Source organism: Acetobacter suratthaniensis (assembly GCF_017377745.1).
Lineage (GTDB): Bacteria > Pseudomonadota > Alphaproteobacteria > Acetobacterales > Acetobacteraceae > Acetobacter > Acetobacter suratthaniensis.
Genome location: NZ_JAFVMG010000003.1, coordinates 114,500 through 172,170, shown reverse-complemented (window position 1 = coordinate 172,170; position 57,671 = coordinate 114,500). Strand labels below are relative to the sequence as shown.

Below are 57,671 nucleotides of genomic sequence, written 5' to 3'. Positions count from 1 at the left end.
CGCTGACCGTGCTTTCACAAACACTGTTTGGCGCGATTCTGGGCTTTCCTGGCCTGATTCTGGCCTCCCCCCTGACCGCCGTGCTGCTCTCCATTCTGGATGGGGTAACCCCTGCCCTTTCTGAAAAGGACCGCCTGTAACCTACAGAGGTGACAAGAGGGGGTTAATACTGTACCGTTCTTCGGTTTCTCATGCGAAACACCGAGGAGTGTCCATGCGTGTTCTGCTTGTCGAGGATGACCAGACAGTCTGCGGGTTTATCACCAAAAGCCTGACTGAGACAGGTCATCTGGTTGAACAAGCCGAAGACGGCAGGCAGGCGCTACTCCACGCGGGCAGCGCCACCTTTGATGTCATCGTTCTGGATCGGATTTTGCCCGATACCCTGGATGGCCTGCATATTCTCACCACGCTACGCAAAATGGGCAACACCACGCCCGTTCTGCTGCTGTCTGCCCTGTCCGATGTTGAAGACAAGGTGACAGGGCTGAAAGCGGGCGCGGATGACTACATGACCAAGCCATTTTCCTTTGCCGAGCTTCTCGCCCGGCTGGAAGCCCTGACACGGCGCCACCGTACCACAGTACAACCCGCCACCCATCTTGATGTTGGGGATCTGGCGATAGACCTGCTTTCGCGCACGGTGCACCGCGCGGGACAGAAGATTGACCTCCAGCCCCGCGAATTCCGCCTGCTGGAGTTTCTCATGCGCCATGCCGGAGAGGTGGTAACCCGCTCCATGCTGCTTGAAGGTGTGTGGGACTACCATTTCGACCCCCAGACCAATGTCATAGATGTTCATATTTCCAGACTACGGCAAAAAATAGACAAACCGTTCGAACACCCCATGCTGCAAACCGTACGCAACGCTGGCTACATGCTCGCACGCGAAAGTACTCCGCCTCTGCCATGAACCTGCCTTCATGTGCAGGCGTTATGAGAGACGATACGCAACAGAACGCCAGTAGATATGGCGTAGGGAGTGGCTTGATGCCCGTATTCGTCCGCCCGACCGGTTTACACAAACCCGCACTAAAGGCCACCGCCACGGCACTGCCCGTGCTGTGCGCAGCCCCCCTGCTGCTGGCAGCGCCACAGGCAAAGGCTGAAACAACCCCGCAGGCCACAGCCCAGACCAAACTAACCCTCCGGGCCGAAGGGCGTGTACAAACCACCCCGGATGAACTGACCGCCACATTTCGGATCGAAGCCCGCGACAAAAACCCCGCCAGTGCGCAGCAGGCTGTCAATAACCGCGTTGGCGCCGCCATGACGCAGGCCAGCAAGGTGGAAGGCGTCAGCCCGGCGGCTCTGGATTACACGGTGTCCGAACAGCATCAGGAAAAAAGCAACTCATCGCTCTGGCTGGCCCAGCAGACCGTGACACTCAAGGCACATGACAGCAAGGCGCTGCTACCACTCGTGGGCCAGCTTCAGGCACAGGGCCTGATTCTGGAGCAGCTTGAGTGGTCTGTTTCCGAAGAACGGCGCGCGGCCCTGAGCCTGCAGGCCGAAACGGAAGCGGTCAAAGACCTGCAAAAGCAGGCCCAGACATTAGCCGAAGCGCTGGGCCAGCGAGTCTCGCATTTCGAGCGGGTTGAAGTCTCCGCCCAGTCGCTGCCACACCCCATGCCTGTCATGCTCATGGCCGCACGCATGAGCAGTGGCGATGGGGCAGAAGCCCCCGTAGCTTCCAGTACGGGCGAAACCCAGACCATACGAGCCTCCGCCTCGGCCACCGTGCTTCTGGCCCCCTGAAAGTACAAAACCCGCTTCCAGCCCTAAAGCCGGAAGCGGGTTTTGCAAACAGAACGGAGCAGCGCCCTTAGCGGGGTGCCAGCACCATGATCATCTGCCGGTTTTCAAGGCGCGGCATCTGCTCAACTTTGGTGAGTTCATCGGTTTCAGTGCGAATCCTCTCCAGAACCTTGATCCCCAGTTCCTGGTGAGCCATTTCACGACCACGGAAACGCAGCGTAACCTTCACCTTGTCGCCATCGCCAATGAAGCTTTTGATAGCGCGCATCTTAACCTGGTAGTCGTTTTCGTCGATATTCGGACGAACCTTGACTTCCTTGATTTCAATGACCTTCTGCTTCTTCTTGGCTTCGTTGCGCTTTTTCTGCTGTTCGTATTTGAACTTGCCGTAATCAAGAATTTTCGCAACCGGCGGCTCAGCATTGGGGCTGATTTCCAGCAGATCAAGCCCGACACCATAGGCACGCGCCAGAGCATCGCGGATGGTCATGACGCCGATCATCTCGCCGTTTTCATCAATGAGACGCACCTGCGGAACGCGAATCTCTTCGTTCACTCGCGGCCCTTCGCGGCTCGGGGGCGCGGGAAATGGGGATCTGGCTATGGTCGGCTCCTGTTCTTCATTACAACATATAGGCTCAAACCCCCGAGGGGGCTTTTTCGCGGCGGTATTATGTGCGTTCCCGATTTTTTATCAAGTCGCCCATGACAAAAACCTGTCATTGCAGCCCTGCCGCAACGACAGTCTTTTTTTCCTGTTCTTACTCGGCGGTGCGGACGGCCCGCATATCCGGCGGGGTGGCTTCCGCTACCAGAAGCTGCAACGCTTCAGCCTGCGTAAGGTTCTCCTGTGCCTGCGAACCAAGACGACGCATGGCTACGGTGCCTTCCTCCGCCTCGCGGCGGCCGACAACCAGCATCACTGGCACGCGGGCCAGACTGTGCTCGCGCACCTTGGCGTTGATCTTGTCGTTACGGACATCCGCTTCCGCCACAAGCCCCGCATCACGCAGAGATTGCGCCACGGCTTCGGCATACGGAGCGGCATCACTTACGATGGAAGCCACAACCACCTGAACCGGCGCCAGCCACAGCGGGAAGCGTCCGGCATGCTGCTCGATCAGAATCCCGAGGAACCGCTCGAACGACCCCAGAATCGCCCGGTGCAGCATAACCGGACGGTGGCGGGCCGAATCCTCACCAACGTAGCTGGCATCCAGCCGCTCAGGCAGCACAAGGTCGACCTGCAGGGTGCCGCACTGCCAGTCACGGCCAATGGCGTCACGCAGCACGAATTCGAGCTTGGGCCCGTAAAACGCGCCTTCACCGGGGTTGTGCTCATAGTCCACACCCGCAACGGTGCAGGCTTCTTTCAGAGCGCTTTCGGCTTTGTCCCACACGGCTTCGCTGCCTGCGCGCTGCTCGGGGCGGTCGGCAAACTTCACGCGCACATGCTCAAAGCCCAGATCGGTATAGACCTCATGCAGCATCCGCACGAAGCGCACGGTTTCATCCGCAATCTGGTTTTCTGTGCAGAAGATATGGGCATCATCCTGCGTAAAGCCACGCACGCGCATCAGCCCGTGCAGCGCGCCCGAAGGCTCGTAACGGTGGCAGGCGCCAAACTCCGCCATACGCAGCGGCAGTTCACGGTAAGAACGCAGGCCGTGACGGAAAATCTGCACGTGGCAGGGGCAGTTCATGGGCTTGAGGGCAAGGGTCTTGTCCTCGTCCTCCACGGTCGCCACGAACATGTGGTGACGGTACTTGTCCCAATGGCCCGAGGCTTCCCACAAGCCGCGATCAACAAGCTGGGGGGTGCGCACTTCCTGATAGCCGTGGCGGGTCTGCACGCGGCGCATGTAGTCCTGCAACACGCTGTAAATGCGCCAGCCCTTGGCATGCCAGAACACCTGCCCCACGGCCTCTTCCTGAAAATGGAACAGGCCCATTTCGCGGCCGATGCGGCGGTGGTCGCGTTTTTCGGCTTCTTCAAGCTGGTGCAGGTGGGCGTCGAGTTCTTTCTGGTCGCGCCAGGCCGTGCCGTAAACGCGGGTCAGCATGGGGTTACGATGATCACCCCGCCAGTAAGCGCCCGCCACCTTCATCAGCTTGAAGGCGGTGCCGACATCCTTTGTGGTGCGCAGGTGCGGCCCACGACACAGATCCAGCCACGCCCCCTGACGGTAGATGGAAATATCCTCGCTTTCGGGCAGGTCGCGGATAAGCTGCGCCTTGAAGCTTTCGCCCCGCTCTTCAAAAAAAGCGATGGCGTCATCGCGCTTCCAGACCTCACGCACAAAAGGCTCGGCCTTTTCCACGATTTCGCGCATGCGCTTTTCAATGGCGGCGAAATCATCCGGGGTGAACGGCTCGGCCCGGTAGAAATCGTAATAGAAGCCGTTTTCAATCGACGGCCCAATGGTCACCTGTGTGCCGGGAAACAGAGCCTGCACGGCCTCGGCCAGCACATGGGCCGCATCGTGGCGGATCAGTTCAAGGGCTTCGGGGTCTTTGCGGGTAATGAAGCGCAGGGCGGCATCGCTACGGATATCCTCACGGATGTCACACAGGCGGCCATCCACCTCCATCGCCAGAGCCGCCTTGGCCAGTCCGGGGCCGATCGCTTCCGCCACCGTCGTCCCCGTAACCGGCCCGTCAAAAGTACGAACAGAACCGTCAGGCAGGGTGATAGCGGGCATGTTGATCCAAGCTCCAGATATATCGATATGGCGTATTAAGGCCGCAAAAAGGCGACCAAGTGCTTAATGGCGCTACCAGAGCGCGGCTGCAACCCTCTGTACGGAAAGTAACGCCATATCGCGCACCCACAACACCCGAACCTGCCCCGGCTTCTGCCCCATGGGGGCGGCCAGCGCGGGGTCGCCCTTTGCACAGAACAGCGTCAGGCAGCGGCAGCCTGTCAGGGCGGCCAGGTGCATGGGGCCAGTATCATTCCCTACGGCCACCCATGCTTGGGCGGCCAGAGCCGCCACATCCGCAATGGTGGTGTGTCCTGTCAGGTCTAGGGCTGTGGGGCAGAGCGCCTGCACGCCCTGCGCCAGAGGCTTTTCGCCCTTGCCGCCAATCACAACTGGGCGAATCCCGCGTTCGGCCAGAATGGTGGCCAGTTCTCCATATCGCCGCAGAGGCCAGCATTTGGCCGGATGCCCGGGCGATGCCCCCGGCACTAGCAGCGCATAAGGCGGCTCAAGCCCTAGCTGCGTAAGAGACAGGCGGGCCTGTGCCAAAAGCCAGCCTATATCGGGCTCGGTTACCGGCTCCAGCCCGGCCATACGCAACTGATCGCGCTGGCGTGCGCGTGTGTGCATGTCGTTGCGCCAGGGGTTGGCATGGGTCAGCGCTGAACCCGGCACATGCCCAGACCATACCTGCGGCTTGCCCGCCAGCCGGAAATACCAAGCCGTGCGGCCCGATGTCTGAAGATCATAAACTCGATCAAACCCACGCAGGAAATGGCGCAGGGCCAGCAGGCTACGGGGGGCTCCCCATCGCGGGCGCTGGTCTTCCACCACTGTATCAAACCACGGGCAGGAGCGCGCCAGTTCCATAAAGGGGTGCGTGGTCAACAGGGTAATATGCGCCTGCGGGTGCGCCTGCCGGATCGCCTGGAATGGTGCAAAACTGTGAATAAAATCGCCCAGTGCGCCAAGGCGGATTACCAGCACCCGGCGCACGGGAGGCCGGGCGTCATGCCCCGTCTGGTACGGGCCGGGTGTCACGGCGCGTCCGGGTCTGCCGCCATGACCGCCAGATCCTGCCGGGCCAGATCGGCCTCGTGGCTGTCGGGGGCGAGTTCAAGCACCTGCTGCCAGTCCTGCCGGGCCTTCGCGGCATGCCCCTGCTGCTCGCTGATAATCCCGTGCTCCAGCAGGGCTTCGGGGTTGAGCGGATCAAGTGCTAAAGCCTTGCTGACATGCTCAAGTGCAGGGCCAACCTGCCCCATGCGCCGCTCCGCCGTGGCCAGCAGTACATAACCCTGCGAGGTGGGTTGCGGCGCATCGACAAAAAAGCCTGCCAGTACATCCCGCGCATGAGCGATCTGGTTCTGTGCCAGAAGGGCACGCGCCAGCACGATCACCAGCCCCTGATCCTGCTTCTGGCGGGTCAGCCCATATTCGGCGCAATTCTGGGCGCGAGCAGCCTGCCCTAGCGCCAGCCAGGCGTCAGCCGCCTCACGCGCAAGCATAGCCTGATCCAAAGCCGTTGGGCCATCAGCCCGCCCGGCAGGCAGGCGCGCAAGGCTTTCCAGATCGGTGGCGGCACTTTCCTCGTCGCCTGTTTCAAGCTGGGCCAACGCCCGGCAATGCCGCGCCTGCCAACCCACACCCGCATGCAGCGCATCCTGTGCGTAATCCAGTGCGCCAGACGGATCTTCGCCCACCATTTTCATACATGCAGGAACCGACCACGGCAGGGCCTTGCTGGCTGCCGCACCATGGCCGCGCGGCGCCGCCACAGCCCATGAGCCTGAGGCAAACAACGCCGTACCAGCCAAAACCCCCCGCACAGGCAGGGAGACAGACAGCCGCGATATCCGAAAAGAACGACACATAAACATTTTAATAGCAGATACCGGCCAGCACCGGTCAAGCCGAACCCTCGGACGGGGCACCAAACTGCCCGGCGGTAGGCGCACAGGCGCAAAGCATGATAAAGGGGCGACCATGACCCAAGCCCCTGTCTCTCCCGTTATTCTGCAAGTTCTCCCGGCACTTGATCAGGGTGGCGTGGAACGCGGCACGATAGAAATGGCCGAGGCCATAACCCTTGGTGGAGGGCGAGCACTGGTGGTGAGCGCTGGCGGGCGGCTGGAAAGCAGGCTGCGCCACGCAGGGGGCACGCATATTGCCCTACCCCGTGCGGCCAGCCGCAACCCGCTCCATATCCTGCGCAATGCCCGCACCCTTGAACGGATCATTCGCACACAGGGTGTCGCCCTTGTGCATGCCCGCTCCCGGGCCCCTGCATGGGCCGCCCGGCTGGCCAGCCGCCGGGCGGGCATACCGTTTGTCACCACATGGCATGGCGACCACCACGCAGCACGTTTCAGCGCCAAAAAACTCTACAATGCCGTTCTGGCCAGTGGTGACAGGGTTATTGCTATCAGCGCACACATCGCCCGGCGACTGGCAAAAGACTACCGCGTAGGCCCCGACAGGCTGCGCACCATCGCGCGCGGAGCCGACATCCGGCAGTTCTCGCCCGATTCCATCAGTGGCCAGCGCGTACATGATCTGGCCGAACACTGGCGCGTCCCCCCCGATGTCCCGGTTATTCTCATGCCCGGACGCCTGACCCCGTGGAAAGGACAGGCTCTGGTGCTTGAAGCACTCGGCCAGATCGCGGCCACCCGCCCGGAACTGACATGGTGCTGCGTGCTGATCGGCTCCGATTCCAAGGGCGGTCAGTATGCCCGCGCTCTGGCGGAGCAGGCCACACAGGCGGGGCTTACGGAGCGCATCCGTTTTGCCGGACATTGCGATGACATGCCCGCCGCCCTGTCCATGGCCTGCATGGTGCTGGCCCCCTCGCTCCGGCCCGAACCCTTTGGCCGTGTGGTGGTGGAAGCACAGGCACTGGCCAAGCCCGTTATTGTCGCAGGCCATGGCGGCGCTATCGAAACCGTGCAGGATCGCGAAACGGGGCTGGCCATCACACCGGGCAGCGCCCCGGAACTGGCACAGGCGATTGAAACCGTGCTCGACAGCCCCGAGGAGGCCCGTGCCTTCATGGGCGCGAAGGCCCGGCAGGCCGTGCTGGCCCATTACACAACGCAGGCCATGCAATACGCCACACTGACGGTCTATGATGAATTACTGGGCACCGCCCTCGCCCCGCATTTTGCGGCGGCCCTTACACCGGAAACACAGTCATGACCGCTCCGGCCCCCGCATCGCTGTTCAGCCAGCCACCCAGCCGCCTTGCCTTCATGGCCACGCCAACATCCGAAGCCCGGCATGAGCTGGACAGGCTGGTAGCCCGTTACGGCAACCGCCACCCCGGCGAGGCGGATGTGATTATCTGCCTCGGGGGCGATGGCTTCATGCTCGAAACCCTGCGCGGCGTGCTGGAAGCCGGATTGGAAACACCCGTTTACGGCATGAACTACGGCTCTGTGGGGTTTCTGATGAACCCCACAGACGAGGAAAACCTGCCCGACCGCCTATGGCACGCACAGGCGGCCACCCTGCACCCGCTGCGTATGAACGCCACCACGGTGCGGGGGGAGCATTTCGAGGCACTGGCCCTGAACGATGTCTATCTGTTCCGCCAGACCCGGCAGGCTGCCAAGCTACGTATTGATGTAGACGGGCTGGTGCGCCTGCCCGAACTGATCTGCGATGGCGCGCTGCTGGCCACCCCCGCCGGTTCAACCGCCTATAACCTGTCCGCCCACGGGCCGATTGTCCCACTCTCAGGCAATCTGCTGCCGCTGACACCCATCTGCGCCTTTCGCCCCCGCCGCTGGCGCGGGGCGCTACTGCCCTCTACAGCCGAGGTCAGCTTTACCGTGCTGGAACAGGACAAACGCCCTGTGGCAGCCGTGGCCGATTCGATGGAAATCCGTGAGGTGGCGCATGTTCGTGTGCGCGAAGACCGCAGCCGCAGCGTGACCGTGCTGTTCGACCCCGGCCAGACCCTGTCCGAACGGATCGCCAGCGAACAGTTCAATGCCTGAACCACAGGACAGGCCTGCCATTAACACGTCCCGGTAAAAAACACCCTTTGGGGCAGACATCTTGCCCGGTTCACCCTTTTCATTTTGTGGGCTATCCTGAGCGACAATGCACAACGTCTTCTCTCTTTCCCGCCGGTTTTCCCTGTTCTGCGCCGCCACCCTGCTGTCCCTTCAGGGTGCTCAGGCACAGATCGTCACCAGCAACTCCGCTCTGGATCAGCTTGGCTCAGCCCCGCAAAAGGCCAAACCAGCGGCCTCAGCCAAGCGAACAAATCCCGCCCCCACGGCGCACGGGAAAAACCAGCCCCACACCCATGCCCCGGAAAACACGGAGCAGAAGACCCCCACACACAAGCCCGACGCGGCTACGCAGGCACCCGCCACACAGCCGGGCCAGACCGCCACAGGCACGACAGGCAGCGCACCCGCCCATGGGCCTGTGCGTCCGCCCCCGGCGGCTACCATCCCCGCAGCCCCGCCGCCGCCGCCGGTTCTCACCCCTACGCCAGAAGTCGCCCTGCACCCCTTCCCCATTCCGCCGCAGCCTACCGTGGTGCTGACAGCTACGGGCGCCGCCACCCCCATTCCGGGTGGTGTGCGTATTACGTTTGCCGCCGGGTCTGATGAACTCAATCCGGGCATGCATCAGGCTATTCTGACCTTTGGTCAGTCTCTGGCGGACAAGCCGAATGTACGCGCCATCGTGCAGGCCTATAGTTCAGGTGCGCCGAACGACCCGTCCCTGCCCCGCCGCATAGCCCTGCTGCGTGGGCTTGCTGCCCGCAGCGTGCTGATGAACAGCGGCATTCCTTCAACGCGGATTTATGTGCGTGTCATTGGTCAGCCTCTGGCAGGCGCACAGGGCGCACCGCAGGACTATATCGACCTCACCCAGTCCGACAGCCAGCCCTGAACAGGGCAGGCTGGCCAAAAGAGGGAACTGCGAACCATACGCGCCCCCTCGGGGCTGCCACCCTAGAGGTCTTGTTCGATCCTGATACGGGCATCAGTTGCGAGCTGGTCCACCCGCTCGTTTTCCGGCACGCCGGAATGCCCCTTAACCCAGTGCCATGAGACATCATGCGGCTTGGCGGCATCCAGCAGCCTGCGCCACAGATCCATATTGGCAACAGGATCGCCTGAAGCATTACGCCAGTTACGCCGCACCCAGCCCGTATGCCAGCGCGTAATGCCATTGCGGACATATTCGCTATCGGTATGCAGGCTGACCACACAGGGGCGCTTAAGCGCTTCCAGCGCCTCGGCTGCGGCCGTCAGTTCCATGCGGTTATTGGTGGTGGCCGTCTCGCCGCCCGACAGTTCGCGCTCGGTGCCCCTGTAGCGTAGCAGAACACCCCAGCCACCGGGGCCGGGATTAGGCTTGCAGCCACCATCTGTCCAGATTTCCACCACCATCGGGGCTGACTGTTCAGCCACAATGGCCTCACCTTCCGGTGCGGTGTCAGAAAAATCAGAATCCGTAGCCACTGGCTGTCTCCGTTGCCATGTGAAAGCGCAACCGGCGGACGTATTCCAGCGGGTCTTTTGGGGTAACCAGCGCGCCTTCGGGCGTATTCAGCCAGTCATACAGGCGTGTAAGCAGAAAGCGCAGCGCGGCACCCCGTGCCAGCACCGGCATTGCAGCACGCTCCGCGTTTTTAAGAGGCCGCACTTCTTCATACCCCAGCATGATCTGGCGGGCGAAGGTGATGTTAAACGCCCCGCTTTGCTCAAAGCACCATGCGTTAAGACAGATGGCGATGTCATACGCCAGAAAATCGGTGCAGGCGAAATAGAAGTCGATCAGCCCGGACAGGTCGTGGTTCAGAAAAAACACGTTATCGGGGAACAGATCGGCATGAATCTGCCCGCGCGGCAGAGTGGGAGCATGCCCGTGACCGGGCCAGACCGGAAGTGTAGCGGCCAATGCGGCATCCAATTCCGCCGCCAGACCGGGAAAAGCCCTATCCGCTGCGGCGCGGCAGCTTTGCAGCAGGCCCGACCACGCATCTGGCCCAAGGCTGTTGGCCCGCTCAGGCGCATAGGAACGCCCGGCCAGATGCAGCCGCGCCATGGCCCGCCCCAACGGGCGGCAATGCTCGCTGCGTACACTGCGGGGCCAGACACCGGGCAGGAAGGTGGTAATGGCGGCAGGCCGCCCTGCCAGTTCCAGCAAGGTGCGGCCCTGCCTGTCAGCCACAGGCTGCGGGCAGGTAACACCCTCGCGCGCCAGATGCTGCATCAGCCCCAGAAACCACGGCAATTCCGCGGCATTCACACGTTTTTCGTACAGGGTGAGAATAAAATCGCCTTCTGATGTACGCAGATGGAAATTACTGTTCTCAACCCCTTCAGCAATGCCACGGAAAGAAACCAGCGTGCCTATGGAAAAACCTTCCAGAAACGCACGCAGGTCTTCATCCCCAATGTCCGTATAGACGGCCATGAACTACCCTTCAGCCCAGAACTCAGCCCAACGGAGCAGGAAGACGGAACGTGACGTTTTCTTCCTTCACAATCCGTTCTTCAATGCACAGGGTATAACGCTTGGCCATTTCGGCCAGCATTTCCTGCACCAGCGCTTCCGGCGCGGAAGCCCCCGCCGTAATCCCCAGCGTGCTCACGCCTTCAAGCACCGACCAGTCCAGAGAATCCAGACGCGGCACCAGCAGCGCACGCCCCGCCCCCGAACGCTCCGCCACTTCACGCAGGCGCTGGGAGTTGGAGGAGTTGGGCGAACCGATCACGATCACCAGATCACATTCAGGGGCGATGTCCTTCACCGCTTCCTGACGGTTGGTGGTGGCGTAGCAGATATCCTCGCGCTTGGGGCCTTCGATCAGGGGAAAGCGGGTGCGCAGAATATCGACGATCTCGGCCGTATCATCCACCGAAAGCGTGGTCTGGGTAATGAAGGCAAGACGCGCAGGGTCTTGCGGCTGGACGGTGCGGGCTTCTTCCGCATCGTTGATCAGCGTCATGGCGCCGGGGGGCAGCTGCCCCATGGTGCCAACCACCTCGGGATGGCCCGCATGGCCTATCATCAGGATATGGCGGCTATCCGGCCCACCAGCAGCGTAATGACGCTCGGCTTCGCGGTGCACCTTGGACACCAGCGGGCAGGTTGCATCCAGATACAGCAGGTTACGGCGTTCAGCCTCGACAGGCACCGTCTTGGGTACGCCATGGGCGGAAAACACGACATGGCCATCTGCCGGAACTTCATCAAGTTCCTCGACAAAAATAGCGCCCTGAGCTTCCAGTTCTTCCACAACGGTACGATTATGCACGATCTCATGGCGGACATAGACCGGTGCGCCATAACGGCGGATGGCTTCTTCCACAACACGGATGGCACGATCCACCCCGGCGCAGAAGCCACGCGGCCCAGCCAGAAGAACCTTGAGAGAGCGCCCCTGCAGGGCATCGGAACCCTGAACGGCGGCTTTGATTTCAGTTTGATCGGGCATGGTGTTCCCCAAAGTTGCCGCGGACTGTATAGAAGAGAGCTGGCTATGAAGAAGCATATTGAAAACCGGCTATGCCCGGAACCAGAAAAGGTAACGGCAGGTGTGGCCTACGCAAAGGACGCAAGGGATGCAACCCGTTTTGCGGCATATTTACCCCGAAAAGCACCCACGCAGGCATGCAGCCTTCATATGACCAGCTTTTTTACACCTATTTTTCCTGTTTTCCCGTAACGCCGGACTGTCCTCATGTTTCATGATCTCACGCCCATGCGCCATTCCCTGCCCCGTATTGCGGCCACCGGCGGGGCCGCTCTGGCCATGCTGACGACACTCGCCGGATGCGGCAACCAGGATGACAAGTCCATGGTGTTCCCGCCTGCGTGCCCCATTACGCACATCCCCTCCGAGGCGGCGGATTATTATCTTTACGCCAATAACAGCGCCAATTTCCGCGATCTGATCGCACGGGCGAGCATTACCAAGCTACAGGGCGACTGCCTTGCCGCCGGGGCGAAAGACCTCAAAACCCGAATCGTGCTGCGTATCACGGTCGAGCGTGGCCCGGCCTCCACCGGCAACACGCTGTCGCTGCCGTGGTTTGTGGCCGTACTGCATGGCGATAAGATCGTGAACAAGCATGTGTTCCATCACACGCTCACTTTCCCGGCCAATCTCTCCAACTTCCAGACAGACACCAAGGTTGTCAGTGTCGATCTGCCGATTGTTCCGAAGAATGTCGATTCCGACTATCGCTTCGAAGTCGGCTTCCAGCTCGATAAGGATCAGCTGGACTACAACAAGGTTCACCTCAAGCGTGCGACCTATCAGGCTTACTAAGCCCCCGGTCACGCACAGGCAGGGCCACCGCCAGAAAAACTGGCGGTGGCTTTTTTTATAGAACGGGCTGCGCGTCCTCGGGAAAGCGCGCCAGTTCCAGCATTCTGGCCTGTCGTTCAGCCAGAACGTTTTCATCAAACCCATCCACAATCTCGTGGAACAGGGCATTCCAGTTCATTTTCACCTTCAGGCGCATAAACACCGAACCAAGGCCTATGGCCGAGCGGTCTACCAGCACGAATTCTCGTGGCAGGCGCACGCCCCCCACTTTTTGCAGGCTTTCATGAACCCGCCCCAGAACCTCGCGCCCGTGGGCCGGAGCGTTGTCTTCCTGAATGGAACGCTCGCGATCATCCATCAGCGGCGTAAACAGCAGACCCGCCCATTCGTTGAGCACTTCCACCTTCTCGCGCGTCAGATCCTTAAAGCCCCATGCCTCATACGCATGGGCGGCCAGATCAATATCGCCCGTCTTCAGCGCCTGATAGAGGTCGATATTCCCCTTGATAAAGCTCGGGCGGAAAATACGAATCGCGCCAAAATCAAGCAGGTTCAGCCCGCCATCCTCCCGCACGGTAAAATTGCCCATATGCGGGTCGCCATGCACCACGCCGTATTGATACAGCGGCACATACCATGCCCTGAACAGGGCGCGGGCAATGGCTTTTTTGCGGTCTTCATCCATACCGGCCTTGATAGCCGCACCCAAACTCTGCCCCTGTACCCACTCCATAGTCAGCAGGCGGCGGGTACAGAGCTCATCAACCGGACGAGGCACGGTAATATCCGGGCAGTCGGCCAGCATGGCATGATAGAGCCGCATATTGGCGGCCTCGCGCCGGTAGTCCAGCTCCTCGCGCAGGCGTTCGCTCAGCTCCTCCACCACATCATCCTGACGGATGGCGTTATCGAGCTTGTGGTAAACCCCGATCGCCATACGGAACTGCCGCAGGTCGGCCTCCACGGCGGTATTCATGTCGGGATATTGCAGCTTGCAGGCCACACGGCGGCCATCGGCCAGAACCGCCTGATGCACCTGCCCCAGACTGGCAGCGGCAGAGGCCTCGCGCCCGAAAGAGCGAAAGTGCTTTTCCCAACCCGGGCCCAGTTCCGCCGTCATGCGACGACGGACAAAGTTCCAGCCCATCGGCGGTGCGTTGGACTGAAGCTCGGCCAGTTCCTCGGCATAGTCCTCGGGCAGAGCGCCGGGAATGGTCGCCAGAAGCTGGGCCGCTTTCATGAGCGGGCCTTTCAGCCCACCCAGAACGGTCTTGAGGTCTTCCGCATGGGCAGCCCCCCCGCTGTACAGACCCATTTTATGCCCGGCCAGCCGGGCGGCAATGCCGCCTACAGTGCCCGTGGTCTGCACCATGCGCCGGAATTCGCCAAAAACCCCGGAGTTATCGAGATCGCGCGCCATGCTCAGTCGCGCTCCAGTTCGTCAATAAAGCCGGAAATTACATCCAGACCCTTGCGCCAGAAAGCCGGGTCGGACGCATCCAGCCCGAAGGGGGCCAGCAGTTCACGGTGGCGCAGCGTACCGCCCGCTTCCAGCATGGCCAGATATTTGTCCGCAAAGCCTTCAGCGCCTTCGCTGTAAACGCGATAGAGCGCGTTCACCAGACAGTCGCCAAACGCGTAGGCATAGACATAGAACGGCGAGTGAATGAAATGCGGGATATACGCCCAGAACACGTCATAATCCGACGTGAAGTTAAAGGCCGGGCCAAGGCTTTCCGTCTGCACCGCACGCCAGATTTCACCAATGCGCTCGGGCAGCAGTTCACCATTCCGGCGCTCATCATGCACGCGGGTTTCGAAATCATAGAATGCGATCTGCCGCACCACGGTGTTGAGCATGTCCTCCACCTTGGCGGCCAGCAGCAGCTTGCGGCGCTGCGGGTCGGTCTGGGCATCCAGCAGGGAGCGGAAGGTCAGCATCTCGCCAAACACGCTGGCGGTTTCGGCCAGCGTCAGCGGTGTATCCGACATCAGGTAACCCTGACGCGCGGCAAGAACCTGATGCACGCCATGCCCAAGCTCATGGGCCAGCGTCATGACATCACGGATACGCCCATGATAGTTCAGCAGGATATAGGGATGCGCCGAAGGCACGGTCGGGTGCGCGAACGCGCCGGGCGACTTGCCGGGCACCGGTGGTGCATCAATCCACGGATTGCTCAGGAACGTGTTGATAATGCTGCCCAGACGCGGGTCAAACCCGTCATAGGCTTTCTGCACGATTTCCTTGGCCTCAGCCCAGGGAATGGCGCGTTCATCGCTCCCCGGCAGGGGCGCGTTGCGGTCCCAGTGTTCGAGCTTGTCCAGCCCCATCCACCGCGCCTTGAGCGCGTAGTAACGGTGTGAAAGGCGCGGATAATCCGTTTTTACGGCTGAAACCAGCGCGTCCACCACCTCGTCTTCCACCATGTTGGACAGATTGCGCGACGAGGTGGGGCGGGCATAATGCCGCAGCCCGTCAGCAATGGACTTGTCCTTGGCCAACGTGTTGGTAATGAGCGAGAACAGCCGCAGATTGGTGTTGAACACTGCCCCCACCGCCTTGCCTGCCTGTTCGCGCACGCTGCGTTCGGTATCAGACAGACGGTTGAGCGCTTCGCCCACCGTCATCTCCCGCCCATCAAGCGTAACGCGCAGGGCGGCGATGGTCTCGTCAAACAGGCGGCACCATGCCTGCGCGCCTGTTACAGATTTTTCCAAAAAGACCTTTTCCACCTCATCGGAAAGCTGGTGGTCGCGGTACATCCGCACATCGCGCAGGTAAGGCTGCCAGTGCGCCAGTGCGGGGTCCTGCAGTTTTGCCGCGAGGTCTTTCTCTTCCAGCCGGTTCAGCTCAAGGCCGAAAAACAGCAGATCGGCGGCGATGGTGGTCAGCCGTTCGTTCATGGACTGACTGAAACGGCTGATGGCCGCATCCGACGAATCCGCGGCGAACAGCAAAGACGCATAAGAACCAGCGCGACCCAGCTTTTCTTCCACCGCCTCGAAGGTTGCGAGCGCTTCGGCCAGTTGTGCGCCAGACAGGGCGGCAAGCCCCCCCTGATAGCGGGCACAAAAGGCCCGCGCCTGCTCAGCCGCCTGTAGCAGATCGGCTTCCAGCTTCGGATCGTCCATCCCCGCATACAGGGCGGAAAGATCCCAGCGCGGTAGGTCAGCCTGCGGGGCGGCGGCGGCCTGCTCCACATCAGAGGAATGGGCTGCGGCACCGCAGAACGGTGCGGCAGGCCGCAGGGAAGACATGAAATGGGGGGATGACTTGGTCTGTTCCATATCCCCACTCTAACCTGCAAATCTGCCCGAGGCGAGAGCACTTGCCGGGCGTGCCACACAGCGCACCCATACAGCCCCCAAATACGAAGCGGGCGAAGAGGAAGCCCCTTCGCCCGCTGCCGTTCAGTCACCTGTTCGCAAAAGGATCAGGCCGTTTTTTCCAGCGCCACTTCCGGTACGGAAAATCCGATCACCTTAGCATAATCCGTCGGCACGATCTGCCAGAAGCGCGGCAGAACCTCTTCCCACTTATGCAGCAGCATGGCCGCATAGGCAGAATCGGTTTCCTCCACATGGCGCTCAACCAGACGCTTGAGGGTATCCGCCCATTTCGGCTCGGCAACCCGTGTCCAGATAAGGGATTCGGGGTTCACGCGCTTATCGAAGGTATCGTGCTCATCCAGCACAAACGCCATACCGCCGGTAAAGCCCGCGCCAAAGTTGTCGCCCACATCACCCAGCACCACAACGGTGCCACCGGTCATGTATTCGCACCCGTTCGACCCGCACCCTTCGATCACGGCCACAGCACCCGAGTTACGCACCGCAAAGCGCTCACCCGCCTGCCCGGCGGCATACAGCTCACCCGCCGTTGCACCATACAGCACCGTGTTGCCGATAATGGCGTTCTGGTTCGACACCAACGAGGACGACACAGACGGACGCACCGTAATGGTGGCGCCAGAAAGCCCCTTGCCCACATAGTCATTAGCATCACCAAGGACTTCGAGCTTGAGGCCCTGCACCGCGAACGCCCCGAGCGACTGCCCGGCCGAACCGCGCAGGCGTACCGTCAGGTGCCCCGGCGCCAGCGTGTCCATGCCGTACTGGCGCACAATCAGCGAAGACATGCGCGTGCCGATAGCGCGCTGCGTGTTCTGCACATTGTAGTGCAGCTGCATTTTCTCACCATGTGAGAACAGCGGCTGGGCATCGCCAATCATCTGCGCATCGAGCGTGTCAGGCACTTCGTTACGGCCTTCAAGCGTGCAGTAGCGCGCATACGGGCCGGGGTCTGCCTGAGACAGCAGGGAGTTCAGATCCAGATCATCCAGATCATCCGTCCCGCGTGAGACCTGATGCAGCAGGTCCGTGCGCCCGATAACCTCATTGAGCGTACGGAAACCAAGGGACGCCAGAATATTACGCACGTCTTCGGCAATGAAGGAGAACAGGTTGATAACCTTCTCCGGCGTGCCTTCAAACTTGGCGCGCATGGCCGGGTCCTGCGAACACACGCCCACCGGGCAGGTGTTGGAATGGCACTGACGCACCATAATGCAGCCCATGGCCACAAGGCTGGCCGTGCCGATACCGAATTCCTCGGCACCCAGCATGGCGGCAATCACCACATCACGCCCGGTCTTGATCCCGCCATCGGCACGCAGGCGTACACGGTGGCGCAGACGGTTGAGCATGAGCACCTGATGCGTTTCCGCCAGACCCAGCTCCCACGGCAGACCCGCGTATTTGATGGAACTGACCGGGCTGGCCCCCGTGCCACCGCAATGGCCGGAGATCAGAATGGCATCGGCCTTGGCCTTGGCCACACCTGCGGCAATGGTGCCGATACCCGAACGCGCCACCAGCTTGACGGTAACCGTCGCATCCGGGTTGATCTGCTTGAGATCATAGATGAGCTGCGCCAGATCCTCGATCGAGTAGATGTCGTGATGCGGCGGGGGCGAGATCAGCGTCACACCCGGCGTTGCATGACGCAGCTTGGCGATCAGTTCCGTAACCTTGAAGCCCGGCAACTGCCCACCTTCACCCGGTTTGGCACCCTGCGCCACCTTGATTTCAAGCTCGCGGCAGTCATTGAGATACTGCGCCGTTACACCAAAACGGCCCGATGCCACCTGCTTGATGGCAGAGGAGGCATTGTCCCCATTGGGGCGCGGCTTGGCGCGGGCCGGATCTTCACCACCCTCACCTGAATCGGACTTGGCGCCGATACGGTTCATGGCGATGGAGAGCGTCTCATGCGCCTCGGGGCTGAGTGCGCCCAGAGAAATAGCAGGCGAAATCAGGCGCTTACGTAGCTGCGTGATGCTTTCAACCTCTTCCACCGGAATGGGCGTACGCCCTTCGCGGAAGTCGAGCAGGTCACGCAGCGCCACGGGGGGCTGCGCACGCACCGCATCGGCATAACGCTTGTAGGTGGTGAAGCTGTCGGTCGCCACGGCGGTCTGGAGCATGTGGATCACCCCGCCATCGAAAGCGTGCTGCTCACCACTGCGGCGCATCTTGTACAGCCCGCCCACCGGCAGGGTCAGGGCAGATGCCGCCGACCATGCCTGCTGGTGCAGACCCAGCACCTTGCGGGCGATACCCGAAAGGCCAATGCCGGAAATGCGCGAAGGCATACCGGGGAAGAACTCCGCCGTCAGCGCACGGGACAGGCCCACCGCCTCAAAGTTGCAGCCGCCACGGTAGGACGCCACGATGGAAATACCCATCTTGGACATGATCTTGAGCAGACCCTTGTCCACCGCCTTGCGGTAGCGCTCCATGCACTCACGCAGGCTGCGCTCGCCAAACAGGCCACGACGATGCCGCTCGGCAATGCTTTCCTGCGCCAGATACGGATTGACCGTGGTGGCACCCACCCCGATCGTGACGGCAATGGCATGTACATCCAGCGCAGTCGCGGTGCGCACGTTCAGCGAAGTGAACGTACGCAGCGATGTGCGCACCAGATGCGTATGCACCGCCGCCGTTGCCAGAATCATGGGAATGGAAGCGCGGGCGGCAGACTGGTCCTGATCTGTCAGGAACACATGGGTGCAGCCACGGCGCACACCTTCCTCGGCCTCGCGGCGGATACGGGCAATGGCCTCGCGCAGACCAGCCTCGCCATCAGCCGCGGGGAAGGTGCAATCGATCACGCAGCCCGCATCTTTACAGAAAGCGCGCAGGGCTTCGTATTCACCCGATGTCAGCACCGGGCTGGGCAGTTGCAGCATGGCGCACTGTTCAGCCGACTGGTCGAGAATGTTGCCCAGATTGCCCAACCGCGTTGCGAGGCTCATGACACCCGATTCACGCAGGGAGTCGATTGGCGGGTTGGTCACCTGGCTGAACATCTGCCGGAAATAATGCGACAGGCCCCGATAGCGTGAAGACAGGACGGCCAGAGGCGTATCATCGCCCATGGAGCCAATGGCTTCGCTCGCATCTTCCACCATCGGGTGGAGAATGGCTTCGAGTTCTTCAAGCGTGGTGCCAACCGCAAGCTGGCGGCGACGCAGCTCGTCACCCGTATAATGCGCAGGTTCCGTTACATCGGAGCGAACCAGATGGCCGACCTTCTGCGTACGCTTGATCCAGTCAGAAAAATCCTGACGTTCGGACAGCAGGTCAAGCAGCTCGCCATTGCCGTACAGCTTCGCCTCATCCAGATCCACGCCAATCATCTCGCCCGGGCCAAGGCGCCCACGGCTGACAATGGCGTTGTCAGGCACACGCACCATACCGGTTTCAGAACCCACGATCAGCAGGCGGTCGGTGGTGATGGTGTAGCGCAGCGGGCGCAGGCCAGAGCGATCAAGCCCTGCAACAATCCAGCGGCCATCAGTCGCGCACAGGGCAGCCGGGCCGTCCCACGGTTCCATGACGGCATTGCAGTAGGTAAACATATCCCGATGCGCCTGCTTCATGGAGGAATTACCCCCCACGCTGGCCGGGATCATCAGCGCCTTGGCCGCGGGCGCATCACGCCCGGCGAAGGTCAGCAGTTCGAACACGTTATCCAGTGTTGCCGTATCCGACCCCCCCGCCTGCACCAGCGGCTTGATGTCGTTCATCCACGGATCAAGATCAGGGTGGGAAAGCCGCGTCTCGTGGCTTTTCATCCAGTTGACGTTACCCGAAATGGTGTTGATTTCACCATTATGCGCCAGACGGCGGAACGGCTGCGCCAGCTTCCATGTGGGGAAGGTGTTGGTCGAATAGCGCTGATGATAAATGGCAAAGCGGCTGACAAAACGTTCATCCAGCAGGTCAGGATAGAACTCGGTCAGATGCTCGGCCAGAAACATGCCCTTGTAGATAACGGAACGGCAGGACAGCGAGCAGATATACAGGTCAACCTGTGCGGCAATGGCCGCCTTTTCAATCCGGCGGCGGATCACATACAGATCGCGCTCGAACTCCGCCTCTTCCCGGCAGGGAAGATTACGGATGAGGATCTGCTCGATTTCAGGCCGAGTTGCGTTGGCTTTCTCGCCAATGCAGGCAGTATCGATCGGCACCTGACGCCAGCCGTAAATGCCGTAGCCCAGAGCCAGAATTTCGGTTTCGATAATCTGGCGGCACTGTTCCTGTGCACTCAGATCGGTCTTAGGCAGAAAGACCTGCCCCACCGCAATCGGCCCCTTGTCCGGGCTGTCGCCCGTACGGCGGATGGCATCGGCAAAAAACGCCTGCGGAATTTCAACGTGAATACCCGCGCCGTCACCCGTCTTGCCATCGGCATCAACCGCGCCACGGTGCCAGATAGCCTTAAGCGCCGCGATACCGGCTTCCACCACTTCGCGGCGGCGCTGGCCATCAAGAGCCGCGATAAGGCCAACACCGCAGGAATCACGCTCATCCGCCGGATCGTACAGCCCGTCCAGCGCCTGTACGTTGGCATCCCACGCGTTCAGGAACTCTGCGCCGCTTTCCATGTTCGGAACCTGTTCCATCGTCATCAACCCTGCTCCCGTGCTGCGGCTGCCGTATTGTTTGCTTCAATCCACTGCTGAATACTCGCAGCAGCCTCACGCCCGTCCTTGATGGCCCACACCACAAGGCTGGCACCCCGCACGATATCGCCTGCGGCGAACACGCCGGGCACCGTAGTCTGGAAATCCTGCTGGCCGACCTTGAGCGTACCCCAGCGCGAAACCTCCAGACCCGGCTGCGCCCAGAGCTGGGGCAGCGGCTCGGGGTCGAAACCCAGCGCCTTGATGACCAGATCGGCTTCAAGCGTGAAGGAAGAACCTTCAAGCGCTTCCACGGACTGACGGCCCGATGCATCGGGCAGGCCCAGCTTCATGCGCGTGGCGCGCACGCCCGTTACATGCCCATCGCCCACGAAAGCCTCGGGGGCGGCCAGCCATTCGAACTGCACGCCTTCTTCCTCGGCGTTCTTCACTTCACGGGCGGAGCCGGGCATGTTGGCCTTGTCGCGCCGGTACAGGCAGCGCACAGATTTGGCACCCTGACGGATAGCGGTACGCACGCAGTCCATCGCGGTATCGCCACCGCCCAGCACCACAACATGCTTGCCGCTGGCATCAAGGGCCTGCGCCTCGTCGGGCAGCGTATCGCCCAGCGAACGACGGTTGGAGGCTGTCAGGTAATCAAGCGCGCGCTCGATCCCGGCCAGACCGGCACCGGGGCCACCGATTTCACGCGATTTGTAAACACCTGTCGCGATCAGCACGGCATTGTGGCGTGCACGCAAAGCCTCGAACGAAAGCTCGCCTTCCCCGCTGCCAATGCCCTGACCGAGGTGGAACACAACGCCACTTTCCACCAGCAGGTCATGACGGCGGGAAACGATGTGCTTTTCCAGCTTGAAACCGGGAATGCCGTAAACCAGCAGACCGCCCACGCGGTCATAACGGTCATAGACATGCACCTGAAAACCAGCAGCGCGCAGGCGTTCGGCCGCGGCAAGGCCAGCAGGCCCGGCCCCGACGATACCAACCGATTCCTCGCGCTCGGCGAAAGGACGGGTCGGGCGCACCCAGCCGTTTTCAAAGGCGGTATCAGTAATATAACGCTCAACAGCGCCAATGGTCACGCTCTCGAACCCCGGTTCGATCACGCAGTTGCCTTCGCACAGCCTATCCTGCGGGCAGATACGCCCACAGATTTCAGGAAAGCTGTTGGTGGCGGAGGAAACGCCATACGCTTCCTCCAGCCGCCCTTGAGCGGTGAGCATCAACCAGTCGGGAATGTTATTCCCCAGCGGGCAGTGAACCGAACAGAACGGCACGCCACACTGTGAGCAGCGGCTCGCCTGCTCTGTTGCCCCGGCGGGCACGAAATCCTCATAGATTTCGTCAAAATCAACACGGCGATCATCGGCCGTGCGTTTCTCCGGCTGTCTCTGCTGAACGGAGACAAATTTCAGCATCTTGTTTGTCATGCGCAATCCCCGGACGACAGGGCGCGCCAGACAGACCTCGCCCCTTAAATCAAGCGACGCGCACCCTGCCCTTTCCTGCGGATAATAAAAAGACAGTATTGCTGTCCTTTTTATATTTTCCCGCAGTTTTCCGCAGAAAAATCGTGCAGACCCCCCCCTTCAGGCACCCAGCATCACCGTTCGGGAACAAAAATACCCGCGCGCCCACCCCCCGCACGATACCGCTCCAGATAAAACGGCACACAGGAAGCCACGCTACGGGGCACCAGCCCGAATGGCTCAAAGCCCGATTCGTTCCCCGGCATGACCGTATCGCGCGACAGCATGAGCAACTGGTCGCGCGTCAGCAGCCTGCCCGGCAGTTTTTCCAAAAACCAAGCCTGCAGGCGCGCCAGAGGCAACGGCACATGCAGCAGCGATTTGTCGCGCCTGGTCTCTTTCAGCACCAGCCGCGCAATCTCGCGCATGGACATGATCTGCGGCCCACCCAGCAGCCAGCTCCGCGCTACATAACCATCCTGCGTGGCCAGTTTGCCGACAACCTCAGCCACATCACCCACATAAACAGGCTGTACCCGCGTATCCGGCTCATAAACCGGCAGGACAGGCAGATAGCGCGCCAGCGTGGCAAACAGATTGAAAAAACGATCTTCCGGCCCAAAAATCACGGATGGACGGACAATGGCGGCATCCGGCCTGTACTGCTTGACCGCATTTTCACCTTCGGCCCGGCTCTGCCCGTAAGCGGATGGCGCATGATCTTCCGGCCCGCACCCAAGGGCGGACATATGCACAAAACGCGCCACCCCGGCCTGCGCCGCCAGCCGGGCCACACGCCCGGCCCCTTCCACATTCACCGCCCGCAGCGTCTGCCTGCCGGATGACCCCAGCACCGCCGCAAGGTTGATCACCACATCTGCACCGCGCACCACACAGGCCACGGCCTGCTCATCGCACACGCTGGCATAGAACGGCGCCACCTGCCCCACGCGCCCCAAAGGCCGCAGCAGCGCACCGCGATCCGGCCTGCGGCTGGCCACGCGCACCATGTAACCAGCCTGCGCCAGAAACTGCACGACATACTGCCCGACAAAACCGCCGCCACCAAAAACGACCGCCGTCCCGCTTACACTCATGACCCTGCCTTTCCGCATGCCGCCAGCAGCACACCGGACACAGAACACGCGCCCGGCCCCCGACGACCGTGTGTTGAAGGGAGTGTGACCCAATCAGGCACGATCGGGAACCTCCCCCACCGGGATTCCCCCGTGGCTTCACAGGAATGTGGTCATATCCAAGGCCAATCCGCAGTCTTTGGACATCTTGTCAGAAAAAATACACTTTGGCCGTTGACGCGCCCCCACACCCACGCTAAACGCCTCTCCACCAGCCTGCTTCGAGCGGGTTGCCATTTGAGCCCAGATGGCGGAATTGGTAGACGCGCAGGTTTCAGGTACCTGTGGCCGCAAGGTCGTGGAAGTTCGAGTCTTCTTCTGGGCACCATCTCTCCCGAAAATAAAAATACATCCCCTCTGGGGAACGCCCGTTGCAGGCGCTGTTACGCCCGGAGCATGACGGCCTCCAAGCCTCTGATATGGCGTCATTTATTTTTCACTCCCATCGTATTTTGAGAGTTGACGCGCCCCCACACCCACGCTAAACGCCTCAACACCGGCCTACTGCAAAGTGGGTTGCCGTTTGTGCCCAGATGGCGGAATTGGTAGACGCGCAGGTTTCAGGTACCTGTGGCCGCAAGGTCGTGGAAGTTCGAGTCTTCTTCTGGGCACCATCTTTTTTCTGAAAATATACGCAAAGCCTATCCGGCCAGCCCGGCGCCCGCTGCGGCAAAGTAGCGGTTGACCGCATCGCACAACGCGCCCGCCACCATAGCCCGGTGCCCGGCCTGCTTGAGCGCTGCCTCATCCAGCCTGTTGGACATGAAGCCCATCTCCACCAGCACCGAGGGAATCTGCGCGGATTTCAGCACCGCAAACGCCGCATGACGGTGCGGATGCGAGAGCAGCAACACCCGTGAACGAAAAGACGACACCACAGCCTGCGCCATATGCGCCGAGCCTGTGCGCGTTTCCTCCGTAACCAGACTGGCCAGAATTTGCTGCACTTCGGGCGATGCCCCATGCACCAGCGGGCCGCCGTAGCGATCCGCGCTGTTTTCCGTACGTGCCAGATCAGCGGTCTGGGTATCGGACGCCCCGTGGGCATGGGTATAGACACTGGCCCCACGCACCGAAGGGTTATGCAGGGCATCAGCGTGCATGGATAAAAACAGCGCTGCACCATGCTGCTGCGCCAGCTCAACACGCCCCGCCAGCGGAATAAAATGGTCGCTGCTGCGTGTCATGGCAACACGGTAACGCCCCGTTGCCAGAAGCTGGCGGCGCAACTCCTGCCCGGCCGCTTCCGCTACGTGTTTTTCATATGTACCAGACAACCCAATGGCCCCGGGGTCTTTGCCGCCGTGGCCGGGGTCAAGCATGATCAGGGGCTTGGGCGGCTCCGCCCCGCCAATAATCGCCGGGGCCGCCAGCTTGCCCGCATGGCGTGCTGTGCGCGCCAGAGCGCTCCCAAACGGCACCGCCCCCACAACGGCCCCACCCAGAATGAGACGTCTGGGCAACAGAAGACCTGAGCCGCGACACGCATAATGCAGGCTTTCAGCCGGGAAAGGCTGCATTACACCGGAATTTTTTCCGCCATCCTGCGTCAATCGGCTCTCCCTGACAGCATTGCTCACAGACCCTAACATTGCATGATGTAAATATGGCAAAAAATCATGCCCGATAAAACGCGCCACCACACCACATGACAGGCAGGCCAGCTCCCTCAGGCCACACCGTCATAAAGCTGTTACATGAATGTCTTGCAGACTGCCTGTATTTGCGCCATGCTTATAGTGCATGGAAAAGGGCTTTAATGCCCGCCGTGCAGACTGTGTTCCAGTTTCTGGCCCGCAACGCCCGCAGGCCGCCCGGAGTGAGGGCGACCCGGTATGGAGCAGCAGAAGTCGGCGCACATAACGAAGGATACGTGACAATCGCCCGTTTCAACGCCCTGAACACGACGGACAGACCGCAGGTGGCATGCCCCCTGGCTGGTGCCGCGCCGTGGCTTCCGGTCGGTTGGGGCGCAAGCGCTATCCGTGTTCCAGTTCATGCCTCTTTTTACCCGCAGGAAGCGCCCCCGCGCCACGCCATGCCCTTGTGGCAGCCGCGTGACACGGGCTGGCCACCGGCGCACCGGAGTTGTTTTTTTTATGTCAAAGCGGATGCTTATCGACGCGACACACGCGGAAGAAACGCGCGTGGTCGTGATGGATGGAAACAGACTTGAGGATTACGATGTTGAATCGGCTGCCAAAAAGCAGCTTAAAGGAAACATCTACCTAGCACGTGTTATCCGGGTTGAGCCCAGCCTTCAGGCGGCTTTTGTCGAATATGGCGGCAACCGGCACGGCTTTCTGGCTTTCAGCGAAATCCACCCGGATTACTACCAGATTCCCGTAGCGGATCGTGAGCAGCTTCTGGCCCTGCAGGCCGAAGAAGAAAACCTGCTCCAGAACGCCGAGGACGAAGACGAGGACGCCGAAGCCCCCACCGCCGAAGGTGCCGAAGCCGGTGAAGAAGGCGAAGACGGCGCACCGTCCGAGCAGGCCGATGCCCCGGAATATGTAAGCGGCGAAACCGACACCGGTGAGGAAGCGCTGATCCAGAAGCGGATCGCCCGTTTCCTGCGCAATTACCGCATTCAGGAAGTCATCCGCCGCCGTCAGGTCATGCTGGTGCAGGTGGTCAAGGAAGAACGGGGCAACAAGGGTGCCGCGCTGACCACCTATGTCTCGCTGGCGGGCCGCTACTGCGTGCTGATGCCCAACGCCCTGCGTGGCGGCGGCGTATCGCGCAAGATCACCTCCGTGCCTGACCGCAAGCGCCTGCGCGACATTATCAGCGGGCTGAACCTGCCGCGCGGCATGGCCATGATCGTTCGCACCGCAGGGGCTCAGCGTCCGGGGCCAGAAATTACCCGCGACTGCGAATACCTCCTGCATCTGTGGGATGACATCCGCGACCACACGCTGCGCTCCATGGCCCCGGCCCTGATCTATGAGGAAGCCAGCCTGGTCAAACGCGCCATCCGCGATGTGTACACGCGTGATGTCAGCGAAATTGTGGTGGATGGCGAAAGTGGCTGGAAAGCCGCCCGCGACTTCATGCGCATGCTCATGCCCCAGCACGCCGAAAAGGTGCGGCTGTGGAACAAGGAAAACCAGCCGCTTTTCACCCATTATCAGGTGGAAGGACATCTGGACGCCATGTTCTCGCCCGTGGTGTCGCTGCGCTCGGGTGGGTATCTCGTCATCAACCAGACCGAAGCACTGGTTGCCATCGACGTGAACTCGGGCAAGGCCACGAGCCAGCGCAACATCGAGGAAACCGCCTTCCGCACCAATCAGGAAGCGGCCGATGAAGTGGCGCGCCAGCTCCGCCTGCGCGACCTCGCCGGACTGATTGTCATCGACTTCATTGATATGGAGTCCCGCCGTCACAACACCATGATCGAGCGCCGCCTGAAGGACGCCCTGCGCAACGACCGCGCACGCATCCAGATCGGCTCCATCTCCCATTTCGGGCTGCTGGAAATGTCGCGTCAGCGGCTGCGTCCCTCCGTGGCGGAAGCGGCCTTTGTGTCCTGCCCACACTGCAACGGCACGGGTGTAACCCGCAGCGTGGAAAGCTCCGCACTGCACGTGCTGCGCTCGGTGGAAGAAGAAGGCGCACGCCGCCGGGCTTCGGCCATTACGGTGCATGTTGCCGCGGATATCGCTTTCTATATCCTGAACAACAAGCGCGACTGGCTGGGCCAGATCGAACAGCGCCACCAGATGGAGGTTCTGTTCTCGCCTGACGCCACGCTGCCGGTGCCTGAAATCCGCATCGAGCGCCGCCAGAGCGCACGTCACCCGGTTGCACCGCAGGCACCCCAGCTTGCGCCGGTTGAAAACGTGGAGGTGGATGAACCCACCACGGAAGACAGCCTGCCCACCACGCAGGCCGCACAGCCCGCAGCACAGCAAGCCCAGCAGCCCCGGCAGCACGAAGCCGGTGACACCGCGCAGGGCGAAGCTGGCGCACAGGGTGAGGACGAACCGCGTCGTCGCCGTCGTCGCCGTCGTCGCCGTCGTGGCGGTGGGGGCGAGAACGCTCAGGGCAGCAACGCAGCCGATGCTACGCAGCAGACAGAGTCCGACAGCGAAGACGATGCGGATGACGGGCAGGACACAGCGCCTGACCACGAAACCGCAGCCCCCCGCACCACAGCGGACGCCACGGATGGCGGGCATGCCAATCTGGTACCCGGCCGCCGTCGCACGCGCCACACCCGTGTGCGCCGCGATGAAAACGAGCAGCAGCCCGCTGCCCAGACCATCGCGATTGAGGAAGGTGCTGCACCACAGCCCCGCCGCCCGGTATGGAATGGCCCGACTCCGGCTAATCCGTTCGGTGGGGAGCCTGATATTTTCGAACTGCTCGAAAATAGCGTGCAGCGCCATAACGCTGCTCCGCGTCAGGCACAGCCCGAGCGCAAGGTGGACACCGTTCCTGCTCCGGCAGAAACCGTGAAAGAGGCACCAGCCCCCGTAACCCCCGAAGCAGAAGCCCCGGCTCCTGCGGACGAGGCAACGCAAGCCAAGCCCGCACGCCGCACGCGCCGCCGCACCGCTGCAAAAACCGGCACGGATGAAACCGTGCAGGCCGAGGCCGAAGCCACGGAAGCCGAAGCAAAGCCGACCCGCCGCCGCACCCGCAAAAGCACGGCCAAGACTGAAGCTGAAGCCCCGGCAGAAGCCGCAGCACAGGCCACTCCGGCGGATGACAGCGCCGAAGCCCCTGCCGCCAAGCCTGCCCGCCGCCGCACCCGCAAGAGTGCAGCAGCAGATCAGGCTCCGGAAGCCGAAGCCGCCACCCCGGTGGTTGACGCGGAAAACACCAAGGCCGAGCCACTGGTGCAGCCGATCACGATCGAAGACAGCCCGCCTGCCGCGCGCCGTCGTACGGGCTGGTGGAAGCGCTGATCTAACCGGCCTTATCCCGGCAGTACGTTAGTGCCGGGATAAACCAATGCAGCATAAACGGGTCAGGGCGCATGCTCTGGCCCGTTTTTCTGTCTGTAGGGGGCGGCATACAGCCCGGCCCGGTTTTTCTTCCGGCGCGCCCTGTGCTACAGAGCACCCCTTGCGTTCAGACAGCCGTCCCAACGCCCCTGACCATGGACCGCAGCGTCCGCTACCGTGCCCGCCGGAGTTTTCATGACCAAGCCTTTCGCAGACCGCCCGACCGAAGACCTGCCCGGCACGGCGCAGCACGGAACCGGGCGTGATGAACGGCTGGTACTCGCCCTGCCAAAAGGGCGTATCCTCAAGGCCGTGGCCCCGCTGATCAGCCACACCGGCATGGCCCCCGCCCGCGAATGCCTTGAAGGAGACAGCCGCAAGCTGCGCTTTCCCACTCAGGACCCCATGGTGGATGTGGTGCGCGTGCGTTCTTTCGACGTTGCCACCTTTGTGGCGTCAGGCGGTGCCCAGATCGGAATCTGCGGCGCGGATGTGCTGGCCGAGTTTGATTACCCCGAAATTTACGCGCCCCTTGATCTGGGCATCGGTGCATGCCGCATTTCCGTAGCCCAGTCTGCCGACCTGCCGCATGACCCGCAGGAATGGGCACGCTGGTCTGATGTGCGGGTGGCGACGAAATACCCCGCCATTACGCGCCGGTTCTTTGCCGCACGCGGCATTAATGCCTCTATCGTGCATCTGCACGGGGCTATGGAACTCGCCCCCATGCTCGGCCTGTCCCGCCTGATTGTCGATCTGGTGGATACAGGCTCGACCCTGCGCGCCAATGGCCTCAAAGAAGTCGAAACCATCTCGCAGGTCACCAGTCGGCTGATCGTCAACCGGACGGCCCTTAAAACCCGCCCCGAACAGATCGCCTCCGTGATCGCGCGCTTTCGCGCGGCTCTGGCCATGGCCCCCGCCGCAGACACCGTATAAAACAGGGCACAGAGCATGAAACGGCTTGATACGCGTGACGCTGATTTTGAACCCGCCTTTGCCAGCCTGCTGAGCGGACGTGAGCAGGGCCAGCAGGAAGTTGCAGGCCCGGTTACGGATATTCTCGATCATGTGCGCCGCGAGGGCGATACCGCCCTGTGCGCCCTGACCGAGCGCTTTGACCGTCTGGCTGTCACACCAGAAAAACTGGCTTTTACGGCTGAGGAAGTCGAAGCAGCCCGCGCACAGGTAGCCCCTGCCCTGCTCGATGCGCTGGAACTCGCCGCAGCCCGTATCGAAGCCTTCCACCGTGCGCAGATGCCCGAAAACCTGCGCTATACGGATGATGCAGGCATGACGCTGGGCCTGCGCTGGATTCCGCTGGATGCGGCAGGGCTGTACGTACCCGGTGGCAAGGCTGCCTATCCGTCCTCCGTGCTGATGAACGCCATTCCCGCCCGGGTCGCGGGTGTGAAACGTCTGGCCATGTGCGTGCCCACCCCCGATGGTATCATTAACCCGCTGGTTCTGGCCGCTGCCCACTGCGCCGGTGTAACCGAAATCTACCGTGTGGGTGGCGCACAGGCCGTGGCCGCCATGGCGTATGGCACCAACACCATCCGCCCGGTTGACCGGATTGTTGGCCCCGGCAACGCCTACGTGGCCGAAGCCAAGCGGCAGGTGTTCGGGCATGTCGGGATCGACAGCATCGCCGGGCCGTCCGATGTGGTGGTGATTGCCGATTCGGGCTCCGACCCGCGTGTGATCGCCCTCGATCTGCTGGCTCAGGCTGAACATGATGAACTGGCTCAGGCAACCCTGATCACCCCCGACATCGCCTTTGCCGATGCCGTGACACAGGCTGTGGAAGCCGAGCTGAAAGTGCTGACGCGTCGCGCCATTGCCGGGGCAAGCTGGCGCGACAACGGCGCTGTGCTGATCGCGCGTGATCTGCACGAAGCTGTGGAACTGGCCAACCGTCTGGCCCCTGAACATCTTGAGCTGATGGTGGACGACCCCGAGGCCCTGCTGCCGCTGGTACGCCACGCGGGCGCGGTTTTCCTTGGGCGTTTCTGCCCCGAAGCCGTGGGAGATTATGTCGGTGGCCCCAACCACGTACTGCCCACCTCCCGCACCGCACGCTTTGCCTCGGGGCTTGCGGTGTTCGACTTCATGAAGCGCACCACGTTCCTGTCTGGCGGGCCGGATGCCCTGCGTCGGATCGGCCCCGCTGCCGTAGCACTGGCCGATGCCGAAGGCCTGCAGGCCCATGCGCTGAGTGTCTCCGCCCGGCTGGACGCGCTGGCGCAGACAACCCCTAACACCTGAGCGTTACGGCAGCGGGAATACAGCTAATGCTTGACCCCGCTGCCCCCCTCCACCATACCTGCTCACCAAACCTCTCTCAGTCCCGAACAAACGAAGGATGCAATGTCTAAAGAAGACATGATCGAATTCAGCGGCACAGTCACCGAACTGCTGCCTAACGCCATGTTCCGCGTCAAACTCGACAACGAACATGTCATTCTGGCCCATACCAGCGGCAAAATGCGCAAGAACCGTATCCGCGTTCTGGCAGGCGACAGGGTGAACGTGGAAATGACCCCTTACGACCTGACCAAAGGCCGTATCACCTTCCGTTTCAAGTAACATCGTGCCCGCCTCCAGCCCGGACACCCCTGCGGCAGCCCCCGACTGTATGGACAAGACGGGTCCGCGCCCCCTGCTTGTTCTGGCTTCTGCCTCTCCTCGCCGGGTCGAACTGCTGCGTCAGATCGGGCTGGTGCCGGATCGTATCTGCCCTGCGGATATTGACGAAACGCCCCGCCGCGCCGAACTGCCACGCCAGTACGCCCGACGCATGGCGGACGAAAAAGCCCGTGCCGTAGCCGGGCAGATCAACGAACCTGCCCTTATTCTGGCGGCTGATACCGTTGTGACACTTGGCAGGCGCATTCTCCCCAAAGCCGAAAGCCGCGATGTGGCGCGCTCCTGTCTCGATCTGCTGTCTGGCAGGCGACACATGGTTCTGACGGCGCTCAGCATCATGCCCAGCGCCGCATGGACACAGGGCCGCCATGCGGAGCGTCTGGTGGAAACAGCCGTTATTTTCTCACGCCTGAGTGCTGACCAGCGCGATGCGCTGCTGGACAATGGCGACTGGCAGGGCAAAGCGGGCGGCTATGCCCTGCAAGGGGCTGCGGCAAGCCTGATCCGGTTTGTTTCCGGCAGCCCTTCAGGGGTTATCGGGCTACCGCTGTTTGAAACCGCACAGCTTTTGCGTGGGCAGGCCGGAGGCTGGCTGACGTGAGTCAGGTGCTGCATGTCGTCCATTATCCGGGCGAGATGCACCTTGCCGTAGCCGAACAGGGCGAACTGCTGGATTTTGCCCTGTGGCGGCCCGGTGCACCCGATCATGTTGGCGATTCTTTCCATGCCCGGATTGAGGCGCTGGTACCCGGTATGGGCGGCGCTTTTGTTGACATCGGGCTGGAAACAGCGGGCTTTCTGCCTTTACCGAAAGACGCCCCGCCTCTGACACAGGGGCAGGCCATAACGGTTATCGTGACACGCGCCGCACTGGGCGGCAAAGGTGTGCGTGTCAAACTGGCTCCCTCCGACAGCACACGCTCTGCCGAGAGCGCCCACTCAGGTTCACCCCGGCTGATTGCCAGCGGCCCGACACCGCTTGAGCGCCTTGCAGCACTATGGCCAACCGCCAGTCTGGCCGTGGACAGCCCAGCAGCGGGCGCTGTTGTGCCACCCCCGCTACGCGACAGAAAACAGCAGGGTTTCCACCCCCTGCCAGAAGACATCGCCGCCGCCTGCGCCGCCCTGGCGGACAGTGCCATAGCCTTGCCCGGCGGGTTGTCCGCAACCGTTACCCCTACCCCGGCTCTCATCGCCATCGATATGGACGCGCCGCCCACGCAGGGCGTACTCCCTAAACAGACAGCCCAATACGCCGCCAACAAAACCGTGCTACCCGCCCTCATGCGCCAGATCAGGCTGCGTAACCTCTCGGGGGCCATTCTGATCGATCCTGCCGGGCTGGCTATCCGCAAGCGTCAGGCGCTTCTGGCCCCAGTACAGGAAGCCCTGCTAGCAGACCCCCTGCGCCCGCGCTGTCTGGGGGTGACAGCTCTGGGGTTGATTGAAATCCTGCGCCCGAGGGTTTTGCCCTCCCTGCCTGAACAGCTTAACAGCCCGCATGGCCGAGCACTGGCAGCCCTACGCCATATCGTAACTTACGCGCCCGGCACCACAACCCTGCTTGCAGGCAGCCGAATCCTGCACGCGCTGGAGCAGGACCCACAGGCCGTGGCAGACTGCGCGCGCGCGATTGGCCATAACCTGAACGTGGTTCTCGCCCCCGCACTGCCAGACCTGCACTGGAGCCCTGAACAGCCATGACGGACACAGCCCGCACCGCCAAACTGCCCCCCTGCCCCATTTGCGGCCAACCCGCAGCACAGGCAACCCGGCCTTTCTGCTCGCGGCGCTGCGCGGATGTGGATCTGGGCCGATGGTTTTCAGGGGCATACCGCATACCCGGCCAACCCACGGCTGAGGACGAAAAAGACGACAGCCCTGAAATAAATCAGGAAAGATGACTTGATCTCCCCTCCGTGCTGGGATAAATGCTCTCTCACGCCGCAAGGCTGCGGTGCCCAAGTAGCTCAGTTGGTAGAGCATGCGACTGAAAATCGCAGTGTCACTGGTTCGATCCCGGTCTTGGGCACCATCTTTTCCCTGAAAAATTAATTGCCTTGCACAACGTCAAAGCGTTGCAACGCGCGTTTTTTCAGCGTTTCAGCCATTGTAAATGACCACGCGCCGGTAACATTCTCTCCGAGATGTTAACATGTACGGCTTTTTTGTGGCATGGGCCTCTCCCAACCCGAAACCAGCTCAGCTAAAATGCCCTTACGGCTGCCCGCACGCCCCGTTGTAGCGGCCTCATTTGATTCGATACGGTCGTTGGGAAAACATATTCATGAAATTTGGGGCTTCACTGGGCATAAGAACACGCCTGTTTCTGGCTATCGGCGTCATGTGCCTGTTTTCCACCTCGGTGGTTATGCTGATTGGCGTAAAGGAAATGTCCTCTTCCGAACTGGAGGGATCGCGCCAGCTTTTTGTTGAAACCCTTGCCTCCAACGCCGATACGATTGCCCAATCCATTGGCGGTGTTACTCAGGAAACCAGCATACTGGCGGCCTCGGTTTCCGGGCTGATCGCTACCCACACGATTGATCGTGATGCTCTGGGCGACATGGTTGCCCATGCGCTGGACATGAAACGCGCCAATGTGGTGGGGCATGCCCTGACGTTCGAACCCAACGCGCTGGACGGACGGGACGCCAACTATATTTCACACAAATATTCCGATTCCACCGGACGTTTTGTTCCGTATTTCTTTCTCAAGCCCGATGGCTCAAGCGGCATGGACAAGCTGATCATGACGCCTGAAGCCGGCACCGGCTCGTGGTACGATCAGCCCCTGCATGATAACAAGACAGTTGTAACCGCACCGTATACTTACCCGGTCAACGGCAAGGATGTGCTGATGACCACCATCAGCGTGCCTGTGCGCCGTGCGGGCAAAGCAGTTGGTATGGTCACGACAGACCTGCAATTGACCGCGCTCAATTCGGCTATCGCCAGCCTGAAGCCGCTTGGCACAGGCACAGTCGGGCTGATCGGTACAGGCAATATCTGGGTGGCCAACAGCAATGCGGCCCTCGTGGGTAAACCTGTGGATGCCGAAACCGCGGCTTTCATCGCTGGCAAAGACAGCAGCGGGCGCTTTATTAACGGCACTGATGGCGCAGCATGGTTCGAAGCGGCCCGCTTCATTTCCATTCCTGACACAGATGCAAAATGGGTTGTCGTCGGCATGGTGCCGCGCACAACACTGGTGCAGAAGGCAGGCGTCACCCGCAACCGTATGCTGCTGGGTGCTATCCTGTCCTTCGCTCTTACCATGGCGTGCATCTGGTTTCAGGCCCACAGCCTGAGCAAGCCTATCCGCCAGATGACGCGCCGCATGCGCGGGCTGGCCGATGGGGATATCCAGTCTCCCGTGGCCGGTCTGGATCGTGGCGACGAAATCGGAGACATGGCAAAAGCCGTGGAAGTTTTCCGCGACAACGCACAGGAGCGCCTGCGCCTTGAAGCGGACATCAAGGCCTCGCAGGCCCAGCAGGAACAAGAACGCCTTTCCCGCGAACGCAAGGCGGCCAAAGACGCAGCAGACATCAAGTTTGCCGTGGATAGCCTTGCCTCCGCTCTGGCGCGACTGGCTGATGGCGATGTGTCCTACCAGATACACGATACATTCGTGAGCGGTCTGGATGATGTGCGGAATGACTTCAACAACTCCACGGAGCAGTTACAGGCCACGCTGAGCGAGGTCGCCAGTAACGCCCGCAGCATTGCCGTGGGTAGTGATGAAATCAAGGCGGCGGTAGACGATCTGGCACGCCGGACCGAACAGCAGGCCGCCAATACGGAAGAAACCGCCGCAGCGCTGGAACAGATCACGACAACGGTCAAAAACTCGACCAGTCGTGCGCTGGAAGCCGGGGAGCGCATTCATCTGGCTCAGTCCAGTGCGGAAAAGTCGCGCCAGAACATGATCCGTACCGTGGAAGCCATGCGTGAGATTGAGAAATCCTCAACGGAAATCTCGAACATCATCACGGTTATCAACGAAATCGCATTTCAGACCAACATCCTTGCACTCAACGCCGGGATCGAGGCCGCGCGTGCGGGCAATGCGGGTCTGGGCTTTGCCGTAGTGGCGCAGGAAGTGCGCGATCTGGCGCAGCGTTCAGCCGATGCCGCCAAGGGCATTCGCACGATCATCAGCACCTCTATCCAGCAGATTGGCAACGGGGTGCAGCTTGTGAACAGTTCCAATCAAGAGCTGGACAGCATTGTGGCCGATGTGCAGGAAATCAACCAGCACATGAGCTCCATTGTTCAGGCCTCGGAAGAACAGTCCACCAGCCTGCAACAGATCAACATCGCCATGGGGCAGGTTGATCAGGACACCCAGAAAAACGTGGCCATGGCGGAAGAAATTACCGCCACCACCCACACACTGGCCTCTGGTGGCGCGGCACTCATCCGCATGCTGGAGCGTTTCAGGCTCGAAAACGAGACCAGCGCACGCCGCGCCCTGCGCTAAACGGCCCTCTGCCCCACCGGCCTGCTCCGTAATAGGCCGGTGGGGTGGCATCATAGCGCTATGGGGACACGCCGCCCCAAAGGAGAGCTTTCGCCCATGTCGGAGCAACAGTCTTCTCCCCTTCTCCCTGACCATCTTCCAGACAGCCCGACCGGCACGACACAGACCGGCCCGATGAGCCTGTCCGGGGTGTTTGCCAGTGTCAGCGTTCCTCGCAGCGATGTGCACTGGATCAGACGCTTTCTGGCCTATTCCGGGCCGGGCTACATGGTTTCGGTCGGGTATATGGACCCCGGCAACTGGGCGACCGACCTGCAGGGAGGCGCTCAGTTTGGCTATACGCTGCTTTCCGTCATTGTTCTGTCCAGCCTGATGGCTGTTGTGCTGCAGGTTCTTGCGGCCCGGCTGGGCATTGCCTCGGGGCTGGATCTGGCGCAGGCCTGCCGGGCTTTTCTACCCCGCGCCCTGAATCTGCCGCTCTGGGCGGCCTGTGAGCTGGCGATCATGGCCTGCGATCTGGCCGAAGTCATCGGCACCGCCATTGCCCTGCAACTGCTCTTTGGCCTGCCGCTGATTATTGGCAGTATCCTGTCCGTTCTGGATGCCCTGCTGGTTCTGCTGCTCATGAACCGAGGCTTTCGCTATCTTGAGGCGTTCATTATTGCGCTGCTGGGTACCATAGCGCTCTGTTTTGTCGTGCAGGTTATTGCAGCCGCCCCGCCTGCTGCGGCGCTGCTGCGCGGGTTGGCCCCCTCCCCCCAGATCATCCGTGACCCGGCCATGCTGTATGTGGCTATCAGCATTATCGGGGCGACAGTCATGCCCCATAATCTCTACCTGCATTCCTCCATCGTGCAGACCCGCGCCTATGAGCGTACCTCCGCCGGGCGGCGCGAGGCCATTCGCTGGGCCTCGTGGGATAGCGGCGTGGCCCTGACCCTCGCCTTCTTCGTAAATGCGGCCATTCTGGTCGTGGCGGCGGCCTTTCATACCACTGGGCACCAGCAGGTTGCGGAAATAGACGAAGCCTACCGCCTGATCTCTCCTGTGTTAGGCTTGGGAGTAGCCTCGACCCTGTTCGGCCTAGCGCTGCTGGCCGCCGGTATCAACTCCACCGTAACTGGCACCCTTGCAGGACAGATCATTATGGAAGGGTTTCTGAGCCTGCGCCTGCCAGCCTGGGGCCGACGACTGCTGACACGTGGGCTGGCCATCATACCCGTGCTTATCGTTGCGTGGCTGTATGGCGCACAGGGCGTCAACCGGCTGCTGCTGGCCAGTCAGGTTATTTTATCCCTGCAACTGCCCTTTGCCATTATTCCACTGGTTCTGTTTGTCTCCAGCCGCAAGATCATGAAGGAGTTTGCCATCTCCCGTCCGCTGGCCATACTGGCCTGGCTGATTACGGCACTCGTTATCGTCCTGAATGGCCGATTGCTGCTGGATACCCTGATGGGCTGAGCGCAGCCCCCTTTGCGTACAACATGGCCCCTTGGGGGCCATATCAGCGCTCTGCGACCATAAAAAAGTTGCGTTTTGCAAATAAAACTGCTAGCCGCCCGCAAGCATCATTGTATTACTCAGCACATAACGTCTGACGGCATGACAAAGACACACTAAATTTCACAAAGGGAACCGCCGTGTTTTTCGACAGTCATTTCAATTTGTTACCAGTTGAAAAACAGTGGGAGTACATTATCACCCAAACACCGGCGTTCATCCGTTCCGGCCTGCGTGATATTGTGCACGAACATGGCCACACCTGTGTACAAGCCTTTTATGCGGCCCTGATCGAACACCCTGACGCCGCACTGTTTCTTGAAAAAGACATGATCGAAAAGCGCCTGAGCGGTAGCCTGCAGGCATGGGTAGAGCGCCTTTTTCCCGCACAGGAAGACGATGTGCCCGAACTCATCGCCCTGCAACGGCGCGTGGGCGAAATCCATGCCCGGCTTGAAATTTCACCGGGGCTGGTTTCTTACGCGTTCTTTTTTATCAAGGTCAGTCTCAACTCTTTTATTGCCAAAAAATTCGATACTGAAAAAGACCAGATCACAGCTATTCTATACTGCCAGTACATGATTGATTTCGCTCTGAAATACATGAACATGGCCTATAATTCCGATTTCAGGAAAAAAATAGAACAGGATCAGTCCTTCAGAATGCTGTCTTTAGGGCAGGATCTCAATTTCGAAAAAGAAACCCAGAAAACAACTTTTTTCGACTGGAGCACACAGGCGCTGTTCTGCCTGTGCGAACAGCGCCCCGAAAATCTTCAGACCATTGGAGAATCCCAGTTTGGACTGTGGATGAGCCATAAGGGGCACGGTCTGTTCAAAGGTATGGAAGATTACAACCTGCTACAGGCCATGATCGAAAAAATAGACCTGCGTATTGATGACATTCGCAAGAACAAGGAAATACCGCCGGGTTTCGCGCTTGTTCTCAAAAACAACATCTACGACCTGACCCTGCTGACCAATCGCCTGTTTCAGGGGGTTGAAGCCCTGCAAAGCGGCCTAGACCCTCTGACAAAAGCACTCACCCGGCGCTTTCTTGATGTTGTGCTGCAAAATGAAATTACCTTCTCGCTGACAAACGACAAGGAATTCAGCCTGATTTTGCTCGATATTGACCATTTCAAGCATATCAACGATGAGCACGGCCACCTGATTGGCGATGAAACCCTGCGGTTTATTGCGGAAATGCTGATGAACACCATCCGCAGCAATGATTTCGTGTTCCGGTACGGGGGCGAGGAATTTCTGATCGTGCTGACCGAACGCGGCCGTGATGATGCGATGGCCTGCGCCGAGCGCATTCGCAGCAGTCTGGAACAAGCCGTTGTCACCACGTCCACCGGCAACAAGTTGCGCATGACGGTTTCGGGGGGTGTGACAACCTTCAAGGGCGAAACCAAGATCAACACGCTTGTCACTCAGGCTGACCGCGCCCTGTATGAAGCCAAGATAACTGGACGCAACCGGATCGTGGCTTTTAAGTAACCCACGCACAGCCGTGTAACGAACAGACTCGGCATGTTCTTGACATTCCGGAGTTGAAACTTATGTTCCAGCGCGTCTGGTTCCTTTGGAGAAAACCCGTTTTCTACAAAGGCTAAGAGGGAAGCCGGTGCAAATCCGGTGCTGTCCCCGCAACTGTAAGCGTCGAGCAAGGGCCATGAACCACTGAAGCCACCCGGCTTCGGGAAGGGGCCTTAACGCGATGACACGCAAGCCAGGAGACCTGCCAGGCAAGACAGCAACCACCGGCGGGGTGACCGGGAAGGAACGCATGGCGTCTGCCCGGTCTTGTCTTGTGTCCTTGCCGGGCATGTGCTGGCGTATCTGCCCCCTCTACCCCTGCCTTTTCAGGCAGGTTTTTTTCATGGTTTCCGCATTCAGGCATTTTCTGCCTGCACCGCATCACCCTACGTGTTCGGTTCTTTGCAGCCTCGCAGCCCTTGGGCTGTTCAGCGAAGTAACGCAGGCCGCCACACCGCCCCCCGGCCCACAGGACAGCACAACGCCCGCACCTCAGGTGGAGCAGCCCCCCAAAACAGAACGAATCGTGGTTACAGCCTCGCGCCGCAACCTTACAGGGCGGGCTGCCACAGCCAGCGAAGGCTCCATTACCGGAACGGAACTACGGCTTAGACCCGCCTACCGTATTGGCCAGCTTCTTGAAGCCGTACCTGGCCTTGTCGTGACCTCGCATTCAGGCGAGGGAAAGGCCAACCAGTTTCTGCTACGCGGCTTCAACCTTGATCATGGCACGGATCTGGCCAGCTTTGTGGATGACATGCCCATAAACGGTGTCAGCAACGCACATGGGCAGGGCTATACAGACCTGAACTTCCTCATTCCCGAAACACTCAGCGGCGTCGATTACACCAAAGGGCCCTTTCACGCGAATATCGGCGATTTCGGGGTGGCGGGATCAGACCATATGAAACTGGCCTCTGAAATCCCGCGTGAAATCACCCTGAGCGCAGGTACATTAGGCGATTACCGTGCCTATGCAGGCGGCACCGTGCAGATGGCCAATGGAGACAGGTGGGTAAACGCAGGCGCGCTCTCCCACGCCGATGGCCCGTGGCGCTACCCTGACAATGCCCGCGCCATCCGCGCCATGAGCCGCTACACACACGGCTCTGAACGCAAAGGGTTCGACATCACCGGCATGTTCTACCGTGGCCAGTGGCGCGCCACCAACGACCAGCCGCTCGAAGCAATCCAGAATGGCATGATAGACCGCTTTGGTTCGCTCGACCCGACCGATGGCGGATTTTCCGAGCGTTACAGCCTGTCAGCCCACCAGCATATGAGCGGAGAAAACTGGAACTGGGTCAACAACGCCTTTGTCGTTCATGACCGCCTGACCCTGTGGAACAACTTCACCCACTATCTTGATGACCCCGTGCATGGCGACCAGCAAGCACAGGACGAAACCCGCACCACCCTTGGTGGCAGCAGCGCCTATACCCGGCATGACAGGCTTGCGACCTTCCTGAGCGATACCACTGTGGGCGTACAGGGCCGTTACGACTTCCTGTATGTTGACCGCCGCCACACCGAACAGCGCCGCCCTCTGCCTGACTGCACCTCAAGCACGGGGTACTACGTCTGCAATGCGGACAGTATCTCGCTCGGTGCTGTGGGCATGTATATCCAGAACACCCTGCACTGGACGCCGTGGTTCCGCACCGTTATCGGCCTGCGCGAAGACTATCAGGGGGGTGTGGATCATAATCTGGTCGATGGCAGCGCAACCCATGCGGGCCAGTGGCTGTTCCAGCCAAAAGGCAGTCTGATTTTCGGGCCGTGGAAAAAATCCGAACTCTATCTGAGTGCGGGCAAGGGCTACCACTCAAACGACTTCCGCTCGGTTTCCGGCTCCTATTCGGTGGACAAATTCGCGGCAGGTTCTGTCTCCGTGCCGCTTATGACCGAAGCCATCAGCGGGGAGGTCGGGATCAGGAGCACGCCGCTCACCCATTTGAACGTGCAGGTCGCGGCCTTTATCATCGATTTTGCCTCTGAGCTCAGTTACGATGGCGATGCAGGCGTAACCTCCCCCGGCCCGGCCAGCCGACGGCAGGGAGTGGAATTTTCAGCCCAGTACAATCCCCTTCCCTGGATCGAACTCAACACCGATCTGTCCTTCGCCAAGGCGCGTTACCGCACCAACGACCCGCAGGCCTATGGCATTGACGGTGTGTATGTCAGCAACGCGCCTGATTTTGTCTGGTCTTTTGGCCTGCTCGTGGATACGCACAAGCACTGGTATGGTGGCTTGCAGGTGCGCTGGCTCGGACATTATGCCCTTGTGGAGGACAACTCCCTGCGCTCCTCCGGCTATAAGGAAGTCAACATCAATGCCGGGTATCGCTTTACGCCGCGCCTCAAGCTGGAAGTCAGCATTTTCAATCTGACCAACAGCCACGCTTTTGCGGCCCAATATGCGTATGACTACCGGCTTACCCCCAACGCCGCCGTCTCGACAGGGGCAACCGGCCATGCGCTGGAGCCGACATCGGCCAGGCTTGCGGTTACGGCAGGTTTCTGAAAACAAAAACGCCCTGCCCGGTTTTTCCGGGCAGGGCTTGCAAAACAGACCATGCGCACCGCTCAGGCGGCTACACGGTCAAAACCGCCTTAGAGGTAGCTTGCCAGCGACATGTTCTTCATGTCCGCCACAAGGGTAAAGGAGGCTTCAAGCTGGGTTTTCAGCGTTGTTGCGGTGGTAATGGCCGCAGCCGCATCATCCTCGCGGGCGTTGCCAAGCTGGGTTTTCAGCATGGTGGTCACACTGGCCAGCATGGTTGAGCGTGTGGTCAGCGCACTCTGCTGCACGCCCACCTGAGCTTCCATATCGGTCAACTGCCCGACAGTGGTGTTAAGCGATGCGTTCAGCTTCGTCACCAGATCCGTATAACCGGGCGTTTCAGACGACATGCCGCCCATGGACGCCACAACCATCAGATCGCTCATCAGATCGCGGATAGGCGAACCTGTCGAGGTGGATGAGGCGCTGGAGGTGGTAGAATTCTGCGTTGCGACCAGCCCGACCTTGGTGGTGGACGTGCTCATGACCACCGAAGCCTTTAGCGATGCCGCCGTCGTCGCGGACTGAGACAGGTTGGACGAGAAAACCGACGTACCTGCCGCGTTGCTGGTAGCCGCCAAGGTAACATTGGCCAGCACCGTATCGACATTCGAGGCATCCAGACTGCTGACAGTGGAGGCAATCGAGTTAGCCAGAGTGCTGCTACCGAGATTATTCACGTCTGTAATGGGCGCTTCCGTAGCGTCCTGCCCAGCAAAAATATAATCAGAACCACTCTGCGTATTCAGCGCGCTGCCCAGTTCGGACAGCAGGCCCTTGGCCTGCTCAACCACCGTGGCAACAGACGTTGCTGAGCTGGTGCCCGTAACGCTTGTCAGGTTGGTTGACAGCGTCTGCGCCAGACTCACGATCTGCTTCATGGTGGTGGCGGTAATGGAGAGGTTTGTCTGCGTATTGGTGATGTTGCTCTGCCAGGACGCAACCTGTGTGATCTTGGGGTTCAGGCTGATGGCCGTCTGCCGTGAATCACCCACACCGGCATAGGTTTCCGCCAGCGTGCCAGCGGAGGTCTGCCAGCTATTCTGCTGCTGCTGGAGGGTAATATTGTCAATCGCCGAGCTGAGAATGAGGGAGATACCATCGCCGCCATACTGACCGATTGTCGTGCTCATATCTTCTCTCCTACCCGGCCTTAGCTGATTGCGTTCATCAGCGCGTCAAACATTGTCTGAACCGTGCTGATGATTTTTGCATTGGCGGTGAAGGAATTCTGCAAGGTCACCACCTTGGCCATTTCATTGTTGACGTTCACCCCGGAAACATTCGCCACCTGCGCGGACAGCGTTGTCTGCACATAGGTAGAGGAAGTGAGGCTGGAGGTCGCATCCGCAATGGTCGCGCCCTGATTGGATGTCAGGGTTGTGGCCAGTGCGACAAGCCCCTGCTCGCCCGTATAGCCGGTGGACTGGCTGCCATCGGGGCCGAGGCCCGATGTCGGTGCGGAAAGATCGGTGCCGCTATAGGTGGTGGACGTATCACTTGATACGTAGCTGGAAGACGTGCCGAACGTATCGCTGAGCACCTTGGTAACCAGCGTTGTATCTCCATCCTTCGCGAGGGAGGACGGATCATCTGTGTAGGAAGTACTTACGCTCAGCTTAGATGATAGGCCAACAAGCCCCTTGGGCGAATCCGCTGTGATATCCGTCAGATCCGTGGGGGTGGACGTGCCGTTGGTAAACAGCGCCATGCCCGCGCTGGAGAAGCGGTTGATGAGCGTATAGGAGAACGAATCGAGCTGCGCCTGCATCTGCGGGTAGGTCTGATCACGCAGGGTAACATTGGCCCCCAGCGTGCCGCCGGTCAGATGTGTGGTAATGTCTTTACCATTGAGCGTAATGGCAGGAACACCACCCGCAGTGGTAATGCCATCGGCTGTAACCCCGCTCGCGGAATAGTACATGGACGAGGTCAGCGTCGCATCCTGCGTGGTCAGCGGCCATGTGCTGGAAGGAAGGGTTACGGTGCTGTCATCCAGCCCGGTCTGATCAGGGCGGGTGGGCAGCTTGGTGCCATCCGCCGTGGTCACGATCATGTCGCCGTTCGTTTTCTCGGTGTACGAGACCGAAACCTGAGAAGACAGGCTGGACATAACGCCAAGGCGCTGGTTTTCCAGAGCGGAGGTATCCCCGCCAACAATCTTCAGCTTGACGATCTGCTGCGAGATTTCACCGATCTGGGTCAGGTCGGTATTGATGGTGGAAACCGAGGCGCTGATGTTGTCCTGCGTGGCCTGACGCTGCTGCGTGTAGGTCGAGGTCAGCGTATGGATCGTATCGACCAGCGAGTTGGCATCCGAAATCACGGTGGATTGCGCTGCACTGGACTGCGGGGTGGACGTCAGAGAGGTCAGGGCTGTCTGCACGTTACCGAGTTCGTCGGCCAGTGTGGCGGTAGAGCCTGATGTCGCGGAAGTGGACCCCTGCACAGAGGACACGGCAGCCAGAGAATTGCTCATGGCCGTATAGGCGGCCACCTTGGCATTCTGGGTATACAGCGAGGATTGCAGGGCCTTGTTGATGTTGAGCTGCGTGGCACCCACGCGCACACCATTGCCCTGAGCGTTCACGACATCGGAGTAGAGTGTAGCGGTTTCGCTCACATAACCCGACGTGCTGGAATTGGATACGTTGTTGGAGACGACAGCGTATTCATTCGTAACCGCGTTCAGACCACTAGTGGCGATTGATAACGACGATATCAGATCCATACGCTCATTCCCCGCGTGCATGCCGTTTGCCTACTGGTTCTGCCTATCACACACAGCTGCGGGCGGATACCAATCCGGCGTTTATAGGAAAACCGGTAATCAGAAACGGTTTCAAAAAGGTTACCAGAGCGGGCTTTACCCGGCCCACACCAATGGCGGACGATCAAGAGGATGAGGAAGGATCGGCCGTAATTTTGTCGATGGCGGTCTGCTGACGGGTGGATTCGGTCTGGATAAGCTGGAAGGTCAGATCGTAATCACGCTGGATTTCCACCATCCGAGTCGTCTCGCCCACGGCGTTGACATTGCTGCTTTCGAGCATGCCCTGCCGGATTTCCTTGCGCATGACTTCATGTGTCTGGGTCGAAGGCTTGAGCAGATACGCGCCTTCGGGGGTGAGGGTGTTCACGTTATCCACCGTCACCAGACCGATGGTGCCGATCGCGCCATTCTGCGTTGAAATGGTACCGTCCGAGGAAACAGAGAGAATGTCATCCTCAAGCCGGATCACCAGATTCTGGTTCTGCCGATCCAGCACCGGGTTGCCCGAACCATCAACAATGGTGCCATCCATCCGGCGGTGGAACTGCCCGTTGCGTGTCAGACGAATGCCCTGCGTGGTGCGCACAGCAAAGTACCCTTCGCCGTTGATGGCAAAATCGGTCTGGTTGCCGGTCGTGCGCATCTGCCCCTGCAGATGATCCTGATAGGTCGCCTGATCCTGCGTGTAAGCTTCTTCCTTACCACCGGCGACTGTATTGGGCTCTTTCTGTTTGACCACATACTGCGAAAAAAGCTGACGGCTGGCCTTAAAGCCATCGGTACTGGCATTGGCAAGGTTATTGGCCGTCACGTCCAGCGCACGTGTCAGCGTATCAATACGGGACAATGCAATATAGGTTGTGTTGTCCATGGAAACCCAGCCTCACGCACCAGAAATATGGAGTAACGGCCTGCTGCCGCCCCAAGAGACACGCCCTTGCCTGCAGACCCATTCAGCCATCCTGTATAACGAATCACAGACAGGGGAGCAATATGAACACGCACCCCCATAATCCGGGCACCACAGCGCTCCATTAAACCCTCATGTCAGCCGCAAATAGAGCTTGCCATGACACGCCCATACCCTTACCTGTAGCCTGAGAGCAGGATATGACGCAGGCTTGATCCAGCGGTGTGTCCTTAAAATACCCGAAGACCCCATCCGTTAAAATATGGGGTGGCCGTACACGAGGCACACCCGGAGGACTGTCATCCCATGATGCGTTCCCTTGACATCGCCGGCACGGGCATGCAGGCCCAGACGACGAACGTCGATACCATCGCGAACAATATCGCCAACATGACCACCACCGGCTATAAACGCCGGCGCGCTGAGTTTCAGGATCTGATTTATCAGGATCTGCGCCGCGCAGGTACCATGAGCTCGGACACGGGCGACCTTGTTCCCGCTGGCGCCCAGCTTGGTCTTGGTGTGCGTACGGCTGGTATTTACCGCATTAACGAACAGGGTACGCTGGATCAGACGGGCAACTCGCTCGACATGGCCATTGAAGGCCGTGGTTATTTCCGCGTAACGCTGCCCTCGGGCGAATATGCCTATACGCGTGATGGCACCTTCTCGCTCTCGCAGGATGGCACCATCGTCAGCGCGGACGGCTACCCCCTTTCGCCCAACATCTCCCTGCCGAACAACGCCGAAAACATCACGGTGGATCAGAGCGGACAGGTGCAGTACACCATCTCGGGCCAAACAACGGCGCAGGTGGCCGGGCAGATCCAGCTTGCCACCTTCCAGAACGAAAACGGTCTGGCCGCCATGGGGCAGAACCTGTTCACGGAAACCACCTCATCAGGCACTGCCAACCTCGGCACACCGCAGAGCGTGGGCTACGGTTCGCTGCGTCAGGGCTTTGTTGAAGAATCCTCGGTTAACGTTGTCACGGAAATCACCAACCTGATTACCGCACAGCGCGCCTATGAAATGAACAGCAAGGTCATCACCGCATCCGACCAGATGCTTCAGACGCTGACAGGCCTGAAATAAGGTCATGAATGTGAGGGCGGTCATCGGGGTTCTGGTCGCGGCAGGGAGCATGATGGGCTCCGTGCCCATGACCGAAGCAGCCACCCTCAAAACCACCTCCATCATTACGGCGAACACCGTCCGCCTGTCCGATCTTTTTACCGATCTGGAGCCGGGGCAGGATCGCGTTCTGGGGCCAGCCCCCGCACCGGGATCGAGCATTCAGGTCGGTGGTGGACAGCTTCTCGCCATTGCCGATCAGTACGGCGTGGACTGGCTTGACCAGTCCGCCAGTGCTCAGGTCACCATTACCCGCGCCGGGCGTATGCTGGACAAGGATTACTTCATAAACCTTGTTCGCCAGAACCTGCCTGATACCGGGGGTGGGCCCGTTTCGGTCGATCTGATTGATTTCCACCCCATCGCCGTCCCGCCTGATGATCCAAAGCCCGTAACCCTGTCGGATCTTAACTGGGACCCACGGAGCGGCCGCTTTACCGCCACCATCTACCGCACCCAGACAACCGGCGATTCCACGCAGGATTCCTACCTGCTGGCTGGTACAGTCCATGCCGCACGGCGGGTGCTGGTTTTTGCCCATGCCCTACAGGCAGGCAGCGTTGTGTCCATGGCGGATGTCACAATGGATGACGCCTATACCGGCCGCGCTCAGGATCGCACCTATACGGATGAAGCCGATATAGACGGCATGACCCTGACCCACAGCGTCATGGCTGGAGATGCCGTGCAGGAACGCGACCTGCACCGCACGGTTGTTGTCCATAAGGGCGATCCGGTGCTGATCGTTTTCACCGCACCGGGGCTGCACCTGACCGCCAGTGGTCGCGCCATAGAAGACGGCGGCATGGGGCAATACGTGCGCGTGCTCAATCTTGCCAGCAACATGATTGTCACGGGGCGACCCAACAACGCTTCTGAAGTCATTGTCGAGGCCGGTTCCAGCGGCATGCCTTCAGACTCCGCCACCCTGCGCCGCCTGAGCACTTCCTCTCGTGGCGGCTGAGGAGCGGATGATTCTGTCCGGTAACACATCAATGCGCTGGAGTTTTAGTTTGATGAAAAACCGCCTGCCGGGTGCATTCCTCATCGGCCTGATGGGGCTGTCAGGCTGTTCGGGTCTGGCCGACATGAGCGAAATGGGCCACCCGCCGCGCATGACCCGGACATCAGACCCCACGCAGGCACCGGAATACCGGCCTGTAACCATGCCCATGCCCCCACTTCAGCCACCGCCGACAGAAGTTGGCAGCCTATGGCGCCCCGGTAGCCGCGCCTTTTTCAAGGATCAACGCGCTTCTCAAGTGGGTGACCTGATCAAAATCAGCGTGGTTATTGCGGATAATGCCGCTGTTACCAACAACACATCCGCCTCGGGCAGCGGTTCGGAAAACTTTGGCATTCCCAGCCTGTTCGGCTTTCAGGGCAAGGCGCTCTCCAGCTCCTCGGCTCTGGATACCAGCAGTTCCAGCGCCAATACCGCAACCGGTACCATCAGCCGCAATGAAACCGTTACCCTGGCACTGGCAGGCACCATTACGCAGGTTCTGCCCAACGGTAACTTTGTGGTCGTGGCCCGGCAGGAAGTCCGTGTAAACGGCGAACTGCGGCAGTTGATGGTCAGCGGCGTTGTCAGGCCGCAGGATATTACCGAAGATAATACCGTGACCCACGACCGGATTGCTGAGGCCCGCATCTCCTACGGTGGCCGTGGTCAGTTGAGCAAGCTCCAGACCCCGCGCTATGGCCAGCAGGTTCTGGACAGTATCCTGCCCTTCTAATGTCTTAGCCCTTCAGCCTTGTTTTCAGGGCTGAAGGGAGGCAGGTTTTCAGGTGTCCCGGCCCAGTTCAGGGCAGAAAATGGGGTGCTGCTGCAAGAGCGGCCGCTACATCGCCAATCATTGGCACAAAAGACCGCTCTTTCGCCCGAAACAGCCGCATAGTCGGATACCATGCCGTTGTCTCGCCGCTATCCAGCCAGCGCCAGCAGGCATCCTGTCGGCTCATGAGCCAGACAGGGCAAGCCAGCCCCCCAGCCAGATGCGCCGGAGAAGAATCAACCGTAATCAGCAGGTCGAGATTTTTCACAAGAGCTGCCGTGTCATCCATACTGCGGATCTGATCCATAGGATCAATCAGCGGATAACCACACTGGGCGATTTCCTCGCGCTTTTTGCCATATTGCAGGCTGATGAAGGTTGCATCGGGCCGCGCCTCGATAATAGGGGCCATGGCCTCAAGCGTGGTGGAGCGGCGGTCATCCATCGCCGTACCGCGCGCACTCTGTCGGCACTCGCCCGCCCAGACCAACCCGATGCGAGGCCGCCCAGCAGGCAGGCGGGCATCCCATGCCGCGACAGCCGCCTCGTCCGCCACCAGATAGGGCATGGTCGGGGCCAGCACACTGGCCTCGCACCGCTCCGCCCGTAGCACATAGGGTAGATTCATGATCAGATCGGCATAATCAAACCCGCCACCAAACTGTGCCCGCACAGCTATGCTGGCAATATCCACCACCGTAACCGCAGGAAATGACCGGGCAATCAATCGCTGAAGGGTTGCAGGGACTGCCAGAGTAATAAGAGCGCCCTTTTCCACAAGCCCGTTTACAAAGCGGACAAACTGCAACGTGTCACCCAGACCATGATCATGGTACAGCAGAACAGTGCGGCCACGCACATCGGTTTGCGGGGTTAAAGAGGGCAGTTTTCTGAACCATGCCTCTGCATGCAGCCCATCGGGTTTTTGGGCATGCAAGGCCCAGCCACGCCCCAGTTGTCCGGCTTTGAGCAAAGCGCAGCCATAGGAAGCCTGCATGCGCTTGTTACCGGGCGCCATGCGCAAGGCGGCCTCGTAGTAAGGTAATGAATCCGTAGAGCGGTTCAGATAGGTCAGCGCACAGCCCATATTACTGAGTAACGCGGCCGATGTGCAGCGATCCGCAATGGCGCCTTCAAGCACCTGCCGGGCTTCTTCAAGCAGTCCTGCCTGTAACAATGCTGCGGAAAGATGCTCCATAAGCGATACACGCTGGGCCGGATACCGGGACAGCAACGCCCCAAAACGCTCACTACCTTCCGCCAGTTGTCCTGCACAGATCAGGGTATAAGCGTAAGTTTGCTGGGCCTGCACGGTGTCAGGCACCTGCGCCAGAGCCTCGCGCAGCAAAGTCAGCGCCGTATCATAGCGCACGGTATGATGGGCTATGAGCATGGCGGCAGTAATGGTCAGCGCCACATTGCCCGGTCGCCGGGCAAGCTGGTCGAGAATAATCCCGACAGCCTCTGCCTCTCGCCCCTCAAGAAACAGAGTTTTAACCCGCACGGGAATAAGCCCCGCAGCGCGGATCAGATCAGCATCAGAAATGGAGGCCGGGCGCGCCTGCCCCCCCACGGAAGAAACAGGATTGTTAAGGGGGGCATCAGTCATTGGTCACTCTGCCTGTAAACAGGCCCATCATACAAAAAAACAGCGCAACAGCAGCGCCTAGTGATGCAGCATATTGGCTGTCACGTTAGGCAGTTCGATACTGGCGCCAAACGCGGGCAGATCAAGCAGGCCGATGATATCATCACCAATAATGGCCAACCCGCTCAGCACCTTGCCGCTTTCGCGCCCGCCAGCCGCAGGAACGGGCTGAATTTCAACCCCCTGCATGGACACGATATCACAGACCCTGTCCACCAGAAGCCCGACCCGCACAGCCCCCAGATCCACCAGAACAATGGATGTCTGGGCCGCTTTTACGGCGCGCTCGGTTCTGTCCTTGAAAAAAATACCCATATCGACCACCGATAGGGCGGTGCCACGCACATTGATCACCCCGGCGACATAATGGGGTGCGGCAGGCAGCGGCCGAATTTCTGACCAGTTGCCAATTTCAACAACCGAGAGCAGGCCCAGCCCATAAACCTGCCCGCCGACCTGAAAGGTCAGAATCTGCGCAGGAGTATCCAGCGTGCTTTTGTTTTCCGTAGAGGGCATGAAATCTGTCCATTCATAAAAAACGGATAAAGTCAGGGGCAGTGCCAGACCATGCGCCAGCAAACCGGAAAACCACCCACAGGGCACAGACCGCAGGCACCATCGCCCACGGTAGAGCTCCGTGTCATTTCATCAGGTTGATAGTACGTGTCAACATAGAGCGTGTAATCTGCATGGTGTTGAGGTTGGCCTCGTAAGAGTGCTGGGCCTCATGGGTGTCCATGATCTCAACCATACTGCTGACATTGGGCATTTTGACATAGCCCTTGGCATCCGCCGCCGGGTGGGCTGGGTCATAACGCTGCTCGAACGGCGTTTGATCCTGACCGATTTCCTTTACCTTCACGCTGGAAACCCCGGTCTGCCGGTTCAGTTCCTCTTTGAACGTAATGGTTTTGCGCCGATATGGGTCAGAACCATGGGTCGTGCCGGTCGTTTCCTTGTTGGCAAGATTTTCAGCTGCAATCCTCAGGCGGGAGGACTGCGCATTCATGCCCGCAGCGGAAACACCAATAGTATCGGAAAAATCCACGCTTCAGCCCTTACGCGTTAGAACCCAGAACGGCTGAATACATGGCGATATACGCTGTATAGGCCGTCGTTACGAGACGCTGCTGATCGTTGGTGTCAGCCACCTTTTCCAATTCGTCTTCCAGCCGTACTTCATTGCCATCGCGCGAGGTACCCACGCCACTACGGTTGGTGCGTGCGGTTTCGTTGCGTCCGGCCATATGGCCGGGTTCGGTCTGGGCGAGCGTCATCGCCATCTGATTTTGCAGCACACCTACGAAAGGCGAGACATCCTTGGCCACATAACCCGGCGTATTGGCGTTGGCGACATTTCCAGCCAACACCGATTCACGAGCCTGCAGCCAGTTCAGGCGGCGTTCAGCCAGACCAAGCACATCGGTACCATGATGGGCCGACAGCGCCTGCGACGACATTGCTTCAAGCATGCGAGGGGCAATTCCTTGCTGTTTGACACCGTATCGGGAGATATAGCCTTAACCATATCGTGATACCGCTTGTGCTTGAATACCGCGCTGCACACGCCAAAGCCACTTTTTTCTCCCCCTGTGGGGAAATTCATCCGCCGTGTGGTACGGGCACACAAAGCTGTCAAAGGTAATCAGTCAAGGCCATGATTCGCCCCCACACGCCCAAGCCCGATATCAACGACATTCTGCTGTCCATATCGGTTACTGCCATTATCGTCCTGTGGAGCCTGCTGGTTCGCAACGATCAGGCATCGCTTGGCGGGCTGCTGGTGGCGATCTGGTTTCCGCTCTCCATCCTGACATTCCGCTTTCTGTTGCGTCGCCTGCCATTACTGGCCGGTATCCGCGCTTATCCGGCAGAAAAAACATTGTCATGGAAACGGCCCATTACCGCAGGGTGCCTGCTGCTGGCCTCGTTTTCGATCCTTTTTCTTGCCCGGCTATCGCCACCCGCCGCACTGGGCAATATCATTGCCCTCAATCTTGCCTGCCTTGCCGCCCTGCTTGACCGCGCCGAGCGCTGGCTGCCCCCCTCGCTGCTAACCCCCATGCTGCTGGCGGGCCTGCTGGCAGGTGTGCTGCGCGATGCCCCGGCAAGCACTATTCTGGGGGCAGTGACAGCATGGACGGGCATTACGCTTATTCTCGCGTTCTGCTCTCTACTACGCTGGCGCAACCTCCTGTCTGGCGGCGAAAGCCTGATGGCTGCCGCCTGTGGTGCGTGGGTAGAAGTAAAGGGCGTAACGGTTTTCCTGCTGGTCAGCCTGACGCTACACGGCATGCTGTATTTGCTAGGGCGTCACGCCAACCCAGCCCGCACAGTTTGGCCCGCCTATCTCAACCAGCGAGACCCCATGCAACGCACAGCCGTGGGGCCATCGCTGGCATTAGGGCTGGCCATTACCCTGCTGATCGAGGCGATCGCACCGGGGGCACTGAGGTTCTGGCCTCAGTAAAACCCAACGCCAAACCTTACTGCCCGGCCTCTGTACCTGCAGCACTCACCGTCGTCTCGACTGGTTTGGTCAGAAGCTGGAAAAGGCGTGCATTGTCGCCATCCATCCTATCCCCCACAAGAGTGGCTACCCAGTCCAGCATCGCACGATCCCCTGCCTGCGAGGCATCGGACGCCAGACGCAGCGCGAGTGACTGCATATCGGCATCAAGGGTGCCTTTAGGGGGAATTTCGGATTCCGCAAGCTGGCGCACATCCTGCACAGCGGCAGGCCATTCGCCCCGCCCCTCATGAATACGCGCGCTAATATCGAGCGAGACCGGCGAAGTATCCCCACCCAGCAGGGCCAGAGCCTTATTCTGGTCGCCGGTGGCCAGCGCAATACGCGCCAGAATCCGCTGGCGCGCCGCGCGCGAGGCATCTGGCAGGTTCGGGCTATCGGTTACGGACAGCGCCTTGAGTGCATCCTGCGGGCGCTTGCGCTCCAGATTGGCATCCGCCAGCCCTTCCCCCGCCAGCGCCTTCAGATCTGGCGTCGCGAGCATAGGCACGGCTGAAGAGAAAATATCCGCTGCTTCATCCGGCAGACCAAGTCTGAGCAGCATTTTACCATAGGCGACCATAACTTCGCCCTTGCGCGGCCCGTCCGACAGGCTGGGCAGATGCGCCTTGATAAGGGCCGCATTATGCAACAGCGTGGTTTTATCAGATGTTTTGCTGCTTTCCTGCGCAATCCCTGCCAATGCCTGCATCAAAATCGGCGGAATAAGCTTGTCGCCTGCATCTCCGGTGCCGTCCTGCACGGTATCGATGGCATCCAGCGCATCTGTCCACGCATGGGCGCGCATATAAGCATCCGCCTGCTGAAGGCGGGCCTGCACCTCGCGCCCGGCCAGACGGGCATCAGGCATGAGCGTATTATACTGCTCCGCAGCGGCATCGGCTGCGGTTTTGCCAGAAGCCAGATTCATGGAAATGCGCTGTTCCAGCGCCTTTTCCGCAACGATCGGGTCTTTATCGTCCGCCAGTTTGACAAAAAGAGTATAGGCCTGATCGCGCTGCCCTGAACGCAGCTTGCGGAAGGCATCCACCAGTTGGTAAGGCGCACCCGCAGGCAGGTTTTCCAGTGCCTCGACATCGGCCTGCGTGCCATAGCGCGCAATTTCTTCCGCAACGCCCGGCAGCAGCGTGTCACGCAGGGGGGCGGGATAGTTCTTCAGCCGCTCCACATCCATAGCGAGCAGGTGCGCCGCCTCGGCCTCGTGTCCACCCGCAGCCGCCAGATACAACCCACGCCAGAGCTGGACAGCCCGTTTCTGGCTATCCGGCCACGGGCCTTCGAGCAACGAGGCGCCATCCTTGTTACCCGCCAGCAACTCGGAAGCCGCCAGCAAAAAGCGCACTCCGGGGCGTTCGGCCTCTTCGGGATCATCTTCCAGTGCTACAGTCAGGATACCGCGCGCTTCGGTAGCGCTACCCGCGCTGAAGGCGGCCTTGGCTTCCTCCAGACGCTTTTCAAAACGCTGGGCCGGATCGGAATCCGCTGCTGCCAGAAAAGTATCATGCAGGCGTTCGCGCAGCTTTTCGGGTGGCAGGTTCTGCAAACCGAGCCATTTCAGATCGACATCGCTGGCATAAACCGCAACGCCTTCATCCGGGAAAGCCTTGCCTTCAATGCTGAGCAGGGGGCCATCTGGTGTGGCGCGCATGCTGATCTCGGGAGACTGGGCCGCAACCACCACACCTTCCGTGGTGGGCCAGACCTCGTAGCCCTTGCCGACCCTGAGCGAGAGAATCCCGCCATCATCCATGGTGGATGTGCCGACAAACAGGCGCGAGCCCGAGGCCGGGTCGGTAATGGAGAGCACACGCCCCGGCTTGCGCATGGGGTAAAGCACCCCGCCATCGCCCGCACGGGGGCTGATAACGCGCCGGTCGTCATAATCCGTGACGGGGGGCGGCTGATCACCCAGCACCCAGCCTTCAGCCTGCTGGGACAGGTAAAGTTTGCGCGTATCGGGCAGTTGCACCTGAATAAGCGTGGCGTCAGCCAGAGTGCTGACCGTCAGGGATGAAAAAATACCATCGCCGCGCAGAGCACTGGTATCCATCGGCCGTGCGTTATCCACAACGATCAGGAAACGGTTGCCACTCTGGAATGCAGCAATACCCATATCGGCCGGCACAGGAATAAGTACCCGGTTAGCCGACATGGCTGCCTGCTCGCCCGCGCCGCCATTCTGGCTATTGGCGGGGGTTGCCGCCTTACCCGCGACAGTCGCTCGCGGGGATTTGTTTCCATTCTGGGGAACCGACTGGGGCGGCGTGGGTTTATCCAGAACAACTGCGCGCCAGGATTCCGGTAGCCCCTTGAGAAGCATATCACCGGAAAAGCCATCATCCGGGTTACTGCCACTCTCCGCAGTCGATGCCGCGGGGGCAGCGGCCGGGGGCGGTGCCGGATGAACCGGGGCTGGCGGTGTTTTGGGCAGAACATGCCGCGCACCGTGCCTTACGGCATGCTGGGGGGCAGCATAACCCGCAGGCGTTATGGATGAACAGGAAAGAAGCGCTGTAATAAAAACCGCGACGGAACGCCTTGCGCGTGGGGATATGCTGAAATGCACGTGTCTCTAATCCTGAAAGGGCGGCACCCCCACTGCCTGTTCAGCACGGCCCCGCCCAATACATTCTTGCGGGAACCATACGCCAAACAAGACAGGACAACCACCCCGCCACCCGGAATCAAGTAGCCGCCCTCGCACTGAGCCCATGACAGCACAGAACGTCATGGGCTGATGAATTCAGGCGAACAGGTCAACCGCGCTGGACATGGCGCTGTTTTTTTTCTGCGTATCGGACGAGGGAATGATCTGCCCGGTCGAATCGAACTGAATGGAAGAGGAAGAGCCGTCCACCCCGTGGGATGACAGACGCACACCAACACCACCCGTGTGACCGGGGCGCGCACTCTGGTAGGCCGCGCGGGACGCCGCCGTTGTCATTTCACGCAGGCTTGACGCCAAAGCCGAGGCAGCAGTCGTGTCGCTCATGTTATCATTCCCTCAGGATACAAACCGGGTTCATGCCCGCCAGACTGGCCACCCTTGCCTGCAGAAATATCGCATCAGGCTGGCACTTGAACCTTCCAGTACCATGAAGATTAAAGCCAGACCAGCCGATATTCCTTGACCGTGGGGGCATTATGGCCAAACAATTCTTAACCATTTTATGGAATGACTACCCCTAAGCCAAGGTGTTTTTTCTGCTTCCCGTTCAGGCACCGCCCACAGCGGAAGTCGCGAAAAGCCACGGCCTGACTGACATGACCTCCACCACCTGCCCTATTCCGCGACAATGCCCCATTTCAGGAACCATATGGTTACAAAAATGAGGCGGACTCTGAGTTTTCCGGCTGGCTGGACAAACGCATGACGAGTGATGGAAAGCGGAAATGCGGATACTTTGCATAGGTGACACTTCTGTTAAGGACGGAGACCGCCCCTGTAGCGGTCTGGCGAACGCCGCCATCGAAGGTGCCATTTCCATTACTATGTCCGGGCCAGAAGGTGTGGCTGAAACCCTGCGTCGTTCCCATTACGACATTGCGGTTCTCCAGCAATCCCTGCCCGATACGCGCCTGATCAAGCATATCCGCAACAGCCGTGTGCCTACGCCTGTTATCGTCATTGCTCAGGAAATCCCGCCACGGAAAGTGGCCGATGTCCTGTCGGTTGGCGCGGATGACTGCGTACCCGCCAGCATAGACCCCGTGGAACTTCTGGCCCGCCTGCGCGCCATTGTCCGCCGCATTGGCGGCCATGACAGCATGACACTGCATATCGGCAGGCTGACCGTGTGTGTCGATCGGCGTGAAACGCATATTGACGACAAGCTGGTTCCCCTGACCCGGCGCGAATACGATGTGGTAGAGCTTCTCGCACTCCGAAAAGGTCAGGTTCTCAGCAAGGAGACCGTGCTGGACAGCCTGTACGCGGGAGAAAGCGAACCCCACGGCAAGGTCATTGATGTCATGATCTGCAAAATCCGCAAAAAAATGCGGAAATTCGGTGTGGATGATCCCTTCACCACCATGTGGGGCATTGGCTACCGCCTGAACGAAAAATCCTTTGCGCCCCTAGGCACGCGCGCCACCGCAAAAAATAGCAATCCGGTGCAGAGCGCGAAGGAAACCTGCCTGCCCGTACGCTCGGGTATCAACATCCTCAGCAACGCAAGCCCGCTGGACATCAGCCGCTAGGCTGATTTTCGATACGGACAATAAAAAAGGCGGGGCACAGAGCCCCGCCTTTTTTGCATTCCCGTACCGTACTGTCTCAGGTACCAGTTGTCGTGCTGCTTGATGAACTGCCCGAGCTGCTGGAACTGGAACTGCTGCTGGAAGAGCTGCTTGTCTTAGGCGAAACATTGGTGATGCTGGACATCGGAATAGTCGCACTGCCGAGCTGAACCATCATATCCGAACTGCCCTTCTGGATACCGGTAATGGTGCCGGAAACCGTAAAGGCCACGTCCGATGTGGTGCCAGCCGAATCCACAGTCTTGACCGACACGCTGTAACCACCATCGGACAGCTTGTTGCCACTGTTGTCGGTGCCATCCCATGTCCAAGTATTGGTACCGCTGGATGCTGTCGCCACCACGTCCTTGACGATGGTACCGGCGGAATTGGAAACAGCAATGGCCACCGTCTCGCCCGATGTGCCGGTAAAGCTGAGCGATGCAGAGCTGTTCTGCAGGGGCAGCGTTGTACTGTTGGCGGTAATGGTATCGCCCACCAGTCCGGTATCGGAGCTGAGCTGACTATCCTGATTGAGCGAAATCAGCGAGTCCAGCTTGGTGTTGGTTTCAACCTGCTGCTGAACACCCGCGAACTGCGCAAGTTCAGATGTAAAGGTATCGGAGCTCATGGGGCTACTGGGGTCCTGATTCTTCAACTGCGTTGTCAGCAGCGTCAGAAAGGACGTGTAGTTGGTCGCCAGCGAGTCCAGCGATGAAACGGAGGAAGAAGAGCTTGAGCTACTGCTGGACGAAGATGAGTTTGCACTCGCCTTAGCCGCCGCTTCAGCCGCCTGCAGCGCCTTGTATTCGTTGGTAACGCTTGTGGTCGATGTGGTTGTCATCGGCTCAGTTTCCCTTCCTTACCGCCCCGCCGTCAGGCGGTAATATTAATCCCGCTGCCGCCCTGCAAAGCAGCGCGTGTGGCCGTTGTCGTGGCCTGCGCCGTGCTGTCCAACCCGCTATCGGACTGGGTGCCACCGGCTACGGCTGCCGCGCCATAGGCCTGCTGCCCACCCTGCCCCGCACCATTGCCAGACTGGCCACCAGACAACATGCCGCCATAAGACGCATTACTGCCATTGCTATCCTGATTATTCCCGGCATCGCCACTACCATTGCTGGCGCTGACAACATCAATCTTCAGGTTACTGACATCAACACCCGCCGCGTTCAGGGCGGCCATCAGCTCATGCTTGTTCGCCGCCAGATGCCGGGCGGTCATTTCATCGGAGCTTTGCAGCACAACACCCGATGTTACGCCATCCGTACCCGTCAGCCGCACATGCACAGGCGTTGAATCATCGGTCATAACCGTCAGCGAGACAGACGTGCTGCCATCTTCGGCTTGCTGCGACAGCAGGCTGCTGGCCCCGGCAAGCTGCTCGACATCCGCATTTTCGTTGAGCGCACTGGCAGACTGCGCCGTGGTTTCCGTAGCCGTGCTTACGGGTTCGAGCGTGAATTCCGTAGTGGTCGCGCCTACCCCTGCGGGCAGATGCACATCGGTAGACACCTGGGCCGCAAGAGCCTGCTCGCCATTACTCTCAGACTGCCCGTCAGACATGCCGGAGTGGCCGGATGCAC

At 60.2% G+C, this 57,671-nt stretch carries 47 protein-coding genes, 3 tRNA genes and 1 riboswitch (2 of these 51 running past the window's edge); of the genes, 26 read left to right on the top strand and 24 right to left on the bottom strand.

Annotation, left to right across the window (positions count from 1 at the left end; translation table 11 throughout):
• The 3 genes from J2D75_RS05540 to J2D75_RS05530 form a co-directional block, all read left to right on the top strand.
• Window positions 1–140 carry the 3' end of an AI-2E family transporter gene (locus J2D75_RS05540; protein WP_243428542.1) on the top strand. It extends 880 nt beyond the left edge of the window, so only the last 140 of its 1,020 coding nucleotides appear in the window; the start codon falls outside the window, past its left edge; it ends in the stop codon at window positions 138–140.
• Window positions 141–214: 74 nt separating this feature from the next.
• A complete protein-coding gene (locus J2D75_RS05535; RefSeq protein WP_207853694.1) occupies window positions 215–913 on the top strand; it encodes a response regulator transcription factor in 699 nt (232 codons plus the stop codon).
• Window positions 914–990: 77 nt separating this feature from the next.
• The gene (locus tag J2D75_RS05530; RefSeq protein ID WP_207853692.1) at window positions 991–1,758 is read left to right on the top strand and encodes an SIMPL domain-containing protein; all 768 of its coding nucleotides are present in this window, start codon (window positions 991–993) and stop codon (window positions 1,756–1,758) included.
• Window positions 1,759–1,825: 67 nt separating this feature from the next.
• On the opposite strand, the gene infC is transcribed toward J2D75_RS05530, so the two are convergent.
• From infC to J2D75_RS05510, 4 genes are all read right to left on the bottom strand, one after another.
• Complete coding sequence (infC, locus tag J2D75_RS05525) at window positions 1,826–2,362, bottom strand: translation initiation factor IF-3 (RefSeq protein WP_207853816.1); 537 nt, start codon at window positions 2,360–2,362, stop codon at window positions 1,826–1,828.
• Window positions 2,363–2,519: 157 nt separating this feature from the next.
• Entirely contained in the window at window positions 2,520–4,460 is a 1,941-nt protein-coding gene (gene thrS, locus J2D75_RS05520; protein WP_207853690.1) for a threonine--tRNA ligase, read from the bottom strand.
• Window positions 4,461–4,532: 72 nt separating this feature from the next.
• Window positions 4,533–5,456, bottom strand: a complete 924-nt coding sequence (locus J2D75_RS05515; RefSeq protein WP_207853815.1) for a glycosyltransferase family 9 protein — start codon at window positions 5,454–5,456, stop codon at window positions 4,533–4,535.
• 41 nt (window positions 5,457–5,497) lie between these two features.
• Entirely contained in the window at window positions 5,498–6,238 is a 741-nt protein-coding gene (locus tag J2D75_RS05510; RefSeq protein WP_265782894.1) for a tetratricopeptide repeat protein, read from the bottom strand.
• Between the two features lie 208 nt (window positions 6,239–6,446).
• Here J2D75_RS05510 and J2D75_RS05505 point away from each other — a divergent pair, with 208 nt between their 5' ends.
• The 3 genes from J2D75_RS05505 to J2D75_RS05495 all read left to right on the top strand — a co-directional run bounded on the left by J2D75_RS05505 (window position 6,447) and on the right by J2D75_RS05495 (window position 9,374).
• The gene (locus tag J2D75_RS05505; protein ID WP_207853688.1) at window positions 6,447–7,658 is read left to right on the top strand and encodes a glycosyltransferase family 4 protein; all 1,212 of its coding nucleotides are present in this window, start codon (window positions 6,447–6,449) and stop codon (window positions 7,656–7,658) included.
• Entirely contained in the window at window positions 7,655–8,461 is an 807-nt protein-coding gene (locus tag J2D75_RS05500) for an NAD kinase (RefSeq protein ID WP_207853686.1), read from the top strand. Before J2D75_RS05505 ends, J2D75_RS05500 begins: the two co-directional genes overlap by 4 nt.
• Window positions 8,462–8,567: 106 nt before the next feature.
• Window positions 8,568–9,374 carry an OmpA family protein gene (locus tag J2D75_RS05495; protein ID WP_207853684.1) on the top strand — a complete coding sequence of 269 codons (807 nt, stop codon included), beginning with the start codon at window positions 8,568–8,570 and terminating at the stop codon, window positions 9,372–9,374.
• Window positions 9,375–9,436: 62 nt separating this feature from the next.
• Here J2D75_RS05495 and rnhA read toward each other — a convergent pair whose 3' ends face one another.
• The 3 genes from rnhA to ispH are packed head-to-tail and all read right to left on the bottom strand — an operon-like array spanning window position 9,437 to window position 11,931.
• Window positions 9,437–9,877, bottom strand: coding sequence for a ribonuclease HI (gene rnhA / locus J2D75_RS05490; protein ID WP_207853813.1), 441 nt, complete (start codon window positions 9,875–9,877; stop codon window positions 9,437–9,439).
• A 55-nt stretch (window positions 9,878–9,932) separates the two neighbouring features.
• Window positions 9,933–10,907 carry a homoserine kinase gene (locus J2D75_RS05485; RefSeq protein WP_207853682.1) on the bottom strand — a complete coding sequence of 325 codons (975 nt, stop codon included), beginning with the start codon at window positions 10,905–10,907 and terminating at the stop codon, window positions 9,933–9,935.
• Between the two features lie 22 nt (window positions 10,908–10,929).
• Entirely contained in the window at window positions 10,930–11,931 is a 1,002-nt protein-coding gene (gene ispH / locus J2D75_RS05480) for a 4-hydroxy-3-methylbut-2-enyl diphosphate reductase (RefSeq protein WP_207853680.1), read from the bottom strand.
• A 246-nt stretch (window positions 11,932–12,177) separates the two neighbouring features.
• Here ispH and J2D75_RS05475 point away from each other — a divergent pair, with 246 nt between their 5' ends.
• Window positions 12,178–12,768, top strand: coding sequence for a hypothetical protein (locus J2D75_RS05475; RefSeq protein WP_207853672.1), 591 nt, complete (start codon window positions 12,178–12,180; stop codon window positions 12,766–12,768).
• Window positions 12,769–12,823: 55 nt separating this feature from the next.
• On the opposite strand, the gene J2D75_RS05470 is transcribed toward J2D75_RS05475, so the two are convergent.
• The 5 genes from J2D75_RS05470 to J2D75_RS05450 form a co-directional block, all read right to left on the bottom strand.
• On the bottom strand, window positions 12,824–14,188 hold the full coding sequence (locus J2D75_RS05470; RefSeq protein WP_207853670.1) for an ABC1 kinase family protein: 1,365 nt from the start codon (window positions 14,186–14,188) through the stop codon (window positions 12,824–12,826).
• 2 nt (window positions 14,189–14,190) lie between these two features.
• Window positions 14,191–16,029 carry a M3 family oligoendopeptidase gene (locus J2D75_RS05465; RefSeq protein ID WP_207853812.1) on the bottom strand — a complete coding sequence of 613 codons (1,839 nt, stop codon included), beginning with the start codon at window positions 16,027–16,029 and terminating at the stop codon, window positions 14,191–14,193.
• Window positions 16,030–16,205: 176 nt separating this feature from the next.
• Complete coding sequence (gltB, locus tag J2D75_RS05460) at window positions 16,206–20,753, bottom strand: glutamate synthase large subunit (RefSeq protein WP_207853668.1); 4,548 nt, start codon at window positions 20,751–20,753, stop codon at window positions 16,206–16,208.
• Window positions 20,753–22,201, bottom strand: a complete 1,449-nt coding sequence (locus J2D75_RS05455) for an NAD(P)-dependent oxidoreductase (protein ID WP_207853666.1) — start codon at window positions 22,199–22,201, stop codon at window positions 20,753–20,755. Before J2D75_RS05455 ends, gltB begins: the two co-directional genes overlap by 1 nt.
• 173 nt (window positions 22,202–22,374) lie before the next feature.
• Window positions 22,375–23,337 carry a complex I NDUFA9 subunit family protein gene (locus J2D75_RS05450; protein ID WP_207853663.1) on the bottom strand — a complete coding sequence of 321 codons (963 nt, stop codon included), beginning with the start codon at window positions 23,335–23,337 and terminating at the stop codon, window positions 22,375–22,377.
• A gap of 280 nt (window positions 23,338–23,617) precedes the next feature.
• On the opposite strand from J2D75_RS05450, the gene J2D75_RS05445 reads away from it, so the two are divergent.
• Window positions 23,618–23,704 (top strand) — tRNA-Leu (locus J2D75_RS05445).
• 199 nt (window positions 23,705–23,903) lie between these two features.
• Window positions 23,904–23,990: transfer RNA gene (locus J2D75_RS05440), tRNA-Leu, on the top strand.
• Window positions 23,991–24,017: 27 nt separating this feature from the next.
• Here the strand turns inward: J2D75_RS05440 and J2D75_RS05435 are convergent.
• Window positions 24,018–24,896 (bottom strand): N-acetylmuramoyl-L-alanine amidase family protein, encoded by an 879-nt coding sequence (locus J2D75_RS05435; RefSeq protein WP_207853661.1) that lies wholly within the window; start codon window positions 24,894–24,896, stop codon window positions 24,018–24,020.
• A gap of 579 nt (window positions 24,897–25,475) precedes the next feature.
• Between J2D75_RS05435 and J2D75_RS05430 the strand changes: the two genes are divergently transcribed.
• The 12 genes from J2D75_RS05430 to J2D75_RS05375 all read left to right on the top strand — a co-directional run bounded on the left by J2D75_RS05430 (window position 25,476) and on the right by J2D75_RS05375 (window position 41,034).
• Window positions 25,476–28,292 carry an Rne/Rng family ribonuclease gene (locus J2D75_RS05430; protein ID WP_207853657.1) on the top strand — a complete coding sequence of 939 codons (2,817 nt, stop codon included), beginning with the start codon at window positions 25,476–25,478 and terminating at the stop codon, window positions 28,290–28,292.
• Between the two features lie 234 nt (window positions 28,293–28,526).
• Window positions 28,527–29,270, top strand: a complete 744-nt coding sequence (gene hisG / locus J2D75_RS05425) for an ATP phosphoribosyltransferase (RefSeq protein WP_207853655.1) — start codon at window positions 28,527–28,529, stop codon at window positions 29,268–29,270.
• A gap of 15 nt (window positions 29,271–29,285) precedes the next feature.
• The gene (hisD, locus tag J2D75_RS05420; RefSeq protein WP_207853647.1) at window positions 29,286–30,599 is read left to right on the top strand and encodes a histidinol dehydrogenase; all 1,314 of its coding nucleotides are present in this window, start codon (window positions 29,286–29,288) and stop codon (window positions 30,597–30,599) included.
• A 102-nt stretch (window positions 30,600–30,701) separates the two neighbouring features.
• Entirely contained in the window at window positions 30,702–30,920 is a 219-nt protein-coding gene (gene infA, locus J2D75_RS05415) for a translation initiation factor IF-1 (protein WP_025860133.1), read from the top strand.
• A gap of 49 nt (window positions 30,921–30,969) precedes the next feature.
• Window positions 30,970–31,581 (top strand): Maf family protein, encoded by a 612-nt coding sequence (locus J2D75_RS05410; protein ID WP_207853645.1) that lies wholly within the window; start codon window positions 30,970–30,972, stop codon window positions 31,579–31,581.
• A complete protein-coding gene (locus J2D75_RS05405; protein WP_265782895.1) occupies window positions 31,578–32,684 on the top strand; it encodes a ribonuclease E/G in 1,107 nt (368 codons plus the stop codon). The genes J2D75_RS05410 and J2D75_RS05405 overlap by 4 nt, the downstream gene beginning before the upstream one ends.
• Entirely contained in the window at window positions 32,681–32,884 is a 204-nt protein-coding gene (gene yacG, locus J2D75_RS05400; RefSeq protein ID WP_207853643.1) for a DNA gyrase inhibitor YacG, read from the top strand. Before J2D75_RS05405 ends, yacG begins: the two co-directional genes overlap by 4 nt.
• A gap of 55 nt (window positions 32,885–32,939) precedes the next feature.
• Window positions 32,940–33,015: transfer RNA gene (locus tag J2D75_RS05395), tRNA-Phe, on the top strand.
• A 252-nt stretch (window positions 33,016–33,267) separates the two neighbouring features.
• Complete coding sequence (locus J2D75_RS05390) at window positions 33,268–35,466, top strand: methyl-accepting chemotaxis protein (RefSeq protein WP_207853641.1); 2,199 nt, start codon at window positions 33,268–33,270, stop codon at window positions 35,464–35,466.
• Between the two features lie 96 nt (window positions 35,467–35,562).
• Window positions 35,563–36,927 (top strand): Nramp family divalent metal transporter, encoded by a 1,365-nt coding sequence (locus J2D75_RS05385; protein WP_207853639.1) that lies wholly within the window; start codon window positions 35,563–35,565, stop codon window positions 36,925–36,927.
• A 179-nt stretch (window positions 36,928–37,106) separates the two neighbouring features.
• Window positions 37,107–38,471: a diguanylate cyclase gene (locus tag J2D75_RS05380; RefSeq protein WP_207853630.1), complete on the top strand. Its 1,365-nt coding sequence runs from the start codon at window positions 37,107–37,109 to the stop codon at window positions 38,469–38,471.
• Between the two features lie 60 nt (window positions 38,472–38,531).
• A riboswitch (cobalamin riboswitch) is annotated at window positions 38,532–38,734 on the top strand.
• Between the two features lie 119 nt (window positions 38,735–38,853).
• Window positions 38,854–41,034 (top strand): TonB-dependent receptor, encoded by a 2,181-nt coding sequence (locus J2D75_RS05375; RefSeq protein ID WP_243428526.1) that lies wholly within the window; start codon window positions 38,854–38,856, stop codon window positions 41,032–41,034.
• Window positions 41,035–41,123: 89 nt separating this feature from the next.
• On the opposite strand, the gene J2D75_RS05370 is transcribed toward J2D75_RS05375, so the two are convergent.
• From J2D75_RS05370 to flgF, 3 genes are all read right to left on the bottom strand, one after another.
• A complete protein-coding gene (locus J2D75_RS05370) occupies window positions 41,124–42,206 on the bottom strand; it encodes a flagellin (protein WP_207853628.1) in 1,083 nt (360 codons plus the stop codon).
• Window positions 42,207–42,226: 20 nt separating this feature from the next.
• Entirely contained in the window at window positions 42,227–43,804 is a 1,578-nt protein-coding gene (flgK, locus tag J2D75_RS05365; protein ID WP_207853626.1) for a flagellar hook-associated protein FlgK, read from the bottom strand.
• Window positions 43,805–43,967: 163 nt separating this feature from the next.
• Window positions 43,968–44,717 carry a flagellar basal-body rod protein FlgF gene (gene flgF / locus J2D75_RS05360; RefSeq protein ID WP_207853624.1) on the bottom strand — a complete coding sequence of 250 codons (750 nt, stop codon included), beginning with the start codon at window positions 44,715–44,717 and terminating at the stop codon, window positions 43,968–43,970.
• Window positions 44,718–45,062: 345 nt separating this feature from the next.
• Here flgF and flgG point away from each other — a divergent pair, with 345 nt between their 5' ends.
• From flgG to flgH, 3 genes are read left to right on the top strand one after another with little or no spacing between them, the layout of a single operon-like run.
• Window positions 45,063–45,851, top strand: a complete 789-nt coding sequence (gene flgG / locus J2D75_RS05355) for a flagellar basal-body rod protein FlgG (RefSeq protein ID WP_243428525.1) — start codon at window positions 45,063–45,065, stop codon at window positions 45,849–45,851.
• Window positions 45,852–45,855: 4 nt separating this feature from the next.
• Window positions 45,856–46,854, top strand: a complete 999-nt coding sequence (flgA, locus tag J2D75_RS05350; protein ID WP_243428524.1) for a flagellar basal body P-ring formation chaperone FlgA — start codon at window positions 45,856–45,858, stop codon at window positions 46,852–46,854.
• A gap of 52 nt (window positions 46,855–46,906) precedes the next feature.
• Entirely contained in the window at window positions 46,907–47,629 is a 723-nt protein-coding gene (gene flgH / locus J2D75_RS05345) for a flagellar basal body L-ring protein FlgH (RefSeq protein ID WP_408736740.1), read from the top strand.
• Between the two features lie 67 nt (window positions 47,630–47,696).
• Here the strand turns inward: flgH and J2D75_RS05340 are convergent, their stop codons facing one another.
• The 4 genes from J2D75_RS05340 to J2D75_RS05325 all read right to left on the bottom strand — a co-directional run bounded on the left by J2D75_RS05340 (window position 47,697) and on the right by J2D75_RS05325 (window position 50,788).
• Complete coding sequence (locus tag J2D75_RS05340) at window positions 47,697–49,277, bottom strand: tetratricopeptide repeat-containing glycosyltransferase family protein (RefSeq protein ID WP_207853620.1); 1,581 nt, start codon at window positions 49,275–49,277, stop codon at window positions 47,697–47,699.
• 57 nt (window positions 49,278–49,334) lie between these two features.
• Entirely contained in the window at window positions 49,335–49,832 is a 498-nt protein-coding gene (locus J2D75_RS05335) for a chemotaxis protein CheW (protein ID WP_207853618.1), read from the bottom strand.
• Window positions 49,833–49,956: 124 nt separating this feature from the next.
• Window positions 49,957–50,364, bottom strand: a complete 408-nt coding sequence (gene flgC / locus J2D75_RS05330) for a flagellar basal body rod protein FlgC (protein WP_207853616.1) — start codon at window positions 50,362–50,364, stop codon at window positions 49,957–49,959.
• Between the two features lie 10 nt (window positions 50,365–50,374).
• The gene (locus tag J2D75_RS05325) at window positions 50,375–50,788 is read right to left on the bottom strand and encodes a flagellar basal body rod protein FlgB (RefSeq protein ID WP_207853614.1); all 414 of its coding nucleotides are present in this window, start codon (window positions 50,786–50,788) and stop codon (window positions 50,375–50,377) included.
• Between the two features lie 185 nt (window positions 50,789–50,973).
• Between J2D75_RS05325 and J2D75_RS05320 the strand changes: the two genes are divergently transcribed.
• Window positions 50,974–51,786, top strand: coding sequence for a prepilin peptidase (locus J2D75_RS05320; RefSeq protein WP_207853611.1), 813 nt, complete (start codon window positions 50,974–50,976; stop codon window positions 51,784–51,786).
• A gap of 16 nt (window positions 51,787–51,802) precedes the next feature.
• On the opposite strand, the gene J2D75_RS05315 is transcribed toward J2D75_RS05320, so the two are convergent.
• Both J2D75_RS05315 and J2D75_RS05310 read right to left on the bottom strand, forming a co-directional pair.
• The gene (locus J2D75_RS05315; protein ID WP_207853601.1) at window positions 51,803–54,412 is read right to left on the bottom strand and encodes a tetratricopeptide repeat protein; all 2,610 of its coding nucleotides are present in this window, start codon (window positions 54,410–54,412) and stop codon (window positions 51,803–51,805) included.
• A 177-nt stretch (window positions 54,413–54,589) separates the two neighbouring features.
• Window positions 54,590–54,838, bottom strand: a complete 249-nt coding sequence (locus J2D75_RS05310; RefSeq protein WP_207853599.1) for a hypothetical protein — start codon at window positions 54,836–54,838, stop codon at window positions 54,590–54,592.
• Between the two features lie 401 nt (window positions 54,839–55,239).
• Here J2D75_RS05310 and J2D75_RS05305 point away from each other — a divergent pair, with 401 nt between their 5' ends.
• Entirely contained in the window at window positions 55,240–56,046 is an 807-nt protein-coding gene (locus J2D75_RS05305) for a response regulator transcription factor (protein WP_207853597.1), read from the top strand.
• Between the two features lie 76 nt (window positions 56,047–56,122).
• Here J2D75_RS05305 and J2D75_RS05300 read toward each other — a convergent pair whose 3' ends face one another.
• Both J2D75_RS05300 and J2D75_RS05295 read right to left on the bottom strand, forming a co-directional pair.
• A complete protein-coding gene (locus J2D75_RS05300) occupies window positions 56,123–56,929 on the bottom strand; it encodes a flagellar hook assembly protein FlgD (RefSeq protein ID WP_207853595.1) in 807 nt (268 codons plus the stop codon).
• Between the two features lie 32 nt (window positions 56,930–56,961).
• Window positions 56,962–57,671, bottom strand: partial view of a hypothetical protein gene (locus J2D75_RS05295; RefSeq protein WP_207853593.1) — the 3' end only. The gene runs 1,171 nt beyond the window's last position; 710 of the gene's 1,881 nt are visible here — the last part of the coding sequence; its start codon lies beyond the right edge, outside the window — the gene reads right to left on this strand; the stop codon is at window positions 56,962–56,964.

Coding starts and splice junctions, on each gene's coding strand:
- J2D75_RS05310 (WP_207853599.1), bottom strand. CDS start 54,838: ATGAGCGACACGACTGCTGCCTCGGCTTTGGCGTCAAGCCTGCGTGAA.
- J2D75_RS05325 (WP_207853614.1), bottom strand. CDS start 50,788: ATGCTTGAAGCAATGTCGTCGCAGGCGCTGTCGGCCCATCATGGTACC.
- J2D75_RS05465 (WP_207853812.1), bottom strand. CDS start 16,029: ATGTCTTCCCTGCGGCCTGCCGCACCGTTCTGCGGTGCCGCAGCCCAT.
- flgK (WP_207853626.1), bottom strand. CDS start 43,804: ATGGATCTGATATCGTCGTTATCAATCGCCACTAGTGGTCTGAACGCG.
- J2D75_RS05385 (WP_207853639.1), top strand. CDS start 35,563: ATGTCGGAGCAACAGTCTTCTCCCCTTCTCCCTGACCATCTTCCAGAC.
- J2D75_RS05500 (WP_207853686.1), top strand. CDS start 7,655: ATGACCGCTCCGGCCCCCGCATCGCTGTTCAGCCAGCCACCCAGCCGC.
- J2D75_RS05340 (WP_207853620.1), bottom strand. CDS start 49,277: ATGACTGATGCCCCCCTTAACAATCCTGTTTCTTCCGTGGGGGGGCAG.
- hisD (WP_207853647.1), top strand. CDS start 29,286: ATGAAACGGCTTGATACGCGTGACGCTGATTTTGAACCCGCCTTTGCC.
- J2D75_RS05430 (WP_207853657.1), top strand. CDS start 25,476: ATGTCAAAGCGGATGCTTATCGACGCGACACACGCGGAAGAAACGCGC.
- J2D75_RS05450 (WP_207853663.1), bottom strand. CDS start 23,337: ATGAGTGTAAGCGGGACGGCGGTCGTTTTTGGTGGCGGCGGTTTTGTC.
- J2D75_RS05435 (WP_207853661.1), bottom strand. CDS start 24,896: ATGCAGCCTTTCCCGGCTGAAAGCCTGCATTATGCGTGTCGCGGCTCA.
- J2D75_RS05475 (WP_207853672.1), top strand. CDS start 12,178: ATGTTTCATGATCTCACGCCCATGCGCCATTCCCTGCCCCGTATTGCG.
- rnhA (WP_207853813.1), bottom strand. CDS start 9,877: ATGGTGGTGGAAATCTGGACAGATGGTGGCTGCAAGCCTAATCCCGGC.
- hisG (WP_207853655.1), top strand. CDS start 28,527: ATGACCAAGCCTTTCGCAGACCGCCCGACCGAAGACCTGCCCGGCACG.
- J2D75_RS05485 (WP_207853682.1), bottom strand. CDS start 10,907: ATGGCCGTCTATACGGACATTGGGGATGAAGACCTGCGTGCGTTTCTG.
- J2D75_RS05530 (WP_207853692.1), top strand. CDS start 991: ATGCCCGTATTCGTCCGCCCGACCGGTTTACACAAACCCGCACTAAAG.
- infA (WP_025860133.1), top strand. CDS start 30,702: ATGTCTAAAGAAGACATGATCGAATTCAGCGGCACAGTCACCGAACTG.
- flgH (WP_408736740.1), top strand. CDS start 46,907: ATGAAAAACCGCCTGCCGGGTGCATTCCTCATCGGCCTGATGGGGCTG.
- yacG (WP_207853643.1), top strand. CDS start 32,681: ATGACGGACACAGCCCGCACCGCCAAACTGCCCCCCTGCCCCATTTGC.
- J2D75_RS05535 (WP_207853694.1), top strand. CDS start 215: ATGCGTGTTCTGCTTGTCGAGGATGACCAGACAGTCTGCGGGTTTATC.
- ispH (WP_207853680.1), bottom strand. CDS start 11,931: ATGCCCGATCAAACTGAAATCAAAGCCGCCGTTCAGGGTTCCGATGCC.
- flgG (WP_243428525.1), top strand. CDS start 45,063: ATGATGCGTTCCCTTGACATCGCCGGCACGGGCATGCAGGCCCAGACG.
- J2D75_RS05305 (WP_207853597.1), top strand. CDS start 55,240: ATGCGGATACTTTGCATAGGTGACACTTCTGTTAAGGACGGAGACCGC.
- thrS (WP_207853690.1), bottom strand. CDS start 4,460: ATGCCCGCTATCACCCTGCCTGACGGTTCTGTTCGTACTTTTGACGGG.
- J2D75_RS05390 (WP_207853641.1), top strand. CDS start 33,268: ATGAAATTTGGGGCTTCACTGGGCATAAGAACACGCCTGTTTCTGGCT.
- J2D75_RS05375 (WP_243428526.1), top strand. CDS start 38,854: ATGGTTTCCGCATTCAGGCATTTTCTGCCTGCACCGCATCACCCTACG.
- J2D75_RS05410 (WP_207853645.1), top strand. CDS start 30,970: ATGGACAAGACGGGTCCGCGCCCCCTGCTTGTTCTGGCTTCTGCCTCT.
- J2D75_RS05470 (WP_207853670.1), bottom strand. CDS start 14,188: ATGGCGCGCGATCTCGATAACTCCGGGGTTTTTGGCGAATTCCGGCGC.
- J2D75_RS05495 (WP_207853684.1), top strand. CDS start 8,568: ATGCACAACGTCTTCTCTCTTTCCCGCCGGTTTTCCCTGTTCTGCGCC.
- J2D75_RS05505 (WP_207853688.1), top strand. CDS start 6,447: ATGACCCAAGCCCCTGTCTCTCCCGTTATTCTGCAAGTTCTCCCGGCA.
- J2D75_RS05335 (WP_207853618.1), bottom strand. CDS start 49,832: ATGCCCTCTACGGAAAACAAAAGCACGCTGGATACTCCTGCGCAGATT.
- J2D75_RS05455 (WP_207853666.1), bottom strand. CDS start 22,201: ATGACAAACAAGATGCTGAAATTTGTCTCCGTTCAGCAGAGACAGCCG.
- J2D75_RS05320 (WP_207853611.1), top strand. CDS start 50,974: ATGATTCGCCCCCACACGCCCAAGCCCGATATCAACGACATTCTGCTG.
- gltB (WP_207853668.1), bottom strand. CDS start 20,753: ATGACGATGGAACAGGTTCCGAACATGGAAAGCGGCGCAGAGTTCCTG.
- J2D75_RS05300 (WP_207853595.1), bottom strand. CDS start 56,929: ATGACAACCACATCGACCACAAGCGTTACCAACGAATACAAGGCGCTG.
- flgF (WP_207853624.1), bottom strand. CDS start 44,717: ATGGACAACACAACCTATATTGCATTGTCCCGTATTGATACGCTGACA.
- J2D75_RS05370 (WP_207853628.1), bottom strand. CDS start 42,206: ATGAGCACGACAATCGGTCAGTATGGCGGCGATGGTATCTCCCTCATT.
- flgA (WP_243428524.1), top strand. CDS start 45,856: ATGAATGTGAGGGCGGTCATCGGGGTTCTGGTCGCGGCAGGGAGCATG.